59 protein-coding genes, 1 tRNA gene, 1 other RNA gene and 1 riboswitch (1 of these 62 running past the window's edge) are annotated in these 53,243 nt (G+C 69.4%); of the genes, 35 read left to right on the forward strand and 26 right to left on the reverse strand.

The features are described from left to right. Positions 1-451 precede the first annotated feature (451 nt). From Q8Q71_RS14005 to Q8Q71_RS14025, 5 genes are all read left to right on the forward strand, one after another. Complete coding sequence (locus Q8Q71_RS14005) at positions 452-814, forward strand: AtpZ/AtpI family protein (protein ID WP_305760216.1); 363 nt, start codon at positions 452-454, stop codon at positions 812-814. 7 nt (positions 815-821) lie between these two features. Further along, positions 822-1,601 carry a F0F1 ATP synthase subunit A gene (locus tag Q8Q71_RS14010; RefSeq protein WP_305760217.1) on the forward strand — a complete coding sequence of 260 codons (780 nt, stop codon included), beginning with the start codon at positions 822-824 and terminating at the stop codon, positions 1,599-1,601. 53 nt (positions 1,602-1,654) lie between these two features. Next, positions 1,655-1,879, forward strand: a complete 225-nt coding sequence (locus tag Q8Q71_RS14015) for a F0F1 ATP synthase subunit C (RefSeq protein WP_056619394.1) — start codon at positions 1,655-1,657, stop codon at positions 1,877-1,879. Between the two features lie 72 nt (positions 1,880-1,951). After that, on the forward strand, positions 1,952-2,545 hold the full coding sequence (locus Q8Q71_RS14020) for a hypothetical protein (RefSeq protein ID WP_305760218.1): 594 nt from the start codon (positions 1,952-1,954) through the stop codon (positions 2,543-2,545). Continuing rightward, entirely contained in the window at positions 2,545-3,057 is a 513-nt protein-coding gene (locus Q8Q71_RS14025; protein ID WP_305760219.1) for a F0F1 ATP synthase subunit B, read from the forward strand. The genes Q8Q71_RS14020 and Q8Q71_RS14025 overlap by 1 nt, the downstream gene beginning before the upstream one ends. A 54-nt stretch (positions 3,058-3,111) precedes the next feature. On the opposite strand, the gene Q8Q71_RS14030 is transcribed toward Q8Q71_RS14025, so the two are convergent. Further along, complete coding sequence (locus Q8Q71_RS14030) at positions 3,112-3,594, reverse strand: DUF6789 family protein (RefSeq protein ID WP_305760220.1); 483 nt, start codon at positions 3,592-3,594, stop codon at positions 3,112-3,114. A 162-nt stretch (positions 3,595-3,756) separates the two neighbouring features. Here Q8Q71_RS14030 and Q8Q71_RS14035 point away from each other — a divergent pair, with 162 nt between their 5' ends. Further along, positions 3,757-4,458 carry an FkbM family methyltransferase gene (locus Q8Q71_RS14035; RefSeq protein WP_305760221.1) on the forward strand — a complete coding sequence of 234 codons (702 nt, stop codon included), beginning with the start codon at positions 3,757-3,759 and terminating at the stop codon, positions 4,456-4,458. A 6-nt stretch (positions 4,459-4,464) separates the two neighbouring features. Here Q8Q71_RS14035 and gcvPB read toward each other — a convergent pair whose 3' ends face one another. The 6 genes from gcvPB to Q8Q71_RS14065 all read right to left on the reverse strand — a co-directional run bounded on the left by gcvPB (position 4,465) and on the right by Q8Q71_RS14065 (position 10,809). Beyond that, a complete protein-coding gene (gene gcvPB / locus Q8Q71_RS14040; protein ID WP_305760222.1) occupies positions 4,465-6,036 on the reverse strand; it encodes an aminomethyl-transferring glycine dehydrogenase subunit GcvPB in 1,572 nt (523 codons plus the stop codon). 11 nt (positions 6,037-6,047) lie between these two features. Beyond that, positions 6,048-7,394: an aminomethyl-transferring glycine dehydrogenase subunit GcvPA gene (gene gcvPA / locus Q8Q71_RS14045; protein WP_305760223.1), complete on the reverse strand. Its 1,347-nt coding sequence runs from the start codon at positions 7,392-7,394 to the stop codon at positions 6,048-6,050. A gap of 27 nt (positions 7,395-7,421) precedes the next feature. Further along, on the reverse strand, positions 7,422-7,784 hold the full coding sequence (gcvH, locus tag Q8Q71_RS14050) for a glycine cleavage system protein GcvH (RefSeq protein WP_305760224.1): 363 nt from the start codon (positions 7,782-7,784) through the stop codon (positions 7,422-7,424). Positions 7,785-7,795: 11 nt separating this feature from the next. Continuing rightward, positions 7,796-8,911, reverse strand: a complete 1,116-nt coding sequence (gene gcvT / locus Q8Q71_RS14055; protein ID WP_305760225.1) for a glycine cleavage system aminomethyltransferase GcvT — start codon at positions 8,909-8,911, stop codon at positions 7,796-7,798. A gap of 138 nt (positions 8,912-9,049) precedes the next feature. Then, positions 9,050-9,147: riboswitch (glycine riboswitch) on the reverse strand. Positions 9,148-9,176: 29 nt separating this feature from the next. Next, on the reverse strand, positions 9,177-10,190 hold the full coding sequence (locus tag Q8Q71_RS14060) for an adenosine deaminase (protein ID WP_305760226.1): 1,014 nt from the start codon (positions 10,188-10,190) through the stop codon (positions 9,177-9,179). Beyond that, a complete protein-coding gene (locus Q8Q71_RS14065; RefSeq protein WP_305760227.1) occupies positions 10,180-10,809 on the reverse strand; it encodes a TetR/AcrR family transcriptional regulator in 630 nt (209 codons plus the stop codon). Before Q8Q71_RS14065 ends, Q8Q71_RS14060 begins: the two co-directional genes overlap by 11 nt. A 104-nt stretch (positions 10,810-10,913) precedes the next feature. Here Q8Q71_RS14065 and Q8Q71_RS14070 point away from each other — a divergent pair, with 104 nt between their 5' ends. After that, on the forward strand, positions 10,914-11,543 hold the full coding sequence (locus Q8Q71_RS14070) for a hypothetical protein (RefSeq protein WP_305760228.1): 630 nt from the start codon (positions 10,914-10,916) through the stop codon (positions 11,541-11,543). A 1-nt stretch (position 11,544) separates the two neighbouring features. Here Q8Q71_RS14070 and argS read toward each other — a convergent pair whose 3' ends face one another. Both argS and Q8Q71_RS14080 read right to left on the reverse strand, forming a co-directional pair. Beyond that, positions 11,545-13,347, reverse strand: coding sequence for an arginine--tRNA ligase (gene argS / locus Q8Q71_RS14075; RefSeq protein WP_305760229.1), 1,803 nt, complete (start codon positions 13,345-13,347; stop codon positions 11,545-11,547). Then, positions 13,348-14,043: a Tat pathway signal sequence domain protein gene (locus Q8Q71_RS14080; RefSeq protein ID WP_305760230.1), complete on the reverse strand. Its 696-nt coding sequence runs from the start codon at positions 14,041-14,043 to the stop codon at positions 13,348-13,350. It abuts the gene before it with no gap. Positions 14,044-14,192: 149 nt separating this feature from the next. Here Q8Q71_RS14080 and ispH point away from each other — a divergent pair, with 149 nt between their 5' ends. The 5 genes from ispH to Q8Q71_RS14105 all read left to right on the forward strand — a co-directional run bounded on the left by ispH (position 14,193) and on the right by Q8Q71_RS14105 (position 18,906). Further along, positions 14,193-15,164 carry a 4-hydroxy-3-methylbut-2-enyl diphosphate reductase gene (gene ispH, locus Q8Q71_RS14085; protein ID WP_305760231.1) on the forward strand — a complete coding sequence of 324 codons (972 nt, stop codon included), beginning with the start codon at positions 14,193-14,195 and terminating at the stop codon, positions 15,162-15,164. A 75-nt stretch (positions 15,165-15,239) separates the two neighbouring features. Continuing rightward, complete coding sequence (locus tag Q8Q71_RS14090) at positions 15,240-16,145, forward strand: DUF4232 domain-containing protein (protein WP_305760232.1); 906 nt, start codon at positions 15,240-15,242, stop codon at positions 16,143-16,145. Between the two features lie 52 nt (positions 16,146-16,197). Next, complete coding sequence (locus tag Q8Q71_RS14095; RefSeq protein WP_305760233.1) at positions 16,198-17,388, forward strand: glycine C-acetyltransferase; 1,191 nt, start codon at positions 16,198-16,200, stop codon at positions 17,386-17,388. An 11-nt stretch (positions 17,389-17,399) separates the two neighbouring features. After that, positions 17,400-18,440: an L-threonine 3-dehydrogenase gene (tdh, locus tag Q8Q71_RS14100; protein WP_371315968.1), complete on the forward strand. Its 1,041-nt coding sequence runs from the start codon at positions 17,400-17,402 to the stop codon at positions 18,438-18,440. Positions 18,441-18,450: 10 nt separating this feature from the next. Next, positions 18,451-18,906, forward strand: a complete 456-nt coding sequence (locus Q8Q71_RS14105) for an opioid growth factor receptor-related protein (protein WP_305760235.1) — start codon at positions 18,451-18,453, stop codon at positions 18,904-18,906. Between the two features lie 3 nt (positions 18,907-18,909). On the opposite strand, the gene Q8Q71_RS14110 is transcribed toward Q8Q71_RS14105, so the two are convergent. The 3 genes from Q8Q71_RS14110 to Q8Q71_RS14120 all read right to left on the reverse strand — a co-directional run bounded on the left by Q8Q71_RS14110 (position 18,910) and on the right by Q8Q71_RS14120 (position 20,768). After that, on the reverse strand, positions 18,910-19,305 hold the full coding sequence (locus Q8Q71_RS14110) for a hypothetical protein (protein ID WP_305760236.1): 396 nt from the start codon (positions 19,303-19,305) through the stop codon (positions 18,910-18,912). Positions 19,306-19,419: 114 nt separating this feature from the next. After that, a complete protein-coding gene (locus Q8Q71_RS14115) occupies positions 19,420-20,427 on the reverse strand; it encodes a DNA topoisomerase IB (protein WP_305760237.1) in 1,008 nt (335 codons plus the stop codon). Further along, on the reverse strand, positions 20,424-20,768 hold the full coding sequence (locus Q8Q71_RS14120) for a hypothetical protein (protein WP_305760238.1): 345 nt from the start codon (positions 20,766-20,768) through the stop codon (positions 20,424-20,426). The genes Q8Q71_RS14115 and Q8Q71_RS14120 overlap by 4 nt, the downstream gene beginning before the upstream one ends. Before the next feature lie 94 nt (positions 20,769-20,862). Here Q8Q71_RS14120 and rlmJ point away from each other — a divergent pair, with 94 nt between their 5' ends. After that, positions 20,863-21,684, forward strand: a complete 822-nt coding sequence (rlmJ, locus tag Q8Q71_RS14125; RefSeq protein ID WP_305760239.1) for a 23S rRNA (adenine(2030)-N(6))-methyltransferase RlmJ — start codon at positions 20,863-20,865, stop codon at positions 21,682-21,684. A gap of 2 nt (positions 21,685-21,686) precedes the next feature. Here rlmJ and Q8Q71_RS14130 read toward each other — a convergent pair whose 3' ends face one another. Next, positions 21,687-21,989: an antibiotic biosynthesis monooxygenase gene (locus Q8Q71_RS14130; RefSeq protein ID WP_305760240.1), complete on the reverse strand. Its 303-nt coding sequence runs from the start codon at positions 21,987-21,989 to the stop codon at positions 21,687-21,689. Between the two features lie 73 nt (positions 21,990-22,062). Between Q8Q71_RS14130 and Q8Q71_RS14135 the strand changes: the two genes are divergently transcribed. Together Q8Q71_RS14135 and Q8Q71_RS14140 are read left to right on the forward strand one after the other, a co-directional pair. Beyond that, positions 22,063-22,752, forward strand: coding sequence for a type 1 glutamine amidotransferase (locus Q8Q71_RS14135; RefSeq protein ID WP_305760241.1), 690 nt, complete (start codon positions 22,063-22,065; stop codon positions 22,750-22,752). A gap of 12 nt (positions 22,753-22,764) precedes the next feature. Further along, on the forward strand, positions 22,765-23,169 hold the full coding sequence (locus Q8Q71_RS14140) for a DUF3052 domain-containing protein (protein ID WP_305760242.1): 405 nt from the start codon (positions 22,765-22,767) through the stop codon (positions 23,167-23,169). Here the strand turns inward: Q8Q71_RS14140 and hemF are convergent. After that, the gene (hemF, locus tag Q8Q71_RS14145) at positions 23,166-24,044 is read right to left on the reverse strand and encodes an oxygen-dependent coproporphyrinogen oxidase (RefSeq protein ID WP_305760243.1); all 879 of its coding nucleotides are present in this window, start codon (positions 24,042-24,044) and stop codon (positions 23,166-23,168) included. The genes Q8Q71_RS14140 and hemF overlap by 4 nt on opposite strands. Before the next feature lie 641 nt (positions 24,045-24,685). Here hemF and Q8Q71_RS14150 point away from each other — a divergent pair. Continuing rightward, positions 24,686-25,954 carry a dipeptidase gene (locus Q8Q71_RS14150; protein WP_305760244.1) on the forward strand — a complete coding sequence of 423 codons (1,269 nt, stop codon included), beginning with the start codon at positions 24,686-24,688 and terminating at the stop codon, positions 25,952-25,954. A gap of 122 nt (positions 25,955-26,076) precedes the next feature. Here the strand turns inward: Q8Q71_RS14150 and Q8Q71_RS14155 are convergent, their stop codons facing one another. Beyond that, on the reverse strand, positions 26,077-26,553 hold the full coding sequence (locus tag Q8Q71_RS14155; protein ID WP_305760245.1) for a tRNA (cytidine(34)-2'-O)-methyltransferase: 477 nt from the start codon (positions 26,551-26,553) through the stop codon (positions 26,077-26,079). Between the two features lie 195 nt (positions 26,554-26,748). On the opposite strand from Q8Q71_RS14155, the gene petA reads away from it, so the two are divergent. The 7 genes from petA (at position 26,749) to Q8Q71_RS14190 (ending at position 34,061) form a co-directional block, all read left to right on the forward strand. Further along, positions 26,749-27,291 (forward strand): ubiquinol-cytochrome c reductase iron-sulfur subunit, encoded by a 543-nt coding sequence (gene petA / locus Q8Q71_RS14160; protein ID WP_305760246.1) that lies wholly within the window; start codon positions 26,749-26,751, stop codon positions 27,289-27,291. Between the two features lie 11 nt (positions 27,292-27,302). Next, positions 27,303-28,631, forward strand: a complete 1,329-nt coding sequence (locus Q8Q71_RS14165) for a cytochrome b N-terminal domain-containing protein (RefSeq protein ID WP_305760247.1) — start codon at positions 27,303-27,305, stop codon at positions 28,629-28,631. 8 nt (positions 28,632-28,639) lie between these two features. Then, the gene (locus Q8Q71_RS14170) at positions 28,640-29,521 is read left to right on the forward strand and encodes a cytochrome c1 (RefSeq protein ID WP_371315967.1); all 882 of its coding nucleotides are present in this window, start codon (positions 28,640-28,642) and stop codon (positions 29,519-29,521) included. A gap of 120 nt (positions 29,522-29,641) precedes the next feature. Then, positions 29,642-30,220, forward strand: a complete 579-nt coding sequence (locus tag Q8Q71_RS14175; RefSeq protein ID WP_305760248.1) for a DUF1579 domain-containing protein — start codon at positions 29,642-29,644, stop codon at positions 30,218-30,220. A gap of 89 nt (positions 30,221-30,309) precedes the next feature. Next, positions 30,310-31,974, forward strand: a complete 1,665-nt coding sequence (locus Q8Q71_RS14180) for a M28 family metallopeptidase (protein WP_305760249.1) — start codon at positions 30,310-30,312, stop codon at positions 31,972-31,974. Between the two features lie 78 nt (positions 31,975-32,052). Further along, positions 32,053-33,675 carry a M28 family peptidase gene (locus tag Q8Q71_RS14185; protein ID WP_305760250.1) on the forward strand — a complete coding sequence of 541 codons (1,623 nt, stop codon included), beginning with the start codon at positions 32,053-32,055 and terminating at the stop codon, positions 33,673-33,675. Next, positions 33,672-34,061: a RidA family protein gene (locus Q8Q71_RS14190; protein WP_305760251.1), complete on the forward strand. Its 390-nt coding sequence runs from the start codon at positions 33,672-33,674 to the stop codon at positions 34,059-34,061. The genes Q8Q71_RS14185 and Q8Q71_RS14190 overlap by 4 nt, the downstream gene beginning before the upstream one ends. Positions 34,062-34,092: 31 nt before the next feature. On the opposite strand, the gene Q8Q71_RS14195 is transcribed toward Q8Q71_RS14190, so the two are convergent. Together Q8Q71_RS14195 and Q8Q71_RS14200 are read right to left on the reverse strand one after the other, a co-directional pair. After that, on the reverse strand, positions 34,093-35,085 hold the full coding sequence (locus Q8Q71_RS14195) for a DUF6607 family protein (protein ID WP_305760252.1): 993 nt from the start codon (positions 35,083-35,085) through the stop codon (positions 34,093-34,095). 13 nt (positions 35,086-35,098) lie between these two features. Then, positions 35,099-37,375, reverse strand: coding sequence for a TonB-dependent hemoglobin/transferrin/lactoferrin family receptor (locus Q8Q71_RS14200; protein ID WP_305760253.1), 2,277 nt, complete (start codon positions 37,373-37,375; stop codon positions 35,099-35,101). A 150-nt stretch (positions 37,376-37,525) separates the two neighbouring features. On the opposite strand from Q8Q71_RS14200, the gene Q8Q71_RS14205 reads away from it, so the two are divergent. After that, positions 37,526-38,725 (forward strand): M48 family metallopeptidase, encoded by a 1,200-nt coding sequence (locus Q8Q71_RS14205; protein WP_305760254.1) that lies wholly within the window; start codon positions 37,526-37,528, stop codon positions 38,723-38,725. Here Q8Q71_RS14205 and Q8Q71_RS14210 read toward each other — a convergent pair. From Q8Q71_RS14210 to Q8Q71_RS14230, 5 genes are all read right to left on the reverse strand, one after another. After that, positions 38,709-39,140 carry a hypothetical protein gene (locus tag Q8Q71_RS14210; protein ID WP_305760255.1) on the reverse strand — a complete coding sequence of 144 codons (432 nt, stop codon included), beginning with the start codon at positions 39,138-39,140 and terminating at the stop codon, positions 38,709-38,711. The two genes, Q8Q71_RS14205 and Q8Q71_RS14210, sit on opposite strands and share 17 nt — an antisense overlap. Continuing rightward, the gene (locus tag Q8Q71_RS14215; protein WP_305760256.1) at positions 39,140-40,261 is read right to left on the reverse strand and encodes a beta-ketoacyl-ACP synthase III; all 1,122 of its coding nucleotides are present in this window, start codon (positions 40,259-40,261) and stop codon (positions 39,140-39,142) included. Before Q8Q71_RS14215 ends, Q8Q71_RS14210 begins: the two co-directional genes overlap by 1 nt. Before the next feature lie 109 nt (positions 40,262-40,370). Continuing rightward, positions 40,371-41,216, reverse strand: coding sequence for a CoA ester lyase (locus Q8Q71_RS14220; RefSeq protein ID WP_305760257.1), 846 nt, complete (start codon positions 41,214-41,216; stop codon positions 40,371-40,373). Continuing rightward, on the reverse strand, positions 41,216-41,893 hold the full coding sequence (locus Q8Q71_RS14225; protein WP_305760258.1) for an SDR family NAD(P)-dependent oxidoreductase: 678 nt from the start codon (positions 41,891-41,893) through the stop codon (positions 41,216-41,218). Before Q8Q71_RS14225 ends, Q8Q71_RS14220 begins: the two co-directional genes overlap by 1 nt. Positions 41,894-42,017: 124 nt before the next feature. Further along, positions 42,018-42,509: a GAF domain-containing protein gene (locus tag Q8Q71_RS14230; RefSeq protein WP_305760259.1), complete on the reverse strand. Its 492-nt coding sequence runs from the start codon at positions 42,507-42,509 to the stop codon at positions 42,018-42,020. Between the two features lie 266 nt (positions 42,510-42,775). Between Q8Q71_RS14230 and Q8Q71_RS14235 the strand changes: the two genes are divergently transcribed. Both Q8Q71_RS14235 and Q8Q71_RS14240 read left to right on the forward strand, forming a co-directional pair. After that, positions 42,776-44,254: a tetratricopeptide repeat protein gene (locus tag Q8Q71_RS14235; protein WP_305760260.1), complete on the forward strand. Its 1,479-nt coding sequence runs from the start codon at positions 42,776-42,778 to the stop codon at positions 44,252-44,254. A gap of 14 nt (positions 44,255-44,268) precedes the next feature. Beyond that, positions 44,269-45,738: a hypothetical protein gene (locus Q8Q71_RS14240; protein WP_305760261.1), complete on the forward strand. Its 1,470-nt coding sequence runs from the start codon at positions 44,269-44,271 to the stop codon at positions 45,736-45,738. On the opposite strand, the gene Q8Q71_RS14245 is transcribed toward Q8Q71_RS14240, so the two are convergent. After that, positions 45,736-45,808: transfer RNA gene (locus Q8Q71_RS14245), tRNA-Ile, on the reverse strand. The two genes, Q8Q71_RS14240 and Q8Q71_RS14245, sit on opposite strands and share 3 nt — an antisense overlap. Positions 45,809-46,014: 206 nt before the next feature. On the opposite strand from Q8Q71_RS14245, the gene Q8Q71_RS14250 reads away from it, so the two are divergent. Then, positions 46,015-46,812, forward strand: a complete 798-nt coding sequence (locus Q8Q71_RS14250) for an SIMPL domain-containing protein (protein ID WP_305760262.1) — start codon at positions 46,015-46,017, stop codon at positions 46,810-46,812. 59 nt (positions 46,813-46,871) lie between these two features. Here Q8Q71_RS14250 and Q8Q71_RS14255 read toward each other — a convergent pair whose 3' ends face one another. Further along, positions 46,872-47,147 carry a hypothetical protein gene (locus tag Q8Q71_RS14255; protein ID WP_305760263.1) on the reverse strand — a complete coding sequence of 92 codons (276 nt, stop codon included), beginning with the start codon at positions 47,145-47,147 and terminating at the stop codon, positions 46,872-46,874. Between the two features lie 44 nt (positions 47,148-47,191). Continuing rightward, the gene (panD, locus tag Q8Q71_RS14260) at positions 47,192-47,548 is read right to left on the reverse strand and encodes an aspartate 1-decarboxylase (RefSeq protein WP_305760264.1); all 357 of its coding nucleotides are present in this window, start codon (positions 47,546-47,548) and stop codon (positions 47,192-47,194) included. 223 nt (positions 47,549-47,771) lie between these two features. Between panD and sppA the strand changes: the two genes are divergently transcribed. The 5 genes from sppA to rnpB all read left to right on the forward strand — a co-directional run bounded on the left by sppA (position 47,772) and on the right by rnpB (position 51,641). After that, complete coding sequence (sppA, locus tag Q8Q71_RS14265) at positions 47,772-49,550, forward strand: signal peptide peptidase SppA (protein ID WP_305760265.1); 1,779 nt, start codon at positions 47,772-47,774, stop codon at positions 49,548-49,550. Between the two features lie 102 nt (positions 49,551-49,652). Beyond that, positions 49,653-49,970: a hypothetical protein gene (locus tag Q8Q71_RS14270; protein ID WP_305760266.1), complete on the forward strand. Its 318-nt coding sequence runs from the start codon at positions 49,653-49,655 to the stop codon at positions 49,968-49,970. A 3-nt stretch (positions 49,971-49,973) separates the two neighbouring features. Then, positions 49,974-50,735 carry an N-acetylmuramoyl-L-alanine amidase gene (locus Q8Q71_RS14275; protein WP_305760267.1) on the forward strand — a complete coding sequence of 254 codons (762 nt, stop codon included), beginning with the start codon at positions 49,974-49,976 and terminating at the stop codon, positions 50,733-50,735. Beyond that, positions 50,732-51,253, forward strand: a complete 522-nt coding sequence (locus Q8Q71_RS14280) for a DUF6678 family protein (protein WP_305760268.1) — start codon at positions 50,732-50,734, stop codon at positions 51,251-51,253. The genes Q8Q71_RS14275 and Q8Q71_RS14280 overlap by 4 nt, the downstream gene beginning before the upstream one ends. 6 nt (positions 51,254-51,259) lie before the next feature. After that, an RNA gene (rnpB, locus tag Q8Q71_RS14285) (RNase P RNA component class A) lies at positions 51,260-51,641 on the forward strand. A gap of 75 nt (positions 51,642-51,716) precedes the next feature. Here the strand turns inward: rnpB and Q8Q71_RS14290 are convergent. After that, positions 51,717-51,854, reverse strand: a complete 138-nt coding sequence (locus Q8Q71_RS14290; RefSeq protein ID WP_305760269.1) for a hypothetical protein — start codon at positions 51,852-51,854, stop codon at positions 51,717-51,719. 131 nt (positions 51,855-51,985) lie between these two features. Between Q8Q71_RS14290 and Q8Q71_RS14295 the strand changes: the two genes are divergently transcribed. The 3 genes from Q8Q71_RS14295 to rsmH all read left to right on the forward strand — a co-directional run. After that, positions 51,986-52,138, forward strand: coding sequence for a hypothetical protein (locus Q8Q71_RS14295; protein WP_305760270.1), 153 nt, complete (start codon positions 51,986-51,988; stop codon positions 52,136-52,138). Positions 52,139-52,452: 314 nt separating this feature from the next. Beyond that, positions 52,453-52,887 carry a division/cell wall cluster transcriptional repressor MraZ gene (locus Q8Q71_RS14300; protein ID WP_305760271.1) on the forward strand — a complete coding sequence of 145 codons (435 nt, stop codon included), beginning with the start codon at positions 52,453-52,455 and terminating at the stop codon, positions 52,885-52,887. Beyond that, a protein-coding gene (gene rsmH, locus Q8Q71_RS14305) for a 16S rRNA (cytosine(1402)-N(4))-methyltransferase RsmH (RefSeq protein WP_305760272.1) crosses the window boundary here: on the forward strand, positions 52,884-53,243 show its 5' portion. It continues 591 nt past the right edge of the window; 360 of the gene's 951 nt are visible here — the first part of the coding sequence; the start codon lies at positions 52,884-52,886; its stop codon lies off the right edge, out of view. Before Q8Q71_RS14300 ends, rsmH begins: the two co-directional genes overlap by 4 nt.

The following is a 53,243-nucleotide window of genomic DNA, read 5'->3' on the forward strand; positions in this document are numbered from 1 at the left end:
CCGCCCCCGTCGGCTTGCGTGAACCGGTCGCGCGGAGCGCAGGCGGCGACGCCGAAAACTCAATCCGGTCCCCGTAACGCGAAAGCAGGGGGCCACATCACGGTTCCGGGCCGACCCGCCCGCGCTCCGCCTCCTCCCCACTCGACCTGCCGCGCCCGCGCGGCGGGACGAGGCCGCATGACTTCGTCATCCCCGGACAACGAGCCCCGCGGGGCGAGGCCGATCCGGGGACACGCCGGAGAGGCGAGCACGCATGTCCGGAATCCTTCGTCCCGCCAGCGACCGTTCGCCACGCCCTCCAATTAGGGAAACAAACATGCGGAAAATCAACGACCTGAGGCACTTCCACACCGCCTTGACCAATCGGGGTCACGCCTATAGGTTCCGCGCCGAATTCAGACCCTCCTCGACGCCCGTCTTTCGACGTCAGCGGAGAGGCGCTGAGGCCCCTATGTCCCTTCCTCCGGAATCGCGCGAAGAGGCGATCAAACGCCTCGCCGAAAGCGCATCCGCGATGGAGGCGCGCAACGCGCCCCGCCTCTCGCACGAGGCCGCGGGGCAGGCGGCGGCGGGGCAGGCCTGGAAGATCATCGCCGACCTGTTCGGCGGCGTCTTCGTGGGCCTCGCGATCGGCTTCGGGGTCGACCATTTCGCCGGCACTTCGCCGGTGGGCATTATCGGCGGGGTCCTGCTGGGCTTCGCCATTTCGGTCTGGATGGCGTGGCGCACGGCGCAACGTCTGATGGCCGAAGCCAACAAGCACGGGGAGCCTGAGTCGGTTCCCTTCGATGACGACGAAGACCAGGGAGCCTGATCGCCCGATGGCCGATCCGCTACATCAGTTTCAGGTTACGCCGCTGCCGGGTCTCGACTTCGGCGAAGTGACGCTGCCTGTCGTCGGCACGGTGCATCTGGCCTTCACCAATTCCCACCTCGCCATGACCATCGGCTTCCTGCTGGTCGTGGGCTTCCTGACGCTGGTCACCTCGAACGCCAAGGTGGTCCCGGGCCGGACGCAGGCGGTGGGCGAGACCCTGTTCGGCATGATCGACGGCCTGACCGAGTCCATCATCGGTCACGACGGCAAGAAGTATTTCCCCTTCGTCTTCACCGTCTTCACCTTCATCCTCGGGATGAACCTGCTGGGCATGTTCCTCAGCTTCACCGCCACCTCGCAGCTCGCCGTGACGGCCACCTTCGGCCTCATCACCTTCGGCCTCGTCGTGATCGTCGGCCTGGTGAAGAACGGCGCCAACTTTCTCAAGCTGTTCTGGCCCACCGGCGCCCCGCTGGTGATGCGCCCGATCGTCGGCCTGATCGAATTCTTCTCCTTCCTGCTCCGCCCGCTCACCCTGACGCTTCGTCTGTTCGGCAACATGATGGGCGGCCACATCGCCCTGAAGGTGTTCGCCGGCTTCGTGGCCACGGCGGTCGTCGGCGCCGCCGGCTGGTTCGGCGTGCTGATCTTCCCGCTCGCGCTGGGCATGACCATCGGCCTGACCGCGCTGGAGTTCCTCGTGGCCTTCCTTCAGGCCTTCGTTTTCGCTGTTCTGACCTGCATCTACCTCAACGATGTGGTCAACCTGGGCGACGGCCACTGAGCCGCGACCAGTTCGTTCCAACCAACCCAACCTCGATAACAGGACTTAAGACCATGGACCCTCAAGCCGCTAAGCTCATTGGCGCCGGCATCGCGATGTGCGGCATGATCGGCGCCGGCATCGGCGTCGGCAACATCTTCGGCCAGTTCCTGGCGGGCGCCCTGCGCAACCCGTCGGCCGCCGGCTCGCAAATCGGCAACCTGTTCGTGGGCGCGGCTCTGGCCGAAGCCCTGGGCATCCTGGCCTTCGTCATGGGCATCCTGATCTGGATTTCGTAATCGGCTCTATCGGCGGCGCGGATCCCCGCGCCGCCGGCTGACGCGAACCCCCGTTCCACCACCAGGCGATCGATGACCGTTCACGCAACACCCGTGCCGCCCGCTGACGCGACCCATCCGGTCGCGATCGAGGACACGCACGCCACGACCGAAGCCGCTCACGGCGGCGAACACGAGTCGGGCGGCCTGCCCCAGTTCGAGTTCCAGCACTGGTTCGGACAGATCGTCTATCTGATCTTCCTGTTCGCCATCCTGTACTTCCTGATCGCCAGGGTTTTCGCGCCGCGCATGCGCCGTGTCTTTGACGAGCGGAGCTCGACCATCTCCACGGCGGTTCAGACCGCCCGTCAGGTCCAGGCCGAGGCCGCCGGTCAGGCCGAGGCCGCCAAGGCCGAGGTCGAGGCGGCCCGTGCCGCCTCGCGCGCCACCGCCGCGGCCGCCAAGGCGCGCGTGACCGACGAGGCCAACGCCCGCGGAGCCGCCGAGGAAGCGATCGTCAGCGCCCGCATCGCGGACGCCGAGGCCGCCATCGGCAAGACCCGCGACGCCGCCATGGCCAACGTCGCCGCCATCGCTTCGGACACGGCCGCGGCCATCGTCGAACGTCTCACCGGCAAGGCCCCGACGGGCGCCGAAGCCGCCGCCGCCGTGAAGGGCGCCGCCTGATGGAATTCTTCAATCCCCACCTCTACGACCTGTCGAACCCGGAACTCTGGGTCGCCATCGGTCTGATCCTGTTCTTCGTCATCGTCGTCGTGGCGGGCGTGCCCAAGCTCATCGCCGGGGTGCTCGACGGCAAGGCCGCCAAAATCCAGTCGGAACTCGACGAGGCCGCCCGTCTGCGCGCCGAGGCCGAGGCCCTGCTGGCCCAGATCCGTCTGGAAAAGGCCGAGGCCGAGGCCCAGGCTGCCGATATGCTCGCCGCCGCCGAGGCCGACGCCCGCCTGATGGAGGTCGAGGCCAAGGCCAGGCTCGAAGAGACCCTGGCCCGCCGTCAGGCCCTGGCCGAACGCCGCATCGCCCAGGCCGAGGTCCAGGCCGTGGCCGAGGTCAAGACCGCCGCCGCCGACCTCGCCGCCCGCGCCGCTGAACAGATTCTCGCCGCCCGTCTGGCCGGCCAGAAGACCGACCCCCTGCTCGACGCCGCCATCGGCCAGATCGGCTCGCGGCTCAACTAGGGGCGTCGCCGTCGGAAAATCAGGCCCCGCCGCTCGCCGGCGGGGCCTTTTTCGTCAATGCGCCGGCGCGCCGGCGATCGGCACATGGTGGTGCTTGTCGCGGGCGACCAGCCGTCCGTACACATTGCCCAGCACGATGCCGTACACGGCGTGGATGGCGATCATCCACGCCAGGGTGCCGAATCCGGCCTGCATGAAGAAGATGCCGACCGGGCGACCGACGACCCCTGCCAGCGGGGCCACCGTCAGACCCATCACGATGAAGGCGCCGACGGCGAAGAGAATGCCCTTCGATTCGGGCGTGTCCGTGGGCAGGCGGGGACACAGGGCCCCGAAGACCGGGCCCAGAACGAAGGTTCCGACGACGAAGTGGGCGATCCAGCCCACGATCATCAGATCGGGCGTCTGCAGCATGACCGACAGGAGCCGCGGGAAACTGGCGGCCCAGGGCCCGAAATAGAGGTTGGCCACCTCCAGCACCGATACGGCGACCGTCGCGGCGAAGCCGGCGATCATGCCCTTTTGCACGCGTGACATCATGACCTTCAGCGCCTCCCAAACGCTTGTTGTGGTTCAGATTACGCGAGAGGAGCATACGCCTGCTGCGGACAACGGCGATCACATTGCCGTGCGCGGCCACCTTGCCGCCACATGACGGCGCCGATGGCGGCCAGCGCCGGGGTCTGTATAAGTCGCCGGATGAAAGCGCGTTTCCTCTGGCGGGCCCACCGGGCCCGCATGCTCGACCAGTCGACCGAACTGGCGCTGATCCGCCGGCATGCGAAGCCGGGCGACCTCGCCTGCGATGTCGGCGCCAACAAGGGCAGCTATCTCTACTGGATGGCGCGCTGGGCTGGGCGGGTCGTCGCCTTCGAGCCCCAGCCGGGTCTGGCCTCGTATCTGGAGACCATCGCCGCGACCCTGCCGCTGCGCAATGTGACCATCGAACAGCAGGGGGTCTCGGAGCGTTCCGGCGTGCTGACCCTCTACATGCCGTCGGTCAATTCACCCGAAGCCAGCCTCGAGCCGATCGACGGCGCGCAGAAGGTCGAGGTGCCGGTCGTGTCGCTGGACGACTATTTCGCAGGGTCCGAACGCCTCGCCATGCTCAAGATCGACGTCGAGGGGCACGAGCTGGACGTGTTCAGGGGCGCCGACCGCATCCTGCGCCAGGATCGACCGGTCCTGCTGTTCGAATGCGAGCAGCGGCACCTGCGGACCGGCACGGTGTTCGACTGTTTCCGCTACCTCGAGGCGCGGGGCTACGCGGGCCGGTTCATCCAGGGCAAGTCCCTGAAGCCGGTGTCGGAATTCGATCTCGCGCTCCATCAGAACCAGACCGGAGAGCGGTTCTGGCGTCACCCTGACTACAGCAACAACTTCCTGTTCGAACCCGTCTGAGCCGGCCTATTCGGCCGCGATGTTCGAGCCTTCCGGCGCCGTCCAGCGCAGCACCGGCGAGCGGGCGGCGCGGGTTTCATCCAGACGCTTCAGCGGCGCATGGAAAGGCGCGCCCTTGAAGCGGTCGACGTCGCCGGCCTTCGCCGCCGTCGCCAGGGCCCGCATCGCCTCGATGAAGCGATCCAGTTCCTGCTTCGATTCCGTCTCGGTCGGCTCGATCAGCATGGCCCCGTGGACGACCAGCGGGAAATACATGGTCATCGGGTGGAAACCCTCGTCGATCATCGCCTTGGCGAAGTCGAGCGTGGTCACCTCGGTGCCCTTCAGCCATTCGTCGTCGAACAGGGCCTCATGCATGCAGGGCCCGTCCGGGAAGGCCGGGCTCATCAGGTCCGACAGCCGGGCCTTGATATAGTTGGCGTTCAGCACCGCGTCCTCGGCGACCTGACGCAGCCCGTCCGAGCCATGGCTCATCATGTAGCTCAGGGCCCGGGTGTACATCCCCATCTGCCCCTGGAAGGCGCACAGGCGGCCGAAGGCCTGGGCCGCCTCGTCCTCCTCGCGCTCGACCAGCCGATAGCCGTCGGCGTCATGCACGACCCACGGAGCGGGCGCGAACGGCGCCAGCGCCTCCGACAGCACCACCGGACCCGCGCCCGGCCCGCCGCCGCCGTGCGGCGTCGAGAAGGTCTTGTGCAGATTGATGTGCATCGCATCAACGCCCAGATCGCCCGGGCGCACCCGTCCGACGATGGCGTTGAAGTTCGCCCCGTCGCAGTAGAAATAGGCCCCGGCCTCATGCGTCAGCCGGCTGATCTCGAGGATGTCGCGCTCGAACAGGCCGCAGGTGTTCGGATTGGTCACCATGATGGCCGCGACGTCGTCGCCCAGCTTGGACGCCAGATCGGCCACATCGACGCGGCCGTCCTCGGTCTGGGCCACCTCGACGACGGTGTAGCCGACGAAGGCGGCGGTGGCCGGGTTGGTCCCGTGGGCCGAGGTCGGCACCAGCACCTTGCGGCGCTTCTCATGCTGGCCCGAGGCCTCGTGGGCGGCGCGGATGGCCATCAGGCCGCACAGCTCGCCATGGGCCCCGGCCTTGGGCGACAGGGCCACGGCCGGCATGCCGGTAAGGGTCTTCAGCCAGTGCGCCAGCGTATCCATCAGCTCCAGCGCGCCCTGGACGGTGGAGGTCGGCTGCAGCGGGTGGATGTCCGAAAAGCCCGGCAGTCGGGCGATCTTCTCGTTGAGGCGCGGGTTGTGCTTCATCGTGCAAGAGCCCAGCGGATAGATGGCCAGGTCGATGGCGTGGTTCTTCTGCGACAGGCGCACATAGTGGCGCATGGTCTCGGGCTCCGAGAGGCCCGGCAGGCCGATCGGATTCTTGCGGACCAGGCCGCCGAGATCGGACCCGTCCGTCTTCGGCTCCGGCAAGTCGACGCCGGTCTTGCCCCAGCCGTCGCTCTCGAAGATCAGGTGCTCGTCCTGCAACAGGCCGCGGCCGCCCGTCAGGGTGGCGGGCTTGCTCTCGACGCGGTTCGGGGTGGTCGGGCGGCCGACGGTGTTCATGGTGCTCATCGTTCCGCTCCTCAGTTCGCCAGGACCTTGGCGAGCGAACCCGCCAGGATCTTGATGTCGGCATCCATGGTCATCTCGGTCGCCGCGACCAGCAGGACGTCATCCATGCCGGCTTCCGGAGCCAGACGGCTGTAGGGCACGCCGGCGAGGATGCGATGCTGGGCCAGCTGCTCCACCACCTCGGCAGCCGGCTTCGGCAGGCGTACGGCGAACTCGTTGAAGAACCGCGGCGTCAGGACCTCGACGCCGGGGACGGCTGCCAGCGCGTCACGCGTCGCCAGCGCCTTCTCGTGGTTCAGCAGGGCCATCTTCCGCAGCCCCGTCTCACCCAGCAGGCTCATGTGGATCGTGAACGCGAGCGTGCACAGGCCGGAGTTGGTGCAGATGTTCGAAGTCGCCTTGTCCCGCCGGATATGCTGTTCGCGCGTCGACAGCGTCAGGACGAAGCCGCGCGTACCGTCGGCGTCCACCGTCTCGCCGGTCAGGCGGCCGGGCATCTGGCGCACCAGCTTTTCGCGGCAGGCGAACAAACCGACGTAGGGACCGCCGAAGTTCAGGGCGTTGCCGATCGACTGGCCCTCGGCGGCGACGATGTCGGCCCCCATCTCGCCCGGCGACTTCAGCAGACCCATCGACACGGCCTCGGTGACCACGACGATCAGCAGGGCGCCGGCGGCATGGGCGGCCTCGGCGATCTTCGTCACGTCCGTGGCCGTGCCGAAGACGTTGGGGGTCTGGACCACGACGCAGGCGGTGTCCGGTCCGATGCGGGCGATGACGTCCGCCTCGGCGTCCACGGCGGCGGGCAGGACCTGGGTCTCGACGCCGACGGCGTGGACCACGGTCTCGGTCGCCCGGACGTAGTGCGGGTGCACCCCGCCCGAGATCACCGCCTTGTTGCGGCGGGTCACGCGGGTGGCCATCAGCACGCCCTCGGCCATGGCGGTCGAGCCGTCATAGAGGCTGGCGTTGGCCACCGGCATGCCGGTCAGGTTGGCGACCTGGGTCTGGAACTCGTACAGATACTGCAGCGTGCCCTGGGCGATCTCGGGCTGGTAGGGTGTGTAGCTGGTCAGGAACTCCGACCGCTGGATCACGTGATCCACCGTCGCCGGCACATGGTGCTTGTAGGCGCCGGCCCCGCAGAAGAACGGAACCGTCCCCGCCGAGGCGTTCTTGCCCGCCATGGCCCCCAGCGCCCGCTCGACCTCCAGTTCGCCCGCCACGCGCGGCAGGTCGACGAAGCCGTCGCGGCGCGCCGCCTCGGGCACGTCCACGAACAGGTCGTCGATGGATTTCGCGCCGATGGCCGCCAGCATGGCGGAGCGGTCGTCGGGCGTCAGCGGGAGGTAGCGCATGGCGGGGAGATCCGTGCGTGAAAGGGCTTAGAGGGTGGCGAGGAAGGCGTCGTAGGCGGCGCGGTCCATCAGGCCGTCGGTCGAGGCGTCGGACACGCGAATCTTCGCGAACCAGCCTTCGCCTTCGGGATCGGCGTTGACGGTTTCCGGGGCGGAGGCGAGGGCGGCGTTGCCCTCGATCACCTCGCCCGAGACCGGGGCGTAGACGTCCGAAGCCGCCTTGACGCTCTCGACGACGGCGAAGCTGTCGCCCTTCGAGACGGTCTTGCCGGCGTCCGGCGTCTCGACGAACACCACGTCGCCCAGGGCGTCAGCGGCGTGCTTCGAGATGCCGACGGTGGCCACATCGCCGTCGAGGCGAACCCACTCGTGATCCTTGGTGAAATGCATCGATCCGATCCTCAGGCTTTCGGTTTGCGATAGTAGCGTTGGGCGACGAAGGGCATGGCGACGACCTCGGCGGCGGCGGGCTTGCCGCGGACGATGACTTTCAGGTCCGTGCCCAGTTCGGAGAATTCCGGCGGGACATAGCCCATGGCGATGTTGCGGCCCAGCGTCGGCGACGGGCCGCCCGAGGTGACGTTGCCGATGACGTTTCCGTCCATGTCGGCGATCTCGGCGCCTTCGCGGGCCGGGGCGCCTTCCTTGACGCTGAGGCCGACGCGGACGCGCGACGGGCCATCAGCCAGTTCCTTCAGGATACGGGCGGCGCCGTTGAAGTCGGCGCGCTCCTTGCGCGACTTCGACAGGGCGAACGTCAGGGCGCCCTCGACCGGGCTGGTCGTGGCGTCGATGTCGTGGCCATGCAGCGGCAGGCCGGCCTCGAGGCGCAGGCTGTCGCGGGCGCCCAGACCGATCGGCTTGACCCGGGCGTCCTTGAGAATGGTGTTCCAGATGCGTTCGGCGTCGGCGTTCGGCACGGAAATCTCGTAGCCGTCCTCGCCCGTGTAGCCCGATCGGGAGACGAAGCAGTCGACCCCGAACAGCACCAGCCGGGCGCAGTCCATGAAGCCGAACTCAGCCAGCACTGGCTCGTGCGCGACCATCACCTCGGCGGCCTCGGGGCCCTGGATGGCGATCAGGGCGCGGTCGTCCAGCACAGTCAGCTTCGCGTCGCCCCGCAGGTTGGCCTGCAGGAAGGCGAAGTCAGCATCCTTGTTGCCGGCGTTGACCACCACATAGAGGCCGTCGTGATCCGGCCGGCCGGCCATCAGGTCGTCCAGGATCCCGCCCTCGGGGTTCAGCAGCAGGCTGTATTTCTGCCGGCCCGCCTTCAGGATCGCATAGTCGCCGGGCACGAACCGCTCGAACTGGGCCACGGCGTCGTCGCCGGAAATCCGGCACTGGCCCATGTGCGAGACGTCGAACAGGCCGGCGTGTTCGCGGGTCCAGCGGTGCTCGGCCAGCACGCCTTCGTACTGCACCGGCATGTCATAGCCGCCGAAGCCGACCATGCGGGCCCCAAGCGCGCGGTGCGCGGCGTTGAGGGGCGTGGTCTTGAGGGTTTCGTCGGTCATGTTCAGGCTCCACGGTCGCGTCTTGGGGCGGAAAGCTCCGCCGTCCTCGCGCCCCCGCTGTCCTGAAGCCTGAGAGATTCCGGCGGTCTCCCGCCTTGCTCCGTCGGCGCGCTCCGGAGAGCGACTTTCCAGCGTCCGTATGTCCTCGCGGTCCGTTTGCCTGAGCGTTTCCGGGGCGGTTGCGCCTTCGGCTCCGGACCCCTCGAAAGGGCTCCGATCTCTCCCGCGAGAGCGCCGCGACCTAGGCCCCGACTCCGGGGCGCTGTCAAGCGGAACGGGCGGCGTATGCCTCGACTTCGGCGATCCGCGCGGCCTTGTCGGCCTCGTCCAGGAACGATCCCTCAAAGCTGTTTCGCGCCAGCAGGGTGACCTGTTCCCGGGTCAGCCCCACGGCCTGCGCCAGCTGCCGGTAGTTCTCATTCACATAGCCGCCGAAATAGGCCGGATCGTCCGAGTTCAGGGTCACGTGCAGGCCACGGCGCAGCATTTCGGGGACAGGATGGTCCCCGAGGTCCTTCACCACGCAGAGCTTCAGGTTCGACAGCGGGCAGACGGTCAGGGTCATCTGCGACGCCGCCAGCCGCCGGATCAGGTCTTCGTCCTCCATCGAGCGGTTGCCGTGGTCCATGCGGTCGATGTGCAGCAGATCGAGGGCTTCCCGCACATAGGCCGGCGGCCCTTCCTCGCCGGCGTGGGCGCAGAGCTTCAGGCCCAGGTCGCGGGCGGCGGCGAAGACGCGCTCGAATTTCGACGGCGGATGACCGACCTCCGAGGAATCCAGACCCACGCCGACGAAGTGATGCAGGTACGGCTTCGCCGCCTCGAGCGTGGCGAAGGCCTCGTCCTCGCTCAGGTGGCGCAGGAAGCTGAGGATCAGGCCGGAGGTAACGCCCAGTTCCGCCTTCGCCCGGTCCATGCCGGCGACCAGGCCCTCGACCACCACGCCGAAGGGCACGCCGCGGTCGGTATGGGTCTGGGGGTCGAAGAAGATTTCGGCGTGCCGGACGTTGTCGGCCGCGGCGCGCTGGAAATAGGCGAAGGCCAGATCCTCGAAGTCGCGGCGGGTCAGCAGAACATTCGCGCCGGCGTAATAGATGTCGAGGAAGTCCTGCAGGTTGGAGAAGTCATAGGCGGCCCGCACCGCCTCGACGCTGTCGAACGGAATGGCCACGCCGTTGCGCTGCGCCAGTTCGAACATCAACTCGGGCTCGAGGCTGCCTTCGATGTGCAGATGAAGCTCCGCCTTGGGCAGGCCGGCGATATAGGCGTCAAGGGACATGGGCGGGTTTCCGGTCGAGCGGGAACGGCGTGGTCGGCGCGGCGTCCAGCGCCGCAAGGACGGCGGCGGCGAGCCGTCGGTGGGTGACGATAAGTGTCTGCGGCGCTGTGCGGAAGTCGTTCTGCAGCCAGAGCCGCAACTGCCCCACGAAGGCCCCGGCGAGGAATGCCGCGGTCTGGCGCCGCTCCTCAGGCGGCAATCGCGGCGCCAGGGCCGCCAGATTGGTCTCGGCGATCCGGCGAAGGCTGCGTTCGCCGGCGGCAAGCATGACCTCCATCGACCGCGACGGTCCGACCCGACGCGAGAAGGCTTCATTGCCGGCGATATGCGTCACCACATGGGCGACTGGCAGAACGTGGGCCGTCAGCCCTTCACGGCGGGCCAGTTCGTCGCAGATGGCGATCATCCCGGCGAACGAGCGGCCCAGAAAGTCGTCCCGATCGAGGTAATGGGCGTAGAATGTCGAACGGCTCACGCCCGCCGCCCGGACCAGGTCGCCGACCCCGATGTCGTCGATGTTCCGGGTCTGCCCCAGCGCGATCAACGCAGAGGCCAGCCGTCCGCGCGTGCGGGCCACGCGCTGGTCGATCCGGCGGGGTTGGACGCTGTTTCCGGACATTCCTGGCCCTGTTGTCCTGCATCAGTTCGGCGCCGCCGACCGCCCGATGGTTTTCGGCCCGAACCGTGGCAACCACAAGCGGCGCATCGTCGGGAGGGACACACGTGATCGGACATTCGAAGGCCGGATCGGCCGCCCTGATCTTCGGCTGGACAGCCTATATCGCCTTGATGGCGGTGCATCCGACCCACCTGGGGGGACCGTCGCTGGGTCATGTCGATCTGAATGACGCGGTGCACTGGACGGCGCTTCTGATCATTCCGGTTCTGGCCAGCGGCTATGTCGGCATGGCGCGCGGGCTCGACCTCTCGCGGCCGCTGCCCTTGCTGGGTCTGTGCTTCATGCTCGTCAGCCTCGTGGCCGGCATGATCGCGGGAACCCTCAACGGGCTGGTCATGCCCGAGGTGTTGGGTTCAACGGCGGAGCAGGAGACGAGCGCCAACAGTCTGGAGGCCCTGCGCCATCTGGTCTGGTGGACCAACCAGGGCTTCGCGGCGGTCCACTATACGCTGGCCGCCGTCGGTACGGGCCTGTTCGGCCTGGCGTGGATGCGTCAGCCGGGCGGACGAGGTCTCGGGATCACCGGCGTCGTGATCGCGGCGGGCTTTCTCGCCTGGCTGGCGACCGGCCTGTGGCGGCCCGACGTCCACGGAGCGCTGATCGTGGTTCTGGCGACAGGGGCCTGGACGATCAGCGCCGGTTTCGCCATGCGCCGGGAGCTGCCGGAGACCTGACCTACATCCGTTCCGGCGTGTCGATGCCGAGGAGGCGGAGCGCCGTCTCCAGCTGATCCAGCGCCGCCTTAGACAAGGCCAGCCGCGAACCTCTCGTCGCTTCGTCCGGCGCGATCAGCACCGGGCAGGCGGCGTAGAATTTCGAGAACGACTGCGCCAGCCGGTAGGCGTGTTCCGCCACCACGTGCGGCATCCGCTTGTCGTACGCCTCGGAGACGGCCTGCGAGAAGGCGTCCAGCGTCAGGGCCAGATCGCGCTCGGCCGGCTCTGCGACAATGATGGGGCCCGGCGCGGCGCCCTGGTCCGCGCCCTTGCGCAGCAGGGATTTGATGCGGACAGCCTGGTACAGCAGGTACGGCCCGGTCTTGCCCTCGAAACTCATGAAACGGTCGAGGTCGAAGACGTAGCTGGTGGTCCGGCTGTTCGACAGGTCGGCGAATTTCAGCGCCGCGACCGCCACCTTGTGGGCGATGGCCTCGAACTCGGCCTCGCTCAGGTCCTCGCCCAGATGCGCTTCGTGCAGCCGGTCTCGCGCCTTTTCCACGGCCATGGTGATCAGGTCGTGCAGCTTCAGGACGCCGCCCGCACGGGTCTTGAAGGGCTTGCCGTCCGGGCCGTTCATGGTGCCGAAGCCGAGATGGTCCAGCGAACCCTCGGCGGCATAGCCAGCCAGATAGGCAGCGCGGAACACCTGTTCGAAATGCTCGGCCTGACGCTCGTCGACGACGTACAGGATCAGGTCGGGGTCTATGGCCTTGCGACGGTCCAGAATGGTGGCCAGGTCGGTCGTGCCGTACATGGCCGAGCCTTCCGATGAGATGACCAGCAGCGGCGGGGGGCTCGGGGCCTCGATGACCGAGCCGTCGGCCAGCTTCTTCTTACGGGTCTCGCCGGGCCGGGCGACGTGGACCACCCGCGCGCCGTCGTCCTCGACCAGCAGGCCCTTCGCCTCCAGATGGGCGATCATTTCGGCCATCACCGGGTCGGCGTCGCTCTCGCCGTTCCACAGGTCGAAGGTCACGCCCAGGGCGCCGAACTCGCGCTCCAGCGCCGCGCGGCTGACGGCCACGAAATGGGCCCAGAGGGCGCGGTAGCCGGGGCGTCCGCCCTGCAATTCAGCGGTCGCCTTGCGGGCGCGATCCCGGAAGTCGGCGTCCTCCTTGGCCATGGCCGCCGCGGCCGGATACAGCCGTTCGAGATCCTCCAGCGTCACGGGGCTCTCGGCGGGAAATGGCCCGTCGCCCCCGACCAGGAAGGCGTCGGCCTTGCCCTCGTCGCCGACGGCGACAATCAGCAGGCCCATCTGGAAGCCCCAGTCGCCGAAGTGAGCGTCGCCCCAGACGATGTCGCCGCGGAAGCGGAACAGCCGCTTCAGGCTTTCGCCTATGATCGACGAGCGCAGGTGGCCGACGTGCATCGGCTTGGCCACGTTCGGGCCGGCGAAATCGATCACCACCTTGCGCGGCGCGGCGACCAGGGAGGCGCCGGCGTGTTCACCGTCGGCCGCGACCTCGGCCGCGCGGGCCGACAGAGCCGCGTTCGCGACCTGCAGATTGATGAAGCCGGGACCCGCTACGTCCACCGAGGCCAACCGGTCGTCGTCCTTGAGTCGTTTGGCCACGCGGGCGGCCAGTTCGCGCGGATTGGCCTTGAGCGCCTTGGCGGCGGCGAGGGAGCCGTTCGACTGGAAATCGGCCAGGTCCGGCCGATCCGAGGTCGTCACGCGCGCGAGTTCGGGGTTCACGCCTTCGGCGGCGAAGGCGGCTGCGACCGCCTCGCCCAGAACCGTCCTGAGATCGGTCATTTACTGCGCCGGAGGCGGCGTCGCGCCGGCCGTTCCCGCATTGACGCGGAAGCGGCTGCCTGAGCGGTTGAACTCGGCCATTTGCGGGGTCACGTCGAAGCCGACGAGAATCTCGAAATGGTCGCCGCTGGTCGTAGCCTCGGCGCGCGGAATGACGATGACCTGGTCCTGGGTCACCGATGCGGTCTGCTCGCCACGGAAGTCGACCGGCAGGTCGAAATACTCCTTGGCCAGGACCGCTCGGTTCCGCTCGGTCACGGCGATCCAGTAGCGATAGGTGCGGGCGTCGCCCTGGGCCTGGGGGCCGCGGCCGAGATTGAACAGCACCCGCGTCTCGACGGTGATCGGCTGGTCCGACTGATAGCTGCAGTCCGACACGAGGCCCTCGATCTCGCCCGTGAAGGCGACATTGGCGGCCGCCACGCGGTCGCCGGTCAGTTCGACATAGCGGGCGGCGTCGTACAGCACCTTGACGAAGGGGCAGGGTCCCGCGGCGGTGCGGCGGCGAAGGGGGGCGATGCGCGGCCGTTCCGGCTCGGCGTCCTGGCCGGACTCCTGCTGCTGTTGCCCCGGGCTCTGGCCCGATCGGCCCTGTTGCCCCTGCGGATACTGGGCGCTGGCGCCGGTGGGCGCGGCGACGACCGCCAGAGCGGCGGCGAGGGCCGAGGCCAGGGAAACCTTGAAGACGCGACGCATCGAATATTCTTCCGGAAACGAGGAGGTGCGGCGACGGCCCGACGCGGGGCGCACGCTCGTCGCTGATAGCGGCTAAACCGAGGCGCGGCAAACCCGCTCGCACGGAAACCGCGGTAGCGGCGAAGGGGGCGAACGACTAGGTTCCGGCCATGATCGTTTATACGCCCATTCGACCGGCCGGACCTCGCCCCCTGACCGTACGCCTGGCCACGCCGCGCGGGTTCTGCGCCGGAGTCGACCGCGCCATCCAGATCGTGGAGCGGGCCCTCGAGAAATACGGGGCGCCGGTCTATGTGCGGCACGAGATCGTCCACAACCGTCACGTGGTCGAGCGGCTCAAGGCCATGGGAGCCGTCTTCGTCAGGGAACTGGACGACTGCCCCGACGACCGGCCGGTCGTCTTCTCGGCTCACGGCGTCCCCAAGTCGGTGCCGGCGACGGCCCGGGCGCGCGAGATGCTGTATCTGGACGCCACCTGTCCCCTGGTCTCCAAGGTCCACGTCGAGGCCGAGCGCCATCACGCCGCCGGCCGCCACATCGTCCTGATCGGCCATGCCGGCCATCCGGAGGTCGTCGGCACCATGGGCCAGCTTCCCGCCGACGCCATCACCCTGATCGAAACCGTCGAGGACGCCGAGACCTTCCAGCGACCCGGCGACGCGCTCCTGGCCTACGCCACCCAGACGACCCTGTCGGTCGATGATACGGCCGAGATTCTGGCCACGCTGAAACGACGCTTCCCCGAACTGCCGGATCCGCACAAGGAAGACATCTGCTACGCCACCACCAACCGTCAGGAGGCGGTCAAGCGGCTCGGGCAGGGGTGCGAACTGGTGCTGGTGATCGGTTCGAAGAATTCCTCCAACTCGGTGCGGCTGGTCGAGGTGGCGATGCGCGCCGGCGCCCGCGACGCCCGGCTGGTCGATGACGCAACCCAGGTCGACTGGTCCTGGCTGGACGGGGTTTCGACCTTGGGGATCACCGCCGGAGCCTCGGCCCCCGAACGTCTGATCGAGGATCTGATCGACGCCGTCCGCGCCCGCTTCGACGCGGAGGTGATCGAGGACGCCGGCGAGCGCGAGAGCGTCACCTTCAAGCTGCCGCGGCTGCTGACGGCCTGAACGCGACCCCGCCTTGCGCAAGCGGAGCCTTTGCCGTTGGCTGGCGTTAACTGTCCGAACTTCACGGGGATAACCATGCGCCGCCTTCGCACAGTCTGTACGATCGTCTCCAGCCTGGCCCTGATCGCCGCCGCCGGTTGCACGCCGGAGGCCGGGGACCCGCCCGCGCCCGTGACGCCATCGCCCGCGCCCGCCGCGTCCGCCGCGCCGCCGGTCAGCTACGCCTGCGAGAGCGGCCAGTCGATCACCGTCGCCTATCCCGACACGGCCACCGCCCAACTGACCTACAAGGCCCAGGCCTATACATTGCGCACGGTCCAGTCAGCCTCCGGCGCCCGCTACGCCGGGTCGGGGCTGGAGTGGTGGACCGCGACCCGCGACGGTTCGGAAAGCGCCACGCTCAGCCGCCTCGGTCCCAACGAGGACGTCGGCGTGGCGGTGCTGGAACGGTGCAGCCGTCCATCGTCCGGACCGATCGCGCCTGGTCCGGTTCCGGGCCCGCAGCCGGCGCCCGGCGGCGTCCTGCCGGCGTCCGCGCCCTGCAAGGGCCCGCAGTTGAAACTGTCCGCCGATGGCGGTGACGCCGGAGCGGGCAATCGCATCGCCATCCTCGGCGTCCAGAACGTGGGCGCCCAGGCCTGCAGCCTGACCGGTTATCCGACGGTGGTGCTTCAGGATCGGCAGGGCCGCAATCTGACGACCATCCGATCGGACCAGACACTGGGCAGCTACTTCCGTCAGGGGCAGGCCCCGACGCCGGTCGAACTGGCGCCCCAGGCCAAGGCCTTCTTCGACATCGCCTGGAACGTCGTCCCGCACGAGGGCCAGGGCGAGCGCGCCTGTCCGTCCGCCGCACGTATTCGCATGACAGCGCCCGGGGACACCTCGCCGGTTTCCCTCGACCAGACCTTCACTCCGTGCGGCGGCCGCATCCAGGTCAGTCCCTTCCGTCCGGTCGCGGAACCGGCTCGCGCCGCCTGAGACGAAGAGGCGGGGGTTCAAACCCGGACGGAAACGGCGTAGCGGAGCGCGCATGACAGCCAGTTTCCATGACCGCGTGCGCGCGGAACTCGCCGACATCGACGGCCAGGGCCTGACCAAGCCCGAGCGAATCATCGCTTCCCGACAGGGTCCGGTGATCCGGGTCGGCGGCCGGGATGTCCTCAATTTCTGCGCAAACAACTATCTCGGCCTCGCCGGCGACGAGCGGGTGACCCAGGCCGGCATCCGGGCGCAGGAGCAATGGGGCGCCGGCACGGCCTCGGTCCGCTTCATCTGCGGCACCCTGGAGATCCACAAGGAGCTGGAGCGCGCCGTCGCCGACTATCTCGGCTTCGAGGACACGATCCTGTTCGCGGCCGCCTTCGACGCCAACGGCGGCCTCTTCGAGCCGCTGTTCGGAGCCGAGGACGCCATCGTTTCCGACAGTCTGAACCACGCCTCGATCATCGACGGCGTGCGGCTGTGCAAGGCCAGGCGCTACCGCTTCGCCAACTCGGACATGGACGACCTCGAGACCCAGCTGAAACAGGCCCGGGCCGACGGCGCGCACGAGATCGTCATCGCCACTGACGGCGCCTTCTCGATGGACGGCTATATCGCGAAGCTGAAGGACATCCGGGCGCTGGCCGACAAATACAGCGCCCTGATCATGGTCGACGACTGCCACGCCACCGGCTTCCTCGGTCCCGAGGGCCGCGGCTCCTATGCTCACCACGGGGTCGAGATCGACTTTCTGACCGGCACCTTCGGCAAGGCGCTGGGCGGGGCCATGGGCGGCTTCATCTGCGCCACCGCCGAAGTCGTGGCCCTGCTCAAGCAGCGGGCGCGGCCCTATCTGTTCTCCAACGCCCTGGCGCCCGCCGTCTGCGGCTCCAGCATGGAGGCGATCCGCATCGCCGGCGGCGCCGAGGGCGACGCCCTGCGCAAACAGCTGTTCGCCAACGCGGTCCGCTATCGCGCTGCCATGAGCGAGGCCGGCTTCACCTTGCTGCCGGGCGAGCATCCTATCATCCCGGTCATGCTGAACGACGCGAAGCTGGCCCAGGATTTCGCCGCCCGGGCGCTGGAGCTCGGCGTCTATGTCATCGGCTTCAGCTTCCCGGTGGTGCCGCGCGGCCAGGCCCGCATCCGCACCCAGATGTCGGCGGCGCACACCTTCGAACAGATTGATCAAACGGTCGCGGCGTTCACGACGGCCGGCAGGGAATTGGGAGTTATCTGATGGCGGACACCATGAAGGCCCTGGCCAAGACGAAGCCCGGCGTCGGCCTCGAAATGATCGACGCCCCCATTCCCGTGGCGGGCGACGAGGATGTGCTGATCCGGGTGCACCGGACGGCGGTCTGCGGCACAGACATCCATATCTGGAACTGGGACGAGTGGTCCCAGAAGAACGTGCCCGTGCCGATGATCACCGGCCACGAATTCTCGGGCGAGATCGTCGCCATCGGCAAGGACGTCGATCGCCGCCTCAAGATCGGCCAGCGCGTCTCGGCCGAAGGTCACGTGATTGACCTGAACTCGGAAGCGGCCCGTGCCGGTCATTTCCATCTCGACCCCCATACCCGCGGCATCGGCGTCAACCGTCAGGGAGCTTTCGCCGAGTTCGTGGTCGCCCCCGCCTTCAACGTCATCGAGCTGCCCGACGACGTGCCCTATGAGATCGGCTCGATCCTGGATCCGTTCGGCAACGCCGTGCATACGGCGCAGCAGTTCGACCTCCTGGGCGAGGACGTGCTGGTCACGGGCGCCGGCCCGATCGGTATGATGGCCGCCGCCGTCGCCCGTCACGCCGGGGCCCGGACCGTGGTTCTGACCGACATCAACGATTTCCGCCTCGAGCTGGCGCGGAAGGTGGCGCCGGGCGTGCGCACCGTGAACACGACGAAGGAGGACCTGAAGGACGTCATGCACGAGCTGGGCCTCAAGGTCGGCTTCGACGTGGCGTTGGAGATGTCCGGCTCTCCGATCGCCTTCAGACAATGCGTCGACACCCTGATCATGGGCGGCGGCCTGGCGCTGCTGGGGATTCCGTCGAAGCCGATGGAGACCGACTGGGGCGCCATCATCCTCAAGGCCCTGACCATCAAGGGCGTCTACGGTCGCGAGATGTTCACCACCTGGCGCAAGATGCTGGGCCTGCTCAAGGCCGGTCTCGACCTGACCCCGCTGATCACCCACCAGATGGGCTACGAACGTTTCGAGGAGGGCTTCGAAGCCATGCGCTCGGGCCAGTCCGGCAAGGTGGTGCTCAACTGGGACAAGGCGGCCTAGGCCGGAGCCCATGTCAGCGCCCGGCGCTATCACGGCCTTTCTGGAGGGCGAGGGTCGGGACGGGCGCGGCCGCACGCTGTTCGAGGTCCTGGCCATGGACAATGACGCGCTGGAGCGGACCCATGACTACATCCAGTGGCTGTTCCCCCTACGTGAGCCGTCGCGCGCCGTGCCGGACGCGCCGGTTCTGATCGACGCCGAGGTCGAGGCGATCCGGGACTCGGGCATGGCCCGGATCGCCCTCGCCGCCGCGACGGACCGGATGGACGCCTTCTATCGCGCGACCCACGACTGGCTGATGCCAAACGACCACAACCATCTGCGCATCACGCGGATCATCCGGTCGCTGCGGCTGCTGGTCGGCGACGCCGAGGCGGACGCCTTCAAGGCCGCGATCCTGTCGCGGGTCGAGGCGACGCGGGCGCCGGTCAGCGCCCGCAGCCGCGGCTACTGGACGACTGCCTGAGGGTCAGGCGACCGCCGCCGCGTCCTTCTTCATCGTCGCCATGAAGACGATGACGACGAACAGCAGCATCGACAGCACCAGCATGATTTCCGAAGCGATCATCGCCGGCAGGAACAGCGGCCGCTGCAGCAGCATCAGGGCCAGGGACGGCATCAGGATGAGGAAGCCGAGCACCGAAAGGGCGAAATGGGCCATCGGCAGCCAGCCCCGGGCCGCCGCCGGGAAGGATCGATAGAACAGGCCGAATAGCATCATCGAGGCGAAGCCCAGCAGGTTGATGTGGGCGTGCACCGGCCGCAGGACGAAGTCCTGGTTGGCGCCCATCCAGACGCCCAGCGTCATCCCGACCAGGGCCGACAGCACGCCGAGACGCAGAAAATTGTTTGATACCGACATCATGTGTCCCTCCGACAAAGGGCGGTCGTAAACCGCCGTTCTCCCCGGGGATCAAGTTACATCCGATTCAGGTCAGGGGCGCAATCCGGGCGCGGGGGCCGATCCCGGGCCATGCCGTCAACCGGTCAGGGCCCTGGCCAGGGCGCGTTCGAAGTTCGCGGTTTCGGGTCCCGGGAGGGTTTCGGCGAGGCGGCCGCTCTCGTAGAGATCGAAGACCGCCGGATGGATGTAAGCCGCCCGGCACACGGTCGGCGTATTGCCCAGCAGTCCGGCGACGGCCTTGACGCAGACGGTGATGCGCCGCTTCGCTTCGGTGGGCGAGCCCGGCGGCTCCGTCTCCCGCAGGGCCCGCGCGGCCGACACCGTCCCGGCCCAGGTGCGGAAATCCTTGGCCGAGAAGCCGTCGCCCATGGCCGCGCGGATATAGGCGTTCACATCATCCGAGGTGATCGCGCACAGGGCGCCGTCGGCGTCCCGGTATTTGAACAGCTGCTGGCCCGGCAGCTCGCGCAAGGAGCGGACCACCGTCGCCAGCCGCCGGTCGCGCACCCTGACCTCGTGCTCGATCCCGCTCTTGCCCGTGAAGGCGAAGGTGAGGGCCGCGCCGTCCAGGTCCAGATGACGCTTGTTCAGGGTGGTCAGGCCATAGGAGCGGTTCTGTTTGGCGTACTGGGCGTTGCCGACCCGGATCAGGGTGATCTCCAGCAGCCGCACGGCGGTGGCCAGCACCTTGTCCCGGGATACGCCCCGCCGGTTCAGATCGGTCTCGACCCGCCGCCTCAGTTTCGGCAGGGCGGCGGCGAAGGCCGGCAGGCGGTCGAACTTGGCCTCGGAGGAATGGCGGCTCCAGTCGTCGTGGTAGCGGTACTGTTTGCGGCCCTTCGCGTCGCGCCCGGTGGCCTGGATGTGGCCGGAGGCGCGGGGGCAGATCCAGACATCGGTCCAGGCCGGGGGGATGGCCAGGGCGCGGAGGCGGGCGAGGGTGGGCTCGTCCCGGATCAGCGCCCCGCCGGCGTCATGGTAGCTGAAGCCCTTGCCAGAGACGGTCCGCCGGATGCCGGGACGGTCGTCGCCGCAGTACGTCAGGCCGCGCGGGATTTCGGGCGTGGCGTCGGCGGCGGTCACACCCCGACCTCGCGCAGGGTCCGGCGCAGAACGCCGATCCAGTCCCGACTTTCGTCGCCGCCCCACAGCATCCAGGCGATGTAGCCGGTCGAGGGCTTGTCGGGGTCGGCCCAGCGACGGGCCCGCCGGTCCACCGCATGGCGGGCGAAATAGCTGTATATCGACTTGATGTCCCGGTCGCTGAGGGGCGTCCGCGCCATCAGTTGTTCGGCGCGGCGCACGCCGACTTCGGTTCCGCCCCGGCCGTGTTCCCGCCGGAGCCGCAGGCCCGTGCGCGCGGCCTCGGCCACGGCCGGGGGCGGCGTGCGCTGTTCGTCGGACAGGACGGGGTGGTCGATCATTTCAACTCCGGAGCGCGTCGCCGAACGACGGGCGGGCGGGGACGGTTCCCGTCGGCCCTTGACCGCGACGGCGGGGCGGACGACGGAAGCCGCCATGAACTATCGCCACAGCTTCCACGCCGGCAATTTCGCGGACATCGTCAAGCACGCCCTGCTGCTCTGGTTGCTGGAGCGGCGGCAGGCGCACGGGCCGGTCAGCGTCATCGACACCCATGCGGGGGCCGGTCTCTACGACCTGACCGGCGACGCCGCGCGGTCGAAGGAGGCCGAGGCCGGGATCGCCCGGCTGATGGCCGCCGCCGACCGGCCGCCGCTGATCGAGGCGCTGGCGGCCGAGGTGGGACGGCTCAATCCCGACGGCGGCGTGATCTTCTATCCGGGGTCGCCCCTGCTGATCGCCGGACGGCTGGGCGAGGACGACCGCTATGTCGGATTCGAACTGCATCCGCCGGTGCTGGGCCTGCTGACCGAGGCGCTGGAGGCCTTTCCGCAGGCCATGGCCCAGGGCGGCGACGGCTACGACCAGGCGCGGACCTGGGCGGCCGAGGCGACCGGGGCCTTCGTCCTGATCGATCCGCCGTTCGAACAGCCGGACGACTACCACCGCGCCGCGGACACCGCCGCCGCCATCGTCCGCGCGGACCCGAGGGCGACGGTCGCCGTCTGGACGCCGCTGAAAGACCTGGAAACCTTCGACGGCTTCCTGCGCCGTCTGGACCAGGCGGGGGTCAAGCGGGCGCTGGTCGCCGAGGCGCGGCTGCGGCCCCTGACCGACCCGATGCGGATGAACGGCTGCGCGGTGGTGGTGCTGAACCCCCCGCCGGGCGCCGAGGCGGCGGCCAACGAGGTCTGCGGCTGGGTGGCGAAGACGCTGGGCGGGGACGGGGCCCGGGCCGAGGTCTGGTTCACCGGCTGACCTCAGTCGAAGACCTCGCCGGCCTCGTAGAGGTGGGGCTCGAAGGTGGCGATGGCCATGATCGGCTCCATCGCCGCATTGACGGCCGGGCTGCGCGCCATGGCCTTCCAGTCCTCGCTCGAGCGCCAGACCGCGTGCACCGCCGCCACCTTGCCGTTCAGGCCGCGATGCAGGGTGGCCGAGATGAAGCCTTCGGCCTCGCGCTGGGCGCGGACCATGACGGCCAGACGCTCCATCAGCGCATCCAGCCGTTCGGGCTCGCAGCGGTAGACGTTGATCAGGACGACGGGGTCGGAGGCGGTCATGGCGGCCCCATAGCGGATCGCCCTTTCCCCGTCTTGCGCCATCGCCCATATCGGTCGGGTCGAGGAGCCCTGAATGACCCGCATCGCCATCCTGGAGACCGGCGCGCCGCCGCCGGCGCTGGCCGCCGTGCACGGCGACTATCCGGCCATGTTCCGCGACCTGCTGGGCGGGGGGTTCGCGTTCGAGACCTTCGACGTGCAGGCGGGGGAATGGCCGGATCCGGAGTCGTTCGACGCGGCGATCCTGACCGGCTCGGCGGCGGGGGTCTATGAGACCGACGCCTGGATCGGCGAACTGCTGGACTGGATCCGGGCGGCGAAGGGCCGGACCAGGCTGGTGGGGATCTGCTTCGGACACCAGGCCATGGCCGAGGCGCTGGGCGGGCGGGTCGAGAAGTCGGAGCGCGGCTGGGGCGTCGGCCTGCACCGGTTCGACGTCGTCTCTGACGAGCCGTGGATGACGCCGGCCGCGGCGAAGATCGCCATTCCCGCCTCGCATCAGGACCAGGTGGTCGAGAAGCCGGTGGACGCCCGCGTCCTGCTGCGCAGCGACTTCACCCCGTTCGCGGGCCTGGCGTGGGGCGACGACGCGATCAGTTTCCAGGCCCACCCGGAGTTCACGCCGGCATTCGCGACCGCGCTCACGGCGGGGCGGCATGACCGGATCGATCCGGCGTTGGTGGATCGGGCGGTCGACAGCCTGAAAGGGCCGGATGACCGGGCGATGGTGGGCCGCTGGATCCGCGATTTCCTGTCCGCGTGAGGAACATCCGCCATGCCTGATCCCGTGGGCTATTGCGGCAAGCCGTTGATCCAGAAGCTGGGTTTGAAGGACTTTCAGGTGCTCAAGCCGATCGCGGCGCCCGAAGCCCATGCCGACTGGATCGAGCCGCTGCCGATCGGCGCGGTGGTCGATCCGGGCGCCGCCCAGGCCGATGTCGTCCACCTGTTCGTCCGCGACCGCGCCGATCTGGAGCGCGGCGCCGACGCGGCCCTGGCGGCGGTGAAGCCGGGGGGCATGCTGTGGGTGTCGTGGCCCAAGAAGACCTCGCCCCTGTTTCGCGACCTGACCGAGGACGGCCTGCGCGACGTCCTGCTCCCGACGGGCTGGGTCGATGTGAAGGTCTGCGCCGTCAGCGCCGACTGGTCCGGTCTGAAATTCCTGAAACGCAAGGCCTAGGGCCACTTCACCACGGGCGGCATCGAGCTGAGGATGGAGTCGACATTGCCGCCGGTCTTCAGGCCGAACATGGTGCCGCGGTCGTAGAGCAGGTTGAACTCGACGTAGCGGCCGCGGCGGACCAGTTGTTCCTCGCGCTCCTCCGCCGTCCACGGCTCGCCCATGCGGCCGCGCACGATCCGGGAATAGACGTCGAGGAAGGCCTCGCCGACGTCGCGGGTGAAGGCGAAGTCGCGGGCCCGGTCGCCGCTGTCGTGGTGGTCGTAGAAGATCCCGCCCGTGCCGCGCGGCTCGTTGCGGTGGGGCAGCCAGAAATACTCGTCGCACCACGCCTTGAATTTCGCGTGCCACGCCGGATCGTGGGCGTCGCAGGCGGCCTTCATGGCGGCATGGAAGGCGACGGTGTCGGGGGCGTCGGGGCGGCGGTCGACGTCGAGCACGGGCGTCAGGTCGGCGCCGCCGCCGAACCAGCTCTGCGTGGTGGCGATGAAGCGGGTGTTCATATGCACCGCCGGCACCCGCGGGCTGACCGGATGGGCGATCAGGCTGATGCCGGTGGCGAAGAAGCGGGGGTCCCCGGCGGCGCCGGGCACCGACTTCGCATAGTCGGCCGGGAAGGTCCCGTGCACGGTCGAGACGTGGACGCCGACCTTCTCGAACAGGCGACCGTGCATCATGCCCATGACGCCGCCGCCGCCCTCGGGGCGCTCCCAGGGGGTGCGCACGAACCGACCCGGCTCGCCGGGGAAGAGGTCGGCGGGGGCCTGGTCCTCGAGCGCCTCGAAGCCGGCGTGGATGCGGTCGCGCAGGGTCTCGAACCAGGCGCGGGCCTCGGCCTTCCGTTGATCCAGCGAGGGGGCGGCGATGGGGGTCATGGGGTTCCTCTAGGCCTTCCGCCGTCGGCGGTGAAGCATGGGTGATCGCCGCTTCGGGAGAAGCGGTGCGGGGAGGGCGCGGGGCGGCCGGGCCTCGCCCGGTGCTTGAATGTTTTTACCGTTTCGACGAAGCAGACCTGCCCCGCGCGGTCGTTTTCCACGCGCTCTCCGGCTGGCGGCCCTGACATTCGGGCCTTGCCGGATCATCCGCCGCAGACATTGCTGCCTGCGACGCGGGGCGGACACGACGCCATCAGGCGTCGGCGGTCCGCATCCAGCGGCGCGCGGCGAGCAGGCGGACGCCATCCCTCGACGTCCGCAAGGACCCCCGGACTCTCCATCGTCCGGGCTTCATCGCTCGACCACAGCCCGCCGTCATCGAGAACGTGGATCCGACGCCCTCCCCTTCGACGGGATGGGAAAAGGATAAGGCCGGGGGGAGGGGGTGTTATGAGAAAACCGCTTCAAAAGAGGAAGGGCTTGATCGGACGGGATATTTTTTCCTCAATGCGACTATGTTGAAAGGGGGCAGCGTCACGGCTTCCTTCTCCCCTCGAGGGAGAAGGACGGGAGGAGGGGCGACCTTGCCATCATCGCCGCGTCTGCCACTGTCCCGCCGTCGTCGTTTCCGGGAGCCCGCCATGATCCGCACCGTCCTTCTGAGCACCGTCGCCGCCGTCCTGACGGCGGGTCCCGTCCTGGCCCAGAGCCCGGACGCGGCGGGCGAGGCGCGGGCGCGGCGGATCCTGGAGCGGACGCCGCTGATCGACGGCCACAACGACCTGCCCTGGGCCCTGCGCCAGAACCACGGCAACGATCCGCATGCGGTCGACCTGACCGCCAACCTCGACGCCTCGACCGAACTGCACACCGACATTCCGCGGCTGCGCGTCGGCGGGGTCGGCGGCCAGTTCTGGTCGGTCTATGTGCCCGCCGCCATGGCCCCGCCCGACGCGGCGGTCGCGACCTTCGAACAGATCGACACGGTCAAGCGGATCGTCGCGGCGCACCCCGAGGTCTTCGAGATCGCGACCACCGCCGCCGACGTCGAGCGTAGCCATCGCCGGGGTCGGATCGCTAGCCTGATCGGCATGGAGGGCGGCTATTCGATCGACGATTCCCTGGGCCTGCTGCGCGAGTTCTTCGACTCCGGCGCCCGTTACATCACCCTGACCCACTCGAAGACGACCACCTGGGCCGACAGCGCCACCGACGCGCCGAAATGGGGCGGGCTGTCGCCGTTCGGCGAGGATGTGGTCCGCGAGATGAACCGGCTGGGGATGATGGTCGATCTGAGCCATGTCTCGGAGGAGACCATGCTGGACGCCATGCGGGTCTCGGACGCGCCGGTGATCTTCTCCCACTCGTCGGCGCGGGCCGTGACGGCCCATCCGCGCAATGTGCCGGACAGCGTGCTGCGCCAGATGCCGCAGGACGGCGGGGTGGTGATGGTCACCTTCGTGCCGGGCTTCGTCTCCGAGACGGTGCGGACCTGGAACAGCGCCCGCTCGGCCGAGGACGCGCGGCTGAAGTCGCTGAACCCCGGCGACCCGGCGGCGGTCACGGCCGGGCTGGCGGCCTGGACGGCGGCGCATCCGGAGCCCGTGGCCACCATCGCCGACGTCGTCGCCCACATCCAGCACGTCCGCGACACGGCCGGGATCGATCACGTCGGCCTGGGCGGGGATTTCGACGGGGTGGATTCCCTGCCGGTCGGGCTGGAAGGGGTGGACGCCTATCCGCGCCTGCTGGCCGCCCTGATGGCCAACGGCTGGACCGAGGCGGACATCCGCAAGCTGGCGGGCGAGAATGTGCTGCGGGTCATGCGGGCGGTGGAGGCCGTGGCGGAGAGCAAGCGCGGGGAGCGGCCGGGTCTGGCCCGGCTGCCGGAGGCGGGGGCGCCGGAGTAAATTCTGATCCTTTTCCCCCTGCGGGAGAAGTTGGCCGAGCGTAGCGAGGTCGGATGAGGGGTCATGCAGACGGTCGCGGCGCGCGGCCGATAACACCCTCTGCCGGCGCGACCCCTCATCCGTCAGGCTTCGCCTGCCACCTTCTCCCGCAAGGGGAGAAGGGACGTTTGGCGCTGAGCTTCGTAGACCGCGATCCCTGCACTCACTGACAGGTTCAGCGAGCGCGCCCCGGGCTGGATGGGAATCACCACCCGCGCGTCGGCGGCCTCATGCACGAAGTCCGGGGCGCCCGAGGGTTCGCTGCCGAACAGCAGGACGTCGTCGGGCCGGAAGACGAATTCGCCGAGCGGCGTCGCGCCCTTCGTCGTGAACAGCACCAGCCGTCCGGAACCGCGATCGCGCTGGAAATCGTCCCAGCCGGCGTGCCGCGTCATATGGCCCAGGGGGCTGTAGTCCAGCGCGGCGCGCTTCATCGCCCGGTCGTCGAAACGGAAGCCGGCGGGCTCGATAATGTGCAGTTCCACGCCGAAACAGGCGCTCAATCGGATGCAGGCGCCGACGTTCTGGGGAATGGCCGGTTGAAAAAGGGCGAGACGCATTCTAAGGCCCTCATACGCGCGGCCCGGAGGCTTGTCGCGGCTCGAATTGCGACTGTTTCTCAAGTGGACAGCGCGACTTGCGGCGATGGGCCGCAAAGCCGGGCCGGGCGAGTCTCGCGGGAAGGCGCTAAAGCATCCATGCCGCAAGCCACCGGGTCCCGACGGGTCCGGAATGCGGCGTACGAGGAGTAGGACGTGGCCGAATCGGTCGTGACTGAGAACGGTGAGGGCGGCGACGCCACCCGTCGGGACTTCATCCACATCGCGGCCGGGGCGGCCGCCGTGGGGGCGGCGGGCATGATGGCCTGGCCGTTGATCAATTCGATGAACCCGGCCGCCGACACCCTGGCGCTGGCGTCGATCGAGTTCGACATGAGCAAGGTCCAGGAAGGCCAGCAGATCGTCATCAAATGGCAGGGCAAGCCGGTGTTCGTGCGCTATCGCACCCCGCGCGAAATCCAGGAGGCCGTGGCGACGCCGCTGTCGGCGCTGAAGGATCCGCAGTCCGACGGCGACCGCATCAAGGCGGGCCATCAGCAGTATCTGGTCGTGCTGGGCAACTGCACCCACCTGGGCTGCATCCCGACCTTCGGCTCGGGCGACTTCGGCGGCTGGTTCTGCCCCTGCCACGGCTCGCACTACGACACCTCCGGGCGCATCCGTAAGGGTCCGGCGCCCAAGAACCTCGTCGTGCCGGAGTACGCCTACCTCTCCGACACCCGCATCAAGATCGGCTGAGGGCGAGACCGATGAGCGATCACGAATCCACCTACCTCCCCAAGACCGGCGTCGAGAAATGGCTCGACACCCGGCTGCCGATCGTCCGTTTCGGCGCCGACTACATGTCGCTGCCGACCCCGAAGAACCTCAACTACTGGTGGACCTTCGGCGGCATCCTGGCCCTTTGCCTGGTGGTGCAGATCGCCACCGGCGTGATCCTGGCCATGCACTATGTGCCGAACACCGAGATGGCCTTCGCCTCGGTCGAGCGCATCATGCGCGACGTCAACGGCGGCGACGTCATCCGCTACACCCACGCCAACGGGGCCTCGATGTTCTTCGTCGCGGTCTATCTGCACATGCTGCGCGGGCTGTACTACGGCTCGTACAAGGCGCCGCGCGAGATGATCTGGATCGTCGGCTGCCTGATCTTCTTCCTGATGATCGCCACCGCCTTCCTCGGCTACGTCCTGCCGTGGGGCCAGATGTCCTACTGGGGCGCCGAGGTGATCACCAATCTGATCGGGGCCATCCCGGTCGTCGGCGAGCCGATCCTGATCTGGCTGCGCGGCGGCCCGGCGATCGACAACGCCACCCTGAACCGCTTCTTCTCGCTGCACTATCTGCTGCCGTTCGTGATCGCCGGCTGCGTGGTGCTGCACCTGTGGGCCCTGCACACCGCCGGCCAGAACAACCCGGTCGGCATCCTGATCCCCAAGGACCGCGAGAAGAAGGACACGGTGCCGTTCCATCCGTATTTCACGGTCAAGGACGGCTTCGCCATCATCCTGTTCCTGATCCTGTTCGCGGTGTTCGTCTTCTTCATGCCGAACGCCCTGGGCCACGCCGACAACTACATTCCGGCCAATCCGCTGGCGACGCCGGCGCACATCGTGCCCGAGTGGTACATGCTGCCCTTCTACGCCATCCTGCGGGCCGTTCCGGACAAGTTCGGCGGCGTGCTGGCCATGTTCGGCGCGATCGGCGTGCTGTTCATCCTGCCGTGGCTGGACACGTCCAAGGTGCGCTCGATGCGCTACCGCCCGACCATGCGGGCCTTCTTCCTCATCTTCGTCCTGGTCGGCCTGATCCTCGGCTGGTGCGGGGCGCAGCTGCCGGATGCGCCGGTGATCGGGACCTTCAAGACCTTCGTCCTGATCGACGGCGACCTGAACAGCTATCTATGGCTGACCCGGCTCGCCACGGCCTATTATTTCGCCTTCTTCCTGATCATCCTGCCCCTGGTGGGCCTGCGCGAGACGCCGCAGCCGATCCCGGCGACGATCTCCGAGCCGGTCCTGTCGGGCGGCGACGCCATGACGGCGGCGGCTCCGGCCTCGGCCGAGAAGAAGGGCTGAGCGGGACCATGACCCTCCAGACGAATATCCGCGCCATGAAGAAGACCCTGGTCCTTATCGCCGCCGCCGCCGGCCTGACATTCGCGGCCCAGCCGGCGATGGCCGAGGGCGGCGCCCATGCCCTGCGTGACGGCGGCTTCAGCTTCGAGGGTCCCTTCGGGAGCTTCGACCGGAACCAGCTGCAGCGTGGCTACAAGGTCTATCGCGAGGTCTGCGCCTCGTGCCACAGCATGGAGCTGATGTATTTCCGCACGCTCGCCGAGCCCGGCGGACCGTTCTACTCTGCGGACCGTCACTTCGCGCCGAGCCCGGCTGAGAACCCCTACGTCAAGGCCCTGGCCAAGGAAGCCCAGATCGCCGACATCGACACCGAGACCGGCGAGCCGGTGATGCGCGAGGGCACGCCCGCCGACCGCTTCCCCAGCCCCTATCCGAACGCCACGGCCGCCATGGCGGCCAATGGCGGGGCGGCCCCGCCGGACCTGTCGGTGATGGCCAAGGCGCGTCACGGCGGCGCCAACTACATCTATTCCCTGCTGACCGGCTACGAGGCGGTCCCGACCGGGCTGCAGATCCGGCCGGGCCAGTATTACAACGCCTATATGGCCGGCGACCTGACGCCGTTCATGCCCGAAGGCGCCCATGTGCCGCCGGGCGGCTTCATCGCCATGCCGGCCCCGCTGGCCGACGGCCAGGTGACCTATGACGACGGCACCGTCGCCTCGGCCGACCAGATGGCCAAGGACGTCGCCGCCTATATCGCCTGGGCTTCCGATCCGAAGCAGGTCCAGCGCAAGCAGACCGGGGTTGGCGTGCTGATCTTCCTGCTCATCTTCGCCGGCGTGACCTATGTCAGCTATCGCCGCATCTGGAAGGGCGTGGCCCACTAGGGCCGCCTCGAAAACCTGAACGTCAGACCCGCCGGCGCCGCAGCGTCGGCGGGTTTTTCATGCGCGCTTGCAGCGGCTGTAAAAGTACTTTACATTGCAAAGCAACAGGGAGGATCACCGATGAAGTCGCTTGTCCGACTGACGTTCGCCGCCGTCCTGCTGGCCGTCCCCGCGACGGTCCAGGCCCAGGCGCCCGCGTCGCCCAACGGCTCGGAGGCCCAGCGCGCGGCCATCGACCGGCTGGACATGCTCGACGGCGAATGGCGGGGGGAGGCGACCATCCATGGGCCCGCCGGAACCATGACCCTGACCCAGACCGAACGGGTCGGCTCGATGTTGGGCGGTTCGATCAAGGTCATCGAGGGCCGGGGCTACGCCGCCGACGGCTCGACCCAGTTCAACGCCATGGCCGTCGTCTCATGGGACGCGCGGGCGAACAGGTACGGCTTCCGCTCCTGGGCCCAGGGCTATTCGGGCGACTATCCGTTCGAGGTGACCGACGACGGCTTCCGCTGGGAGACGCCGGCCGGCCCGAACGCGAAGATCGAATATGTGGCGATCGTCCGCGACGGGACCTGGCATGAGATCGGCACCTGGGTGGCCGACGGCCAGCCGCCGCGGCAGATGATCGAGATGCGGCTGACCCGGATCGGCGACACCGACTGGCCGGCGGGCCAGGCGGTCGATCCGGCGCCCTGAAGCCGGGCGCTGATCGCGCCGCGCATCGACAGCCTCAAGGCGGCGCCCTAACGTCCCGGCCTCGTTTCCGGCTGAGGGTGTTTCCGTCCATGCGTCTGTTCCCGACCGCCGCCGTGCTCGCCGCCGGCACCCTGATTTCGGCCTGCGCCAGCACCGGCGGGGAGGCCGGCTCCGGCCCCGCCGCGACCTTCGACACGGCCCGGCTGTCCGAACATGTGCGGGTGCTGGCCGACGACAGCTTCCAAGGGCGCGGCATCGCCACCCCGGCCGAGGACATGACCGTCCGCTATCTGAGCGAACAGTATGCGGCGGCGGGCTTCCAGCCCGGCGGCGCCAACGGGTCGTGGACCCAGGACGTGGCCCTGAACCGCTTCACCGCCTCCAATGTGCGGGCCCGGTTCGAGGTCGGCGGCGAGGCCATCCCCCTGGCCCAGGGCCAGCAGATCACCATCTCGACCCGCCTGCCGGGCAGCGAGGTCGCGCTGGCGGACAAGCCGCTGGTCTTCGTCGGCTACGGCATCAAGGCGCCGGAGCGGAACTGGGACGACTTCAAGGACGTCGACGTGCGCGGCAAGGTCATCGTCGTGCTGGTCAACGACGCCGACTTCGAGGAGCCGGCGCTGGACACCTTCAACGGCCGGGCCATGACCTATTATGGCCGCTGGACCTACAAATACGAGGAGGCGGCGCGCCAGGGGGCGGCCGGCGTGATCATCGTGCATGAGACGGCCCCGGCCTCCTACGGCTGGGCCACGGTCCAGAACAGCTGGTCGGGACCGCAGTTCGACATCGTCCGCGCCAACGCCGCCGCCGAACGCGTGCCGATGGAGGCCTGGGTCCAGCGCGACGTGGCGGTCGACCTGTTCCGCCGCGCAGGCCTGGATTTCGAAACCCTGAAGGCCAGCGCCCGCAGCCGCGAGTTCCGCCCGGTCGAGCTGACCGGCGCGACCTTCAGCGGAGCGTTCGACGTCGCCACCAGCCAGGTCACCACCCGCAACGTCCTCGCCCGCCTGCCGGGCACGACCCATCCGGACGAGACCATCCTGTACACCGCCCACTGGGACCACATCGGCGTCGGCGAGCCTGACGCCAACGGCGACGCCATCTTCAACGGCGCCGTCGACAACGCCACCGGCACCGCCGGCCTGCTGGAGCTGGCGCGCCTATGGGCCGCCGGGCCGCGCCCCGAGCGGTCGATCGTCATGATCAGCTTCACGGCGGAGGAGAGCGGCCTGCTGGGCTCGGAATTCTACGCCGCCAACCCGGTCTACCCGCTGGCCACGACCGTGGCGGGCTTCAACATCGACGCCATGAACGTCTACGGCCGGGTGGCCGACGTCGACATCATCGGCTCGGGCCAGTCCAACCTGGACGCCCGCGTCACCGCCGAGGCGACGCGCCAGGGCCGCGTGGCGAAGCCGGACGGCAATCCGGCCTCGGGCAGCTATTTCCGCTCGGACCATTTCCCGCTCGCCAAGCGCGGCGTGCCGATGGCCTATGTCGACGGCGGCGGCGCCTTCCGCGACGAGCCGGTGGCCGCCCGCGAGGCCGCCCGGTCCGAATACGGCGCGCGCCGCTATCACCAGGCCGACGACGAATGGTCGCCGGACTGGGACCTGCGGGGCCAGGTCGAGGATCTGGAACTGATCTACGCCATCGGCCGCGATCTGGCCGACAGCCGCGACTGGCCGGAATGGATGCCGGGGTCGGAGTTCGGACCGGCGCGGGCGGCGAGCGCGAACCAGCGGCGCTAGTTCCATGACCAAAACTTAACGGGCGGTCCCGCGGGGCCGTCCTAGAGTACGGCCCTCAATCCGGGGATGGAGTTCTCGATGTTTCGCAAGGTGATGGGGGGCGTCGCCGCCGCTGCGCTGCTGTTCGCCACCGGCGCCGCCGCGCAGGACTTTTCCGCCGCGCGGATCAGCGAGAACATCCGAACCATCAGCGCCGACGAATACCAGGGCCGCTATCCCGGGACCGAGGGCGAGCGGATGGTGCTGGCCTGGCTGCAGGCGCAATACGAGGCCATGGGACTGGAGCCCGGCGGGCCGGATGGGCAATGGCTGCAGCCGGTCGAGCTGAAACGCTACACGCCGGTACCGGGCGCGACCGCCGGCTGGACCGGACCGGACGGCGCGGTTCATCCCCTGACGGTCGGAACCGACATCACGGTGCGGGCGGCGACCAATGACGGCCGCGCCTCGATCCGCGAGGCGGGCGTCGTCTTCGTCGGTCATGGCATCCACGCCCCGGAGCGGAACTGGGACGACTACGGCGACCTCGACGTGCGCGGCAAGGTCGTGATCGTCGTGGCCGGCGAACCCGACGGCGAACGCTTCAACGGCGATTACGCCACCGCCTATGAATCCAGCGCCTACAAGGCCGACGAGGCCTTCCGGCGCGGCGCGGCGGGCGTTCTCACCCTCGTGCCGGGCGGCGCGGCCTCGTCCGTGTGGGCCGGGGCGGCGCGCGGCGCGACGCGAACCCGCACCCTGACGCCGGGCGCGGCGGACCTGGAGTTCTCGGGCGCGATCAACCACGACCTGGCCGCGGCCTGGGCGGCGGCGGCCGGCCTCGATATCGGCCGGCTGCCGGACATCGCCGGCGGAACGTTCAGGGCGGTCGAACTGCCGGGCGTCCGCCTGTCGGTGGAGGCGGCGGAGACCATCGACACCCTGGTCACCCACAACCTGCTGGCCCGCATTCCCGGGACCGGGCATCCGGACGAGACGATCATCTATTCGGCCCACTGGGACCACGTCGGCGGCGAGGCCCAGCACCCGAACGCCCCGGGCGACGACAGGATCTGGAACGGGGCCTGGGACAACGCCTCGGGCACCATCGGCGTACTGGAAATGGCGCGCCAGATCAGCGCCGCGCCGCGGCCGAAACGCTCCATCGTCTTCGCCCATATGGCGGCCGAGGAGATGGGGCTGATGGGCGCCTACGGCTATGCCGCCGATCCGGTCTGGCCGCTGGAGACCACGGTCGCCGACATCAACATCGACATGCTGCCCCTGTCCGGTCCGACGCGAGACGTGGCCATCTTCGGCAAGGGGCAGAACGACCTTGAGGACCGTCTGGAGGTTCTGGCGGCGGCCGAAGGGCGCGTGGTCACCGACGACCGCGAGCCGGAGCAGGGCTACTACTACCGCTCGGATCACTTCCCGTTCGCCCGCGCGGGCGTGCCGGCCCTGATGCCCTGGCACGGCGTGGATCTGGACGAGGGCGGGGTCGCCGTGGGCCAGCCGGCCTATACGGCCTTTTTCGAGGCCCTTTATCACCAGCCGGCCGACGAATGGTCGGCGGACTGGGACCTGACCTCGGCGGTCGAGAACCTGACCCTGCTGTATCGCCTCGGTCTGGACCTCGCGAACAGCGACGACTGGCCCGGCTGGAAGCCGACGTCCGAGTTCGCCGCGGTGCGCGCGCGTTCGGACGCCGCACGCCAGTGAGCGCCGTCATCCGCCCCCTGACCGGCGACGGCTCGCCGCCGGCGGAGGGCGAATACGCCCAGGCCGCCGAGGTCAGCGGGGCGACCCGCTGGCTCTATCTGTCCGGCCAGATTCCGGTGGCGCCGGACGGCTCGCTGGCGCCGGACTTCACCGGCCAGTGCGAACAGGTCTGGGACAATGTCGAGACCCAGCTGAAGGCCGCCGGCATGACGCTGGACAACCTGGTCAAGGTCACGACCTTCCTGTCGGACCGCCGGCATGCGCTGGAGAACCGCGAGGTCCGCATCCGCCGTCTGGGCGGGCGTCAGACGGCCCTGACCGTGATCGTCACGGGCATCTTCGACGAGGCCTGGCTGGTCGAGATCGAGGCGGTCGCGGCGGCCTGAGGCGTCCTTCTCCTGCGGGGAAGAAGAACGACTATTCCGCCGGCGCCGCCGTGGCGTGGGCGATCAGGGCGCGGGCCAGATCGGCGGCGGCCCCGGTGGTCAGTCGGCCCTCCTGCACGTCGACGGCCCAGTCCATCAGCGGCTTGCCGGTGACGGCGCCGCGGTTGGCTTCCTCCTCGAGATACAGTCCGCCCGAGGCCGCGACGGCCTGGTCCCAGGCGGCGCGCACGGCGGCCCAGTAGTCCTTCGTCGCGGCCCAGTAGGCGTCGCCGGGGGCGGGGTCGTAGTTGTCGACCTTGCGGTAGGTGTTGATCACATCCTCCTGGACGATGGCGGTCGGCACGCCGTCGTCGTCTTGCGCGGGCCCCATCTTCATATTGTCCTGGATATGGACCCAGCCGGCCGGCGTCAGGGCGTGGCGGTTGGAGCCGAGATAGCGATCGTAGGGGGTGTCGCGGATGGCGTCGCGGCGGGCGAGGGGGCGCCAGGTCGGGCCGCTGGTCCATTGCGTCATGCCGTGATCGTCGCTCCAGCGGCCGACGCCGCCGTAGCGGGGGCTGTCGTCGGTCTGCCAGACGGTCTGGGACCAGGCGCCCCGCCGCTCGCCTTCGGGCACGGCCGTCAGGGTCCAGCGGTTGGGGCCGGCGTAGGTCAGGACGGTTTCGGGCTCATAGACCCAGTCCTGGCGCCAGTGTTTGATGACGTGGAAATTGCCCTCGTCGTCGCCCATGACGAGGATGTGCTGCAGGCTGATCCGGGTTCCGTCGTCGTGGACGACGCGAACGATCTCGTCCCCGGCGGACAGCTTCTCCTCCAGCGGTTCGTAGTCCGGGCGGAAGCTGACGGTCTCGCGCATGTCGAAGCGGACCCGCCACTGGCCGGCCTGGGCGAGGATGGCCTGGCGGTCGCGTTCGAACCGGGAGGCGGGGGCCTGGGCGGGGGCCGGCTCGGGCGGGGTCTGGGCGAGGGCGGGAGCGGCGGCCAGCAGGGCGGCGGCGATGAGGAAGACGCGGGTCATGGTCATGGTCTCCTGAGGATCAGTAGCGCAGGGCCAGCGACAGGCCGAGGTTGCGGCCCGGCTGGGTCCAGGCGTCCAGGACGGCGGAGGTCGCGGCGACGCCGCGCACGTCGCTCCACCAGCTGTAGGTCTCGTCGAGGACGTTGAAGACGCCGGCGCGGGCGGTGACGAGGTGGCTGACATTCCAGTACGCGGTCAGGTCCAGCAGGGCGAAGTCGTCGCCGACGGCGCAGTTTCCGGCGCAGGCCAGATTGTCCGTATCGGCCTGGTCCTTCGCCTGCGACCAGGTGACGACGGCCTGGGTACCGAACCGGCCGGCGGGGTCGTCGTAGCCGAGGCCGAGGACGACCTTGACCGGGTCGATGGTCTCCAGCGAGCGGACGCCGGCGACCGGGTCGCTGATCTCGCCGTCGGCGTATGCGGCGGCGAAGCGGGCGCTGACGCCGTTGTCCCACCAGATGTTGGCCCTGGCCTCGACGCCGGAGATCTCGACGTCAGAGAAGTTGACGAACTGGTAGACGGCCGGGTCCGCGGGGGTGAAGGAACCCGAGGTCACCCGCTGGCTGATGAAGTCCTCATACTCCGAGCGGAAGCCGACCAGCTGGGCCGAAAGCCGGCCGCCCGCGGCGCGGACGTCGCGCAGGCGGGCGCCGATCTCGAGGCTGCGGCTGGTCTCGGGCTTGAGGTCGGGGTTGGGCAGGGAGGTGTAGCCGAAGGCCAGGTTGGAGAAATAGTTGTTCACCTGGCTCGGCGTCGGCGCCTTGAAGCCTTCACCCCAGCTGCCGAACAGGCCGAAGGTCGGGGTGGCCTGCCAGACCACCCCCAGCCTGGGCGAGACGTGGTCGTCCGACTGGTCGGCGCGGGCGCCGGGATAGAGCGGGTCGTCGGCGGTCGACAGGTCGTAGCTGTCCCAGCGGACGGCGGGGATGATCTTCAGCGCGCCGTCCAGCAGGCCGATCTCGTCCTGGATGAACAGGCCGGCGAGGATAAAGTCGGTCTTCGGGAAGGCGCTGGTCGGGAAGGTTTCGCCCATGGGCGGGACCGTGCCGTCGCGCACGCCCTGCTGGGTCGTTTCGGACCAGTCGCCGCCGAAGGTGAGGCGATGGACGCCGAAGCCGCGGGTGAAGTCTGCGGCGACGCCGCGGACCGCGTTGTCGAAGGTGTTGTCGCGGATGCGGTCGGTCCCGACCCGGTCCTCGAAGGTGAACTGGCGGGTGGTCGCGTCCTGTCGGTAGAACGACACCTGACCCCGCTCGAGGCCCAGCACGTCCTTCAGCCGCCAGTCGAGGCTGAAGCGCTCGCGCTCCGTCGTGTCGGCGGCGATCAGGTTCAGGACGGCGGTGGCCGAGGCGGGCGGGGCGGCGACGCTGCGGGTGGTGCGGCCGCTGAGGACGACGGCGTCCATGTCGCTCCGGACGCTGTCGTACGTCAGACGCAGGCTGTGACCCGGGGCGACGTCCCACACCAGCTTGCCCAGCCAGGCGTCGGACGCGATCTCCTGCGGATTGGGCAGGGTGCGGCTGGAGTAGACGTAGGACGGCGTGGGGACGCCGCCGACCAGCACGGTCTGGGTCTCCTCGCCGGTGCGGTCGCCCTGGTTCTCCGTCTCCCGGCTGTCGCGGCCGGTCCAGGCCAGAAGGCCCGAGACGGCGCCGCTGCGGCCGGCGATGACGGCGGATCTGGTCAGGCCCTCGTCGGCGGAGTTGTAGCCGACGCGGGCGCGGGCCCCGAAATTCTCACCGGGGCGCAGCAGGTCGGCCGGGTCGCGGGTGGTGAAGCTGACGGCGCCGGCGACGCCGTCGGAGCCGTAGAGGGCCGAGGCCGGGCCACGCAGGATTTCGACCGACTTCATCAGGTCCAGGTCGGCGTAGCCGCCGCGCCCGACGCTCTGGGCGCCGAAGACGAAGCCGTCGGGCGAGCGCACCCCGTCGACGATCACAAGCACCCGGTCGCCGCCGATCCCGCGGATGGTGAACCCCTCGGCGCCCGCCCGCCCGGCCGTACCGAGGGCGGCCCCGAACCGGGCCGGCTGGGTGACGACGCTGACGCCCGGCTCGAAGCGGATCAGGTCCTTGATGTCGGTCGCCAGCATGGTTTCGATGTCGTCGGCGGTGAAGACGGTGACCGTAGCCGGCGTCTCGTCGGCGCGCGTCTCCGTGCGGGTGGCCAGGACGGTGACGGCGGCCAGTTCCTGCGGCTCTGCCGAAGCCGCCAACGCGTCGGGGTCTTCCGCCCGGGCCGGCCCGGCGGCGGCGGTCAGGGCGGCGAGCCCGGCGGAGAGGAGAAGCGTGCGCATCGAAACGGCCCCGGTCGCGAGAGGTCGTTCAATTACTGCGAACGATTATCAGAATCAACCGCAATAAGAGCGCGACTATTCGTGACGCGGATTTAAGCTGACAGCGGGCCGCCGGGGGCGGCATCCTCGGCCGTCAGGGAGGGACACGTCATGAGCATCGACCCAGCGGCCGAGACCGCGCGCTGGCTGGCGACCATTTCGCCGGAGGACCTCGAACGGGCCGTGGCCTATACGCGCGGCGGCCATTGGCTGCTGCTGTGGGGCGCGGTCGTCAGCATCGTCGTGGCCTGGATCATCATCCGCACCGGGGTGCTGAGCGGCATCCGCGACCGACTGGAGCGGCGGCGCAAACGACCCAAGCTGGTGTCCTTGGTGGTCGGCGTGACCTGGGTGCTGATGGATTTCGTCCTGACCTTGCCGTGGGCGATCTATCAGGGCTGGTGGCGCGAGACGCAGTACGGGCTGACTGAACAGCCGCTGGCGGGCTGGCTGACCGAGGCCTTGATGGACGCCGCGATCACGGTCGTCTTCCTCGGACTGCTGATCGTCGGCCTGTACGCGATCATCCGGCATGCGCGGCGGCTGTGGTGGGCCTGGGGGGCGGGGCTGACGGCCGTGGCCGTGGTCTTCATGCTGATCGTCTCGCCGATCTTCATCGAGCCCCTGTTCAACGACTACACGCCGGCGCCGGACGGGCCGATGCGCGATGCTGTGGTCGAACTGGCCCATGCCACGGGCACGCCGGACGACAAGATCTATATCTACAACGGGTCGAAACAGTCGGACCGCTACACCGCCAATGTCTCGGGCCTGTTCGGCTCGGCGCGGGTGGCGATGAGCGACGTGATGTTCGCCAAGGGGGCCGACCTGGCCGAGGTGCGGGGCGTGGTGGGCCACGAGATGGGCCACTATGTCCATATGCACTCGCTGTGGATGACCGGGATCATGATCCTGCTGGCGGGGCTGGCGTTCTGGTTGATCGACCGGCTGTTCCCGCTGGCGAAGCGGCTGCTGGGCGCCAACCGGGAGGGCGACATTTCGGACCCCGCCGGCCTGCCGGTGCTGGCGGCCATAGGCGCGGTCATCGGCCTGCTGCTGACGCCGGTGACGAACACCATGATCCGGCTGATCGAGACCGACGCCGACCAGTTCTCGCTGGTCCACGCCAATGAGCCTGACGGACTGTCGAAGGCCCTGATCAAGACGGCCGAGTATCGGGCGCCGTCGCCGTCGGCGATCGAGGAGATCCTGTTCTACGACCACCCCTCGGTCGAGAACCGCATCCGCATGGCCATGGAGTGGAAGGCGACGCATCCGGCCGGCGCGCCGGCGGCTAGACCGACGCCGTAAGACCGGGACGCTCGTTGTCCCAGATCATGTGCAGGATGGACCAGAGGCCGTCGGGCCCCCGGCAGAGCTGGATCGAATTGATCCCGCGGCGCTCGGGTTCGGCGTCCTCCGGGGCGGTTCGGGCTTCGTAGATCGACCAGACGTGGGCCATGTTGCCGAACTCGGTGATGCGGCGGCTGATCTCGACCTCGAAGAAGCCGTTGGCGGCGAAGAAGGGGGTGACGTTGGCCTGGTATTCCTCGCGGCCCATGACGATCATGGTCGGGCGACCGTCGGCGTCCAGGCCCGTGCGGGCCTGACGGCTGTCGGGGTGGAAGATCTCGCGCTGGGTCGCCCAGTCGCGCGGCCCGGCGGGGCCGGAGATGCAGGCGTACATGGCGTCCACGACGGCGCCGATATCGCCGCGGTCGACCATCAGGCGCGCTTCCGCACGAAGACGGTCCCGGCCGAATAGCCGGCGCCGAAGCTGCAGATCAGACCGGTGTCCCCGGGGGCCATGTCCTGCTGACGCAGGTGGAAGGCGATGATCGAGCCGGCCGAGGAGGTGTTGGCGTAGTCGTCGAGGATGATGACGTTCTCCTCGGGCGTCGGCTCGCGGCCCAGCACCTTGCGGCCGATGAACTGGTTCATGTTGATGTTGGCCTGGTGCAGCCACATCCGCTTCAGGGTCGCGGGGTCGACGCCGAGGTCGGCGGCGTGGTCGACGATCATGTCCGACACCATCGGCACCACGTCCCGGAACACCTTGCGGCCCTGCTGGATGAACAGCTTGTCCGGCCGGCCGATGCCCTCGGGCGCGGCGTTGTTGAGGAAGCCGAAATTGTTACGGATGTTGTTCGAGAAGACGGTCTTCAGCCGCGTGCCGAGGATGTCCCAGCCGCCCGGACCGGCCTGATCGGACGATTCGACGATGACGGCGGTGGCGACGTCGCCGAAGATGAAATGGCTGTCGCGGTCCTTGAAGTTCAGATGCGCCGAACAGACCTCGGGGTTGACCATCAGCACGGCCTTGACCGAGCCGGAGGCGATGAAGTCCGCCGCCGTCTTGATGCCGAAGGTGGCCGAGGAGCAGGCCACGTTCATGTCGAAGGCGAAGCCGTCGATGCCCAGCGCCTGCTGCACCTCGATCGACAGGGCGGGATAGGGCCGGGGCATGTTGGAGGCGGCGCAGAGGACGGCGCCGATCTCCGAGACCGGCTTGCCCCAGGCGGCGATGGCCTGGCGCGCGGCGGCGACGGCCATTTCGGCCATGACCGAGAGCTCGTCGTCCGGGCGTTCGGGGATGTTGGGGGCCATGCGGGCGGGGTCGAGGACGCCCGCCTTGTCGAGCACGAAGCGCGACCTGATGCCCGAGGCCTTCTCGATGAACTCGACCGAGGAGGGGGTCAGTTCGGCGACGTCGCCCTCGGCGATCTCGGCGGCGTGGTCGGCGTTGAACTGCGCGGCATACGCATTGTAGGCGGCGACCAGTTCTTCGTTGGAGATCGACTGTTCAGGGGTGAACAGGCCGGTGGCGGCGATGACGGCGTGGGTCAAACTCTTCTTTCCCTATCGCTCGGCGCGGGGCGCCTCGCTGCTTGAGGGGTGGTCCGTTGCGTTGAGGTACGGTCTTGATAGGCCCGTCCGTCGCGGCGGTCGAGATGGGTCATCCGGCGCGCGACTCCGCGGCCTCGTGCCGGGCCAGCAGGCGGTGGGCGGCGTCGAGGTGGAGGCGCTCGACCATGCGGTAGCCGACCCGGATGGCGCCCTTGCCCCGGGCGTCGGCGGCGGCGAAGGCGGAGACGACTTCGCGAGCCCGGGCGACCTCTTCGGGGGTCGGGGAGAAGGCGGCGTTGGCGGCCTCAATCTGGGCCGGATGGATCAGGCTCTTGCCGTCGAAGCCGAAGGCGCGGCCCTGCAGGCATTCGGCGCCAAGCCGGTCGGCGTCGTCCGTGGCGTTGACCACGCCGTCGATGGCCAGCAGGCCGTGGCCGCGCGCGGCGGCGACGACGGCGGCGAGCCACGGCTTCAGCGGCTCGCGGTCGGGACCGAGGACGAGGTTCATCCGCTCGCCGAAGTCGTTGATCCCCAACATCAGCGCAGTGAGCGGCGCGCCGGCCCCGGCGATGGCGTCGAGCCGCAGGACCGACAGCGGGGTCTCGACCATGATCCACAGGTCGACGTCGGCCGGCAGGCGGTCGGCGACGGCGCGGACGGCCTCGGGGCTCTCGATCTTGGGGGCGACCGCGAAGTCGGGCTTGTGAACGCAGAGGGCGGCCAGATCATCCGCGCCCCAGGGCGTGTCGAGGCCGTTGACGCGGACCCCGACCCGACCGCCGAAGCCGCCCGCCGAGAGGGCCTCGACGGCGGCCTGGCGCGCCCCGGCCTTGGCGTCGGGGGCGACGGCGTCCTCGAGGTCGAGGATGACGGCGTCGGCGTTCAGGCCGCGCGCTTTCTCGATCGCGCGCGGATTGCTGGCGGGCAGGTAGAGGACCGAGCGGGTGAGCTGCATCAGACCCGGCCCGTGACCGGGATCAGGGCCCCGGTGATCGCGCGGCTGGCGGGGGAGGCGAGGAACAGCATGACCCGGGCGAGGTCGGACGGCTGGACCCATTTCGCGGGGTCGGCGTCGGGCATGTCCCTGCGGTTCTGGTCGGTGTCGAGAATCGAGGGCAGGACGGCGTTGACGGTCACCGAGGTCGATTTCAGCTCCTCGGCCAGGGCCTCGGTCAGGCGGTGGACGCCGGACTTGGAGGCGGCGTAGGCGCCCATGCCCGCCGCCGCTTTCAGGGCGCCATTGGCCCCGACGTTGACGATGCGGCCTTCGTCGGCGCGTTTCAGATGGGGCAGGGCGGCGCGGCTGGCGTTCAGGGCGGTGGCCAGGTTGAGGGCGAACATCCTCGCCCAGGCGGGTTCCGGGTCTTCTGTCGTTTGCCAGACGAAGCCGCCGGCGATGTTGAGCAGGGCGTCGAGCCGGCCGAACCGGGCGGCGACCGCGTCGATGGCCGTCGCCGCCGAGGCGGGGTCGGTCAGGTCGACGCCGCCCAGTTCGAGAACGCCGTCGGGCGCGGTCTGTCCGCTGGCGTGGTCGATGATCGCCACCTTCAGCCCGTCGGCCAGGGCCGCCTCGACGACGGCGCGGCCCAGCGCGCCATGGCCGCCCGTGATTGCGATGACCCGATCCGACATGCCGCGCCCTCCATAAAAATCCAGTCCGAAGCGTCCGAACCGTCCGAAGCGTCCAATGCTACGGACTACGCCGTCGAAAAAACACCGTCCGAAGCGGCCGAAGCGTCCGTTGCGTCCGCGTGGCTCAGCCGAAGACCCGGGCCATCAGCCGTTCCAGAGCATGGGCGTCCGCTGCGTCAAAAGCGGACGTCTCGGTCGCGTCGACGTCGAAAACCGCGATCAGGGCGCCGGAGGGGTCGAAGACGGGCACCACGATCTCGCTGGCCGAGCGGCTGTCGCAGGCGATGTGGCCGGGGAAGGCGTGGACGTCGTCGACGATCTGCGTCGCGCGATCCCGGGCCGCCGTCCCGCAGACGCCGCGGTCGAAGGCGATTCGCAGACAACCCAGCGTGCCTTGGTAGGGGCCGACCACCAGTTCGTCGGCCTTGTCGGGATCGACGACGTAGAAGCCGGTCCAGAAGAAGACGGGGAAGGCGTCGGCCAGCATGGAGGCGACGGTGGCCATGCGCGCCGTCCGGTTGGGCTCGCCGTCCAGAACGGCCAGGATTTCAGCCTCGACCTCGGCGTAGCGGGCGGCCTTGTCGGCGGGGCGGTCGTCGCGGGCGACATAGGACATGCGAGGGGCTCCGGAAGGTCGGCCGACGCATATAGGGGGCCGTCGGGCGGCTGGCGAGGGGGACGATTTCGCCTGACAGGCGAGTGGGCAAGCCTCTGATTCCCGTGGACAACTACGCCTGCGTCATAAAAAGGCCGCGGTCCGGCAACGCTTTGTCGGAAACCAGCGTTAACCTTGACAGATGGTTAACTGGACCGGACTGTCCCCGTCGCGCAAAGGTACGCGCCGGGCGGGGGGCTGCCCGCAGTAATCGTGCGAGGGGGAGTATGAGCGAGGGCCGATCCAATCCGGAAGACCGGTCCCGCTTCAGCCGCGGACGGGGCCCCGTCGCCATAGCGGCGGTGGCGGGAGTCCTGGCCCTGACCGCCCTCGGCATGGCCTCGTGCGGCGACCGGGGCGGCATGCGCTTCTGGCAGCGCAACGACGCCGCCTCCAACGCCTGCCCGCGTCCGGCCTCCCTGACCGGATCCGAGTTCAACGCCCAGGAGACCGGACTGCGGGCGCTGCGCCGCGCCGCCTTCCGCGGCGACTTCTTCGCCCAGCTGGAGCTGGGCGCCCGCTACGCCGCCGTGCGGGCCACCGACAAGAATATCGAGGACCCGATCGAGAGCGCCACCTGGTACGCCATGGCGCTGGCCAACGACGAGGGCTACGCCCCGATCAACCGGGTGGACCGCGGCGGCTTCGGCGGCTGGCGGCCGCTGTCCAGATACGACGACTGCCGGGCCTACGAACGGCACATGGCCTATCAGCGGCTGGACCGCCAGCTGGGCCAGATGACCCGGGAAGAGCAGGAGGCGGTGCGCGACCGCGTCATCTACATCCTGTCGACCCAGGACGCCTACGGCTACCGCACCCTGGCCCGGCTGCACGACGGCCTGTACGGCCCGTTCGGCGAGCCCGAGGACAACCGCGAGGCCCGCGAGGCCTGGGGCCGCAACCTCGCCGGCAACAGCCGCGACCGCAACCGCCGCGGCTACTGGGCGGCGACCAACCTGTTCCAGCGCAACGACGTCGACGCCTATCTGTACAACTATCTGGCGGTGCAGACCGGCGACGTCGGGGCCTATGTCCTGCTCAAGGATTTCGAGCGCTCGGCCCCGAGCCGCGACCAGTACCAGCGCTTCGTGGAGGCCAAGGCGCGCCAGTGGACGCCGCCGTTCGAATTCTACCCCAACACCGCGCCCCAGTCGGGCGTGCCCTTCTCGGACGAGAGCCGGCCGCGCGGCGACGCCTATGAATACGCCCTGGGCCGGATGGGCGGCGAACTGCCGTTCGTCCACGTCGGGCGGGCGCTGCGCTATCTCGGGGTGACCGACACGGTCGCCCAGCGGCCCGAGGACCTGTCCAAGCGCCAGATCGAGACGCTGGAGGCCATGCTGGGCCATCCGATGGAAGGCCGGCTGTCCTACCTGGAGCGCGTCCGCGCCATCCAGATGGCCGCCATCAACGGCTCGTCCGAGGCCCAGCTGGTGCTGGCGGTGATGTACGCCGAGGGCGTCGGCCTGCCGGCCGACTACGCCCGCGCCTTCAAATGGTTCGAGGAGGCCGCGCGTCAGGGCAGTCCCGAGGCCAAATTCGCCATGTCGAGCTATTTCGCCCTCGGCGTCGCGGGCGTGGCCGACCAGGACAAGGCCCAGGCCGTCGCCTTCCGCATCGACTCCGCCCTGTCCGGCTTCGGCCCCTCGGCCGGCCGCCTGCAGGCGGTGCTGGCCCAGGTCTCCCGTTCGCAGCAGCGCCGCTAGGAGGGCGTGAACTCATGACGACCCGCACCCCCCTCGGCCTGATCGGCGGCGTCGCCCTGATCGCCGCCGCCATCGTCGGTTTCGCCGCCGCGGACGCTCCCGCCCACGCCCAGGTCGCGGCCAAGGTCGAGAGCCAGACGCGGCCGAATTTCGGCGTGCTGCTGGACCCGCCGACGCGCACCTACCGCAACCGCGGCTCGCATCACCGGCGCTACGACTACGGCCGGCACCGTCCCGACTGGCGCCCCGGCCCCTACCGGCCCGGCGGCGAGGAGATCGTCCTGGTCGACTGCGGCGGCAATCCGGGCACCGGAGCCGTCGAGGACGCTGTGCGCCGGGTGCGGCCCGGCGGCACCCTGGTGATCCGCGCCCGCGGCGGCGCCTGCGTCGGCTGGCTGAACATCGACAAGCCGATGACCATCATCGGCGAAGGCGGCTTCGATCCCCGCCGCTGGACGAGCAACCCCGAGCCGACGCTCGTGGCCCCCGACGGCCTGCCGTGCATGACGGTGGCGCAGGGCGTGCGGGTCGAGGTCCGCGACATGGTCTTCGCCTCACTGCGCGCGGGCGACGCCGCCTGCATCGTCGGCTACGGCGCCGAGATCGTCATGAGCCGGGTCGGCTTCCGCCACGCCGGCGACGAGGCCGCCATCTACGCCGACGGCGGCCTGCTGCACATACGCGACGTGGTCATCGACGCCCAGACCATCGCCCCGGCCATCGTCGCCGACGGGGCCGTGCTGGACGCCTGGGAGATGGTCGTCACCGGCGCCCAGTCGGGCCTCGAACTGATCCCCGGCGCGGGCCAGACCTCGCGCATCGTCTCCACGACCCTGAAGGGCACCGGCGCGCCCAACGCCTTCGGACCCCGCTCGATCGGCGTCTTGATCCGCTCGGGCCGCGACTACGGCCGGGTCGAGATCGAGAACACCGCCATCGTCGGCTATGTCGAGGGCGTGGCCATCGAGGGCGCCTCGGTCGACATCAAGAACAGCCGCGTGGGCCGCTCCGACAAGGGGGTGGTGCTCTACAACGGCGAACTGCGCCTGAGCGACAGCCGCATCCGGGCCTCGACCGTCGGCGTCGCCGCCGCCTCGGGCCATGCGGTGGTGGTCAACAACGTCTTCTCGGGCGTGCGCGAGGTGATCTACGCCGAGAACCGCGCCACGGTCGAAGCCAGCGGCAACCGCGTCTGGTCGCAGTACATCTGCCGGGCCCAGTTCCGCGACCGCTACAACGGCCGCTACGAGCCCTACTGGCGCCCCGGCCAGGGCTGGGAGTGCATGTACGGCTCCTATCCCCAGAACTGGTGGCAGGACGAGGACGGCCTGTTGGGCCTGCCCTACCAGGACGACGGCTATCAGCTGGAGGGCTATCGCGACTACCAGGGCGGCCGCGGCTGGTACGACCGCGACGGCCGCTACATCCAGGACGACCGCTACCAGGGCGAGGACCGCTGGAGCCGCGGGGGGCGGCGGCGGTAGGCGCGGAGGGACTCGAACCCCCAACCAGACCGTTATGAGCGGTCGGCTCTAACCATTGAGCTACGCGCCCTCCGGGACGACGGCTTGGCCTAGCAGGCGGTCCGGCGACTTGCCAAGCGCGATCCGCCGGCCGCGTGTCTGTCGGCGAATTCACCCCGATGAATGGAACCTGCCATGGGCGCCCGGGCGTTCATTCAGACGCCAACGGCCAAGGTGCGGCCATGGTCCTCGCCCACCCTCGGCGGAACGGACCGCCCGCTTCCAGGAGTTTGACCCATGAACCGCCCCGCCGCCGCCGTCGCCTCGCCCGCCCTGTCCAATCGCATGCTGCTGATGAGCGGCGCGGTGATGGCCGCCGCCGCCCTGTTCGCCGCCGCCCCCGCCGCGCGCGCCCAGTCGCAGCCGGAAGGCGGCGCGCCGATGATGATCCACGCCGTGGCCGACCGGCCGGCGCTGAACCTGTCCGCCTATGGCGAGGTCAGGACCGCGCCGGACATGGCCACCATCAGCTTCGGCGTGGTCACCGAGGCGGCGACCGCCGCCGAGGCGATGAGCCAGAACGCCGCGCGGATGAACCAGGTCATGGCCGCCCTGCGCCGCGCCGGCATCGCCGAGCGCGACGTCCAGACCTCGGGCCTGAACCTGTCGGCCCAGTACGACTACGTCCAGAACGAGCCGCCCCGGCTGCGCGGCTACCAGGCCAACAACCGGGTGACGGTGATCATCAACGACCTGGACGCCGTGGGCGCGACCGCCGACGCCGTGGTCGCCGCCGGCGTCAACCAGATCGACGGCATCTCGTTCGGCCTGAAGGACCCCACCGCCGCCGAGAACCAGGCCCGCCAGCTGGCCGTGCGCAATCTGCAGGCCAAGGCGGCCCTGTACGCCCAGGCCCTGGGCGTGGAGCTGGGCGGCATCCGCTCGCTGTCGGAAGGCGGCGGCTATTCGCCCCAGCCGCCCCAGCCGATGTACGCCCGGGCCGAAATGGCCATGGACGCCGCCTCGACCCCGGTCGCCGCGGGCCAGCTGACGGTGCGGATCGACATCACCGGCGTGTACGACCTGAACCGCTAGATCGTCCCGACGGATGAGGAACGAAGGCCCCGGCGCCCGTCGCCGGGGCCTTTTCGCGCTCAGTCCGAGCCGCGGGCCAGCATCAGGCCCACGGCCAGGTTCAGCACATTGGAAACCAGGGCGACGGCCAGCCGCGTGACGGAATCCAGCTCTATCCAGAACAGGGGGCCGCTCCAGGGCAGCCCGGTGACGGTGAGCGGCAGGAAGGTCACCTGGTTCGGCTCCAGGCCGAGGGTCGCCAGTCCGATCGGCACGGCCAGCATGGTGGAGACGACGGAGGCGAGCACGAAGGCCCCGTACAGGGGCCAGCGGACGGCGCGCAGGGTGCGTTCCATGATGATCCTCCGACAGGGGAGGGGAGGCCGGAACCCGGCGGCCGTCAAGCCGCGCGCTTGATCTCGTTGCGGTCGTCCAGCAGCACCACGGTCGGGGACCACTGGCGGGCCTGTTCCTGCGGCATCTGGCCGTAGGTCACGACGATGACCTTGTCGTTCCTCTGCACCAGGCGGGCGGCGGCGCCGTTGACGCCGATGACGCGCGAGCCGCGCGGGGCCTCGATGGCGTAGGTGGTGAAGCGCGCGCCGTTGGTGATGTTCAGCACATCGACCTGCTCGTGCGGAAAGATGCCGGCGGCGTCCAGCAGGTCGGCGTCGATGGCGATCGAGCCTTCGTAGTCGAGATCGGCCTGGGTCACCGTGGCGCGGTGCAGCTTGGCCTTCATCAGGGTGACCAGCATGGGGAGTGCGGTCCGGATGTGACGCGGGGCGATAGGCCCCCGCTCGCAGATGGCTCATATAGGGGTTCCGGCCCCGGCCATCAATCGCCGTCGTTGCGATGCAGCATCCGATGCTGCGCCGCCGCTCGCGCGTTACGGGCAGTTCATTTGACGGCCGGCTCCGCCGCTCTATGGTCGAAATGTGGCCATGACCCGGCCCGCGTCCCGGACGACTTCCCTCCCCATGAAGCAGTTTTTCCTGACCGTGCTTGGCGTCTTCGCCGGCCTGTTCCTCTTTCTGGTGGTGGTGCCCTTCGTCCTGATCCTCGGGGCGATCGGCGCGGCCTCCTCCAGGGAGCCGACACCCGCCCATACGGTGCTGGAACTGGACCTGCGCGAGGGGGTGAGCGACCAGACCCCGACCAATCCGTTCGCCCTGTTCGGCGGCTCGGGCCTGTCGACCATGCAGATCGTCGACACCCTGGCCCAGGCCGGGGACGACGCCCGGGTCAAGGTGCTGCTGATCCGCCTGCCCGAGGGCGGGATCACCCCCGCCGCCGCCGACGAGATCCGCCAGGCCGTGCGGCGCTTCCGCGCCTCGGGCAAGCGGGTCATCGCCCACAGCCAGGGCTTCCAGCCGGTCGGGACGGCCATCTCCAGCTATATGATCGGGGCCTCGGCCTCGGAACTGTGGATGCAGAACACGGCCGGCTTCCAGCTGGCGGGCTTTTCGGCCGACAGCGTCTTCCTGGGCCGGGCCTTCGACAAATACGGCGTCAACGCCGAGTTCGAGCAGCGCTACGAGTACAAGAACGCCGTCAACGAATACACCGAGAGCGACTTCACTCCGGCCCATCGCGAGGCGATGACGGCGTGGATGACCTCGATCTACACCTCGGCCCTGGCCAATGCGGCCCAGGATCGGAAGGTCACGCCGGCGGCGCTGCGGACGACCATCGAGGCCGGGCCGTATTCGTCGGCCCAGGCCCTGCAGCGCCGGCTGATCGACAAGATCGGCCAGGTCGAGGAGGCCGAGGCCGAGGCGAAGCGCCGGGCCGGCCGCAACGCCGAGATCGTGGAATTCGCCGACTACGCCGACTCGCAGGGCGAGCGGGCCGGCTCGGGCCGCAACGCCATCGCCATCGTCGGCGGCGAGGGCGGCATCATGACCGGCACGGGCGGAGGCGACCCGTTCGGCGGCGGCTCGTCCATCATGTCGGACGACCTGGCCGAGGCCCTGTACGACGCCATCGAGGACAAGAGCGTCAAGGCCATCGTCTTCCGCGTCTCCTCGCCGGGCGGTTCGCCCGACGCTTCGGAACAGATCCTGGCGGCGGTGCGCGCGGCGAAGGCTGCGGGCAAGCCGGTGGTGGTGTCGATGGGCGACTACGCCGCGTCCGGCGGCTACTGGATCAGCTCGGAAGCCAACTGGATCGTGGCCCAGCCCTCGACCCTGACCGGCTCGATCGGCGTGTTCGGCGGCAAATTCGTGCTGGCCGACGCCCTGGGCCGGTTCGGGCTCGACATGCGCAACCTGTCGGTCGGCGGCGACTACGCCGACGCCTTCTCGCCGTCCCAGGACTTCACCCCGGCCCAGCGCGCCGCCTTCGCGGCCCAGATCGACCGGACCTACGAGGAGTTCATCGCCCGTGTCGCGGCCGGCCGGCGCCTGCCGCCCGCCCGGGTGCGCGAGATCGCCCGCGGCCGGGTCTGGACCGGCGCCCAGGCGAGGCAGATCGGCCTGGTCGACCAGCTGGGCGGGATCGAGGAAGCCATCGCCAAGGCGCGCGAACTGGCCCGCATCCCGGCCGACGAGTCGGTGCGCTTCAAGCGGTACCCGGAGGCCCAGTCGCCGTTCGAGGCCCTGTCCGAGGCCTTCGGCGTCTCGGGCGAGGCGGCGCGGGTGCTGGTCGGGATCGGCGGGGTCATGAACGACCCGGCGGCCGAGGCGACGGTTCGTCGCATCCAGACCGACCGCGCCCGGGCCTCCGGGGCGTCGGTGCTGGCGGATCAGCCGTACTGAGCCGGAACACTCGCCTGTGAAGGAGCCGGTCATTGACCGTTCACCCTTGCGGACCGACATTGGGAGTTCGACGTTGTATCCAGCGTCTGCGAAGGTGATCTGATGACCGAGTCCGACCGTCTGATCTTCGGCCCGGCGGCGCGCCGCCCGGCAAGCGGCTGGCTGGCCCCGGTTCTCTGGCTGGGCGGCGTGATCGCGACCGTCGCGGCCATGGCCGTCGGCGCGGTGCTGGCGGTGTTTACCGCGGTCGCCGTGGCCGTCATCGCCCTGTTCGCCGCCGTCCTGGTCTTCTTCGCCGGCCTCGCCCTGGGCGCGCGCCGCAAGGCCGTGATCCGCACCCGCCGCGCCGACGACGTCATCGAGGCCCGCAAGGTCGACGGCGCCTGGGTCGCCTACGGCTGGGAGCGGCCGGGCCGATAGGCGGTGCTGGTCGTCAAGGACGCGCCGTCCCCCAATTTCGACGCCCGTCGGGCCCCGCCCGACATGCTGGTGCTTCACTACACCGGGATGAAGACGGCGAAGGCCGCCGTCGCCCGCCTGCAGGATCGCGAGGCCAGGGTTTCCGCCCACTATGTGGTCGACGAGGACGGTTCGATCCTGCGGCTGGTGGCCGAGGAGCGCCGCGCCTGGCACGCCGGCAAGGGGGCCTGGCAGGGCGAGACGGACTGCAACGCCGCCTCGATCGGCGTCGAGATCGTCAATCCGGGCCATGAGTTCGGCTATCGCGACTTTCCCGAGGTCCAGATCGACGCGGTGATCAGCCTGGTCAGCGACATCCGCACCCGCTGGACCATCCCCGACGCCCGCATCATCGGCCATTCCGATCTCGCGCCCGACCGGAAACAGGATCCGGGAGAGCTGTTCCCGTGGAAGCGGCTGGCCGCGGTCGGCCACGGCCTGTGGTTCGAACCGGCGCATGAGCGGATCGCCGCCCTGGGCGCGCCGCTGGGCATGGGCGACGAGGGGCTGGGCGTGGTGGTGCTGCGCGCCGGCCTGCACCGGCTGGGCTACGCCCTGACGCCCGGCGGCGACTATGACGACGCCACCCGTCTGACCGTCGAGGCCTTCCAGCGCCACTGGCGGCCGGCGCTGGTGAACGGCGTCGCCGACGGCGAGACGCGGGCGACCCTGATGGGGGTGCTGCAACTGGCCACGGCGGAGAGCGTGACGGGGGTGCTGTCGTGACCAAACAGCCGACCAGGGCGGAGCGGGCGGCGGAGCGCGAGGCGGATTTGGCCGGGCGGCGCCAGCACTGGCTGGAGGTGGAGCGGCCGAAGATGAAGGCGAAGGTGCTGGCCGAGGTCGAGCGCCGGGGACTCGCCTCCTTCATGAACCGGACCCGCTGGGAGAGGCTGTGCGAGGCCGTGTACGCGGAACTGCCCTTCCCGCCGGCCTTCGACCTGCAGACCGTCCTGGGCCAGCGCGAGCCGCTCATGGACACGGACGCGCCGTCTTTCTGGGGGTCCTGGTCTGAGCTGGAGCCGTTCTTTGAAATCGAATGGCTGAGGGTCGCGCCCCGCTGGTCCCGACACGTGGCCATGCTGCTGCCGGACGAGGTGATCGATTGCGGCGACGCGTTCCGCGACCTGCTCGTGCGGCTGGGCGTGCCGTTTCGCGAGGACGAGGCGAAAACCTTCTGGATCTACGGCTACGCCCCGGCCGATCCGGCGACGTTGACGTCGCCGCCCGAAACGCCCACCTAGGCCCCGTCAGACGGCCGGGCGGTCGCGGCGGGGGTTATGCCTCCGTCGAGGAAAGTCCGGGCTCCACGGTGAAGAGGCGGCGGGCAACACCCGCCCGGGGCGACCCGAGGGATAGCGCCACAGAAAGCAAACCGCCTGCCCCTCGGGGCAGGGAAGGGTGAAAGGGTGGGGTAAGAGCCCACCGCGTGCCTGGCAACAGGGACGGCATGGCAAGCCCCGCCTGGAGCAAGACCGAATAGGGATGTCGCGCGGGGTTCGCCTCGCAGGGTTCACCGCCCGAGGCGTCCGGGTAGGTCGCGAGAACCATCCGGCGACGGGTGGTCCAGAGGAATGATCGTCGCCGTCCTTCGGGACGGAACAGAATCCGGCTTACAGGCCGTCTGACGTTATTTTGGGCGCTATCGCTCGCTGCCTGAGCGCGGACCGTCACCCTCCGACTGAATCGGAGGGTCCCGACCCGCGCCTAGAAGCGCTTGCGGGCCTTGTCGGCGGCGTCGATCAGACGGAGGCCGGAAATCTCCGCGGCGTCCGCGGTGAGGTCCATGGCGGCCGGGGGCGGATCCTTGACGACCACGATGCCGTCCACGGCCCGGGGGGACATGGGCCTGGTGGGGTCGGCGGGAGGAGGCTTGGTCGACATGAGCCTAGAACCCGCGCTCCCGCGGAGGGTTCCGCAGGCGAACCCGACGAGCCGGCGGGAACGAAACGCCCCGTCGGCCATTACCGCGCGGGATGAGTACGCTTACCGACACAGCCGCCTCCCCCGTCTCCATGGATGAAGCCGAGGAGGCTTCCGCCCACATCGAGGAACAGGTGGCGAGGGCGAAGGCCATCCTGATCGAGTTTCGCTCCGTCCTGACCGAACTGGCGGCCAACGACTCCTGAGTCCCGCGCGGAACCGCCGGGGCACGCGGTCGAGGACCGCGCGGCCACCTCGGCCGAGGCCGTCGCCCCGAAACCAGATCGAAATCCAGCATGGGCGGTTGAAACCGGTCCCGGGGTCCGGGCTTCAGGGACACGTCCCAATACTATCCACGTTCTATGTATGTTCTCATCGTTACAGCGTTTCCCGCGCTCGATCAGGTTAATCGGCGTCAACTAATCCCATTGAGGCCCAGTTAATCCCATGCTATCCCATTCGCTCTGAGGGCGTTTCACGGGACAGAGGGGCGGATCTAGCGGTCCGAGTTGGGCAGGGCGTGTTTCTCTCGACCTATGAGAAACAGTTGGACGGGAAGCGACGCCTGCTGATTCCGCAGGAGTTCCGCACCGCCGACAACGGCGCCGAACACGGCGTCTTCTGCTTTTTCGCCCTGGCGTCCGACTGTCTCGAGGCCGGCGGCGACCGGCTGATGGCCGAATACGTCTCCCGTATCGAGGCCTTGCCGTTCGGCAGCGACAAACGCACCGCGCTGGAGGAAACCTTCTACGCCGGGCAGCGGCCCCTGTCGTACGACGGCGGCGGCCGCATCACCCTGCCGGAAAGCCTGTGCCAGGACGCCGGGCTGGGCGAGGACGTGGTCGTCGTCGGCCTGGGCGCGCGCTTCCAGATCTGGGACCGGGCGCGGTGGAAGGCCCGGCTCGACGCCCGCCGCGCCCTGGCCCGCCAGGTCATGAACGGGGAGGAGGCATGAGCCCTCACGCCCCGGTTCTGCTGGACGAGGTGATCGAGGCCCTGGCCCCCGTGCCCGGCGACGTGATCATCGACGCCACCTTCGGGGCCGGGGGCTACAGCCGCGCCATCCTGGCGACCGGGGCGACGGTGATCGGACTCGACCGCGATCCGACGGTCCAGCCGCACGCCGACGCGGTGGCCAACGACTATCCGGGCCGGTTCCAACTGATCCGGACGCCGTTCTCGGGTCTGGCCGACGCCTTTGCGCAGTCGGGCGCGGCGCGGCTGGACGGGGTGGTGTTCGACATCGGCGTCTCGTCGATGCAGCTGGACCAGGCCGAGCGCGGCTTCTCCTTCATGCGCGACGGGCCGCTG

Source organism: Brevundimonas sp., assembly GCF_030704825.1.
Lineage (GTDB): Bacteria > Pseudomonadota > Alphaproteobacteria > Caulobacterales > Caulobacteraceae > Brevundimonas.

Excerpts from the sequence above, each read along its gene's own strand:
- Q8Q71_RS14005 (WP_305760216.1), top strand. The coding sequence starts at position 452 with ATGTCCCTTCCTCCGGAATCGCGCGAAGAGGCGATCAAACGCCTCGCC.
- Q8Q71_RS14010 (WP_305760217.1), top strand. The coding sequence starts at position 822 with ATGGCCGATCCGCTACATCAGTTTCAGGTTACGCCGCTGCCGGGTCTC.
- Q8Q71_RS14015 (WP_056619394.1), top strand. The coding sequence starts at position 1,655 with ATGGACCCTCAAGCCGCTAAGCTCATTGGCGCCGGCATCGCGATGTGC.
- Q8Q71_RS14020 (WP_305760218.1), top strand. The coding sequence starts at position 1,952 with ATGACCGTTCACGCAACACCCGTGCCGCCCGCTGACGCGACCCATCCG.
- Q8Q71_RS14025 (WP_305760219.1), top strand. The coding sequence starts at position 2,545 with ATGGAATTCTTCAATCCCCACCTCTACGACCTGTCGAACCCGGAACTC.
- Q8Q71_RS14030 (WP_305760220.1), bottom strand. The coding sequence starts at position 3,594 with ATGTCACGCGTGCAAAAGGGCATGATCGCCGGCTTCGCCGCGACGGTC.
- Q8Q71_RS14035 (WP_305760221.1), top strand. The coding sequence starts at position 3,757 with ATGAAAGCGCGTTTCCTCTGGCGGGCCCACCGGGCCCGCATGCTCGAC.
- gcvPB (WP_305760222.1), bottom strand. The coding sequence starts at position 6,036 with ATGAGCACCATGAACACCGTCGGCCGCCCGACCACCCCGAACCGCGTC.
- gcvPA (WP_305760223.1), bottom strand. The coding sequence starts at position 7,394 with ATGCGCTACCTCCCGCTGACGCCCGACGACCGCTCCGCCATGCTGGCG.
- gcvH (WP_305760224.1), bottom strand. The coding sequence starts at position 7,784 with ATGCATTTCACCAAGGATCACGAGTGGGTTCGCCTCGACGGCGATGTG.
- gcvT (WP_305760225.1), bottom strand. The coding sequence starts at position 8,911 with ATGACCGACGAAACCCTCAAGACCACGCCCCTCAACGCCGCGCACCGC.
- Q8Q71_RS14060 (WP_305760226.1), bottom strand. The coding sequence starts at position 10,190 with ATGTCCCTTGACGCCTATATCGCCGGCCTGCCCAAGGCGGAGCTTCAT.
- Q8Q71_RS14065 (WP_305760227.1), bottom strand. The coding sequence starts at position 10,809 with ATGTCCGGAAACAGCGTCCAACCCCGCCGGATCGACCAGCGCGTGGCC.
- argS (WP_305760229.1), bottom strand. The coding sequence starts at position 13,347 with ATGACCGATCTCAGGACGGTTCTGGGCGAGGCGGTCGCAGCCGCCTTC.
- Q8Q71_RS14080 (WP_305760230.1), bottom strand. The coding sequence starts at position 14,043 with ATGCGTCGCGTCTTCAAGGTTTCCCTGGCCTCGGCCCTCGCCGCCGCT.
- ispH (WP_305760231.1), top strand. The coding sequence starts at position 14,193 with ATGATCGTTTATACGCCCATTCGACCGGCCGGACCTCGCCCCCTGACC.
- Q8Q71_RS14090 (WP_305760232.1), top strand. The coding sequence starts at position 15,240 with ATGCGCCGCCTTCGCACAGTCTGTACGATCGTCTCCAGCCTGGCCCTG.
- Q8Q71_RS14095 (WP_305760233.1), top strand. The coding sequence starts at position 16,198 with ATGACAGCCAGTTTCCATGACCGCGTGCGCGCGGAACTCGCCGACATC.
- tdh (WP_371315968.1), top strand. The coding sequence starts at position 17,400 with ATGAAGGCCCTGGCCAAGACGAAGCCCGGCGTCGGCCTCGAAATGATC.
- Q8Q71_RS14105 (WP_305760235.1), top strand. The coding sequence starts at position 18,451 with ATGTCAGCGCCCGGCGCTATCACGGCCTTTCTGGAGGGCGAGGGTCGG.
- Q8Q71_RS14110 (WP_305760236.1), bottom strand. The coding sequence starts at position 19,305 with ATGATGTCGGTATCAAACAATTTTCTGCGTCTCGGCGTGCTGTCGGCC.
- Q8Q71_RS14120 (WP_305760238.1), bottom strand. The coding sequence starts at position 20,768 with ATGATCGACCACCCCGTCCTGTCCGACGAACAGCGCACGCCGCCCCCG.
- rlmJ (WP_305760239.1), top strand. The coding sequence starts at position 20,863 with ATGAACTATCGCCACAGCTTCCACGCCGGCAATTTCGCGGACATCGTC.
- Q8Q71_RS14130 (WP_305760240.1), bottom strand. The coding sequence starts at position 21,989 with ATGACCGCCTCCGACCCCGTCGTCCTGATCAACGTCTACCGCTGCGAG.
- Q8Q71_RS14135 (WP_305760241.1), top strand. The coding sequence starts at position 22,063 with ATGACCCGCATCGCCATCCTGGAGACCGGCGCGCCGCCGCCGGCGCTG.
- Q8Q71_RS14140 (WP_305760242.1), top strand. The coding sequence starts at position 22,765 with ATGCCTGATCCCGTGGGCTATTGCGGCAAGCCGTTGATCCAGAAGCTG.
- hemF (WP_305760243.1), bottom strand. The coding sequence starts at position 24,044 with ATGACCCCCATCGCCGCCCCCTCGCTGGATCAACGGAAGGCCGAGGCC.
- Q8Q71_RS14150 (WP_305760244.1), top strand. The coding sequence starts at position 24,686 with ATGATCCGCACCGTCCTTCTGAGCACCGTCGCCGCCGTCCTGACGGCG.
- Q8Q71_RS14155 (WP_305760245.1), bottom strand. The coding sequence starts at position 26,553 with ATGCGTCTCGCCCTTTTTCAACCGGCCATTCCCCAGAACGTCGGCGCC.
- Q8Q71_RS14165 (WP_305760247.1), top strand. The coding sequence starts at position 27,303 with ATGAGCGATCACGAATCCACCTACCTCCCCAAGACCGGCGTCGAGAAA.
- Q8Q71_RS14170 (WP_371315967.1), top strand. The coding sequence starts at position 28,640 with ATGACCCTCCAGACGAATATCCGCGCCATGAAGAAGACCCTGGTCCTT.
- Q8Q71_RS14175 (WP_305760248.1), top strand. The coding sequence starts at position 29,642 with ATGAAGTCGCTTGTCCGACTGACGTTCGCCGCCGTCCTGCTGGCCGTC.
- Q8Q71_RS14180 (WP_305760249.1), top strand. The coding sequence starts at position 30,310 with ATGCGTCTGTTCCCGACCGCCGCCGTGCTCGCCGCCGGCACCCTGATT.
- Q8Q71_RS14185 (WP_305760250.1), top strand. The coding sequence starts at position 32,053 with ATGTTTCGCAAGGTGATGGGGGGCGTCGCCGCCGCTGCGCTGCTGTTC.
- Q8Q71_RS14195 (WP_305760252.1), bottom strand. The coding sequence starts at position 35,085 with ATGACCATGACCCGCGTCTTCCTCATCGCCGCCGCCCTGCTGGCCGCC.
- Q8Q71_RS14200 (WP_305760253.1), bottom strand. The coding sequence starts at position 37,375 with ATGCGCACGCTTCTCCTCTCCGCCGGGCTCGCCGCCCTGACCGCCGCC.
- Q8Q71_RS14205 (WP_305760254.1), top strand. The coding sequence starts at position 37,526 with ATGAGCATCGACCCAGCGGCCGAGACCGCGCGCTGGCTGGCGACCATT.
- Q8Q71_RS14210 (WP_305760255.1), bottom strand. The coding sequence starts at position 39,140 with ATGGTCGACCGCGGCGATATCGGCGCCGTCGTGGACGCCATGTACGCC.
- Q8Q71_RS14220 (WP_305760257.1), bottom strand. The coding sequence starts at position 41,216 with ATGCAGCTCACCCGCTCGGTCCTCTACCTGCCCGCCAGCAATCCGCGC.
- Q8Q71_RS14225 (WP_305760258.1), bottom strand. The coding sequence starts at position 41,893 with ATGTCGGATCGGGTCATCGCAATCACGGGCGGCCATGGCGCGCTGGGC.
- Q8Q71_RS14230 (WP_305760259.1), bottom strand. The coding sequence starts at position 42,509 with ATGTCCTATGTCGCCCGCGACGACCGCCCCGCCGACAAGGCCGCCCGC.
- Q8Q71_RS14235 (WP_305760260.1), top strand. The coding sequence starts at position 42,776 with ATGAGCGAGGGCCGATCCAATCCGGAAGACCGGTCCCGCTTCAGCCGC.
- Q8Q71_RS14240 (WP_305760261.1), top strand. The coding sequence starts at position 44,269 with ATGACGACCCGCACCCCCCTCGGCCTGATCGGCGGCGTCGCCCTGATC.
- Q8Q71_RS14250 (WP_305760262.1), top strand. The coding sequence starts at position 46,015 with ATGAACCGCCCCGCCGCCGCCGTCGCCTCGCCCGCCCTGTCCAATCGC.
- Q8Q71_RS14255 (WP_305760263.1), bottom strand. The coding sequence starts at position 47,147 with ATGGAACGCACCCTGCGCGCCGTCCGCTGGCCCCTGTACGGGGCCTTC.
- panD (WP_305760264.1), bottom strand. The coding sequence starts at position 47,548 with ATGCTGGTCACCCTGATGAAGGCCAAGCTGCACCGCGCCACGGTGACC.
- sppA (WP_305760265.1), top strand. The coding sequence starts at position 47,772 with ATGAAGCAGTTTTTCCTGACCGTGCTTGGCGTCTTCGCCGGCCTGTTC.
- Q8Q71_RS14270 (WP_305760266.1), top strand. The coding sequence starts at position 49,653 with ATGACCGAGTCCGACCGTCTGATCTTCGGCCCGGCGGCGCGCCGCCCG.
- Q8Q71_RS14290 (WP_305760269.1), bottom strand. The coding sequence starts at position 51,854 with ATGTCCCCCCGGGCCGTGGACGGCATCGTGGTCGTCAAGGATCCGCCC.
- Q8Q71_RS14295 (WP_305760270.1), top strand. The coding sequence starts at position 51,986 with ATGAGTACGCTTACCGACACAGCCGCCTCCCCCGTCTCCATGGATGAA.